The 54,710-nt window shown below is 26.8% G+C and carries 53 protein-coding genes; 48 read left to right on the forward strand and 5 right to left on the reverse strand.

Going from position 1 to position 54,710, the window contains the following annotated elements; translation table 11 throughout:
• The first annotated feature begins 121 nt into the window (after positions 1-121).
• The 5 genes from I4U66_RS12905 (at position 122) to I4U66_RS12925 (ending at position 3,846) form a co-directional block, all read left to right on the forward strand.
• Positions 122-496, forward strand: a complete 375-nt coding sequence (locus I4U66_RS12905) for a GntR family transcriptional regulator (protein WP_166505326.1) — start codon at positions 122-124, stop codon at positions 494-496.
• Between the two features lies 1 nt (position 497).
• Entirely contained in the window at positions 498-1,325 is an 828-nt protein-coding gene (locus I4U66_RS12910; protein WP_166505327.1) for an ABC transporter ATP-binding protein, read from the forward strand.
• A gap of 1 nt (position 1,326) precedes the next feature.
• Positions 1,327-1,968 carry an ABC-2 transporter permease gene (locus I4U66_RS12915; protein ID WP_195929155.1) on the forward strand — a complete coding sequence of 214 codons (642 nt, stop codon included), beginning with the start codon at positions 1,327-1,329 and terminating at the stop codon, positions 1,966-1,968.
• Between the two features lie 10 nt (positions 1,969-1,978).
• Positions 1,979-2,518, forward strand: a complete 540-nt coding sequence (locus I4U66_RS12920) for a hypothetical protein (protein ID WP_092926056.1) — start codon at positions 1,979-1,981, stop codon at positions 2,516-2,518.
• 416 nt (positions 2,519-2,934) lie between these two features.
• Entirely contained in the window at positions 2,935-3,846 is a 912-nt protein-coding gene (locus I4U66_RS12925; RefSeq protein WP_092926054.1) for a YARHG domain-containing protein, read from the forward strand.
• A 152-nt stretch (positions 3,847-3,998) separates the two neighbouring features.
• On the opposite strand, the gene I4U66_RS12930 is transcribed toward I4U66_RS12925, so the two are convergent.
• From I4U66_RS12930 to I4U66_RS12940, 3 genes are all read right to left on the reverse strand, one after another.
• Positions 3,999-4,907 carry a CPBP family intramembrane glutamic endopeptidase gene (locus I4U66_RS12930; protein ID WP_092926052.1) on the reverse strand — a complete coding sequence of 303 codons (909 nt, stop codon included), beginning with the start codon at positions 4,905-4,907 and terminating at the stop codon, positions 3,999-4,001.
• A 180-nt stretch (positions 4,908-5,087) separates the two neighbouring features.
• Positions 5,088-6,182 (reverse strand): DUF5808 domain-containing protein, encoded by a 1,095-nt coding sequence (locus I4U66_RS12935; RefSeq protein WP_195929157.1) that lies wholly within the window; start codon positions 6,180-6,182, stop codon positions 5,088-5,090.
• The gene (locus I4U66_RS12940; protein WP_195929159.1) at positions 6,175-6,564 is read right to left on the reverse strand and encodes a GntR family transcriptional regulator; all 390 of its coding nucleotides are present in this window, start codon (positions 6,562-6,564) and stop codon (positions 6,175-6,177) included. The genes I4U66_RS12935 and I4U66_RS12940 overlap by 8 nt, the downstream gene beginning before the upstream one ends.
• Before the next feature lie 162 nt (positions 6,565-6,726).
• Between I4U66_RS12940 and I4U66_RS12945 the strand changes: the two genes are divergently transcribed.
• From I4U66_RS12945 to I4U66_RS12980, 8 genes are all read left to right on the forward strand, one after another.
• Positions 6,727-7,263, forward strand: coding sequence for a sigma-70 family RNA polymerase sigma factor (locus I4U66_RS12945; protein WP_195929161.1), 537 nt, complete (start codon positions 6,727-6,729; stop codon positions 7,261-7,263).
• Position 7,264: 1 nt separating this feature from the next.
• A complete protein-coding gene (locus I4U66_RS12950) occupies positions 7,265-8,683 on the forward strand; it encodes a hypothetical protein (protein ID WP_195929163.1) in 1,419 nt (472 codons plus the stop codon).
• A gap of 531 nt (positions 8,684-9,214) precedes the next feature.
• On the forward strand, positions 9,215-9,373 hold the full coding sequence (locus I4U66_RS12955; protein ID WP_176698684.1) for a hypothetical protein: 159 nt from the start codon (positions 9,215-9,217) through the stop codon (positions 9,371-9,373).
• A gap of 221 nt (positions 9,374-9,594) precedes the next feature.
• On the forward strand, positions 9,595-9,945 hold the full coding sequence (locus tag I4U66_RS12960; protein WP_092926043.1) for a GIY-YIG nuclease family protein: 351 nt from the start codon (positions 9,595-9,597) through the stop codon (positions 9,943-9,945).
• Between the two features lie 254 nt (positions 9,946-10,199).
• Complete coding sequence (locus I4U66_RS12965; RefSeq protein ID WP_195929165.1) at positions 10,200-11,114, forward strand: AraC family transcriptional regulator; 915 nt, start codon at positions 10,200-10,202, stop codon at positions 11,112-11,114.
• Positions 11,115-11,305: 191 nt separating this feature from the next.
• The gene (locus I4U66_RS12970; protein ID WP_195929167.1) at positions 11,306-12,682 is read left to right on the forward strand and encodes an MFS transporter; all 1,377 of its coding nucleotides are present in this window, start codon (positions 11,306-11,308) and stop codon (positions 12,680-12,682) included.
• 15 nt (positions 12,683-12,697) lie between these two features.
• Positions 12,698-13,543 carry a creatininase family protein gene (locus I4U66_RS12975; RefSeq protein ID WP_092926037.1) on the forward strand — a complete coding sequence of 282 codons (846 nt, stop codon included), beginning with the start codon at positions 12,698-12,700 and terminating at the stop codon, positions 13,541-13,543.
• 237 nt (positions 13,544-13,780) lie between these two features.
• Entirely contained in the window at positions 13,781-14,980 is a 1,200-nt protein-coding gene (locus tag I4U66_RS12980) for a S41 family peptidase (protein ID WP_195929169.1), read from the forward strand.
• Between the two features lie 111 nt (positions 14,981-15,091).
• Here I4U66_RS12980 and I4U66_RS12985 read toward each other — a convergent pair whose 3' ends face one another.
• Positions 15,092-15,487 (reverse strand): (deoxy)nucleoside triphosphate pyrophosphohydrolase, encoded by a 396-nt coding sequence (locus tag I4U66_RS12985; RefSeq protein WP_195581099.1) that lies wholly within the window; start codon positions 15,485-15,487, stop codon positions 15,092-15,094.
• Between the two features lie 228 nt (positions 15,488-15,715).
• On the opposite strand from I4U66_RS12985, the gene I4U66_RS12990 reads away from it, so the two are divergent.
• The 3 genes from I4U66_RS12990 (at position 15,716) to I4U66_RS13000 (ending at position 18,567) form a co-directional block, all read left to right on the forward strand.
• Complete coding sequence (locus I4U66_RS12990) at positions 15,716-16,399, forward strand: MBL fold metallo-hydrolase (RefSeq protein WP_195929171.1); 684 nt, start codon at positions 15,716-15,718, stop codon at positions 16,397-16,399.
• Between the two features lie 338 nt (positions 16,400-16,737).
• The gene (locus tag I4U66_RS12995) at positions 16,738-17,103 is read left to right on the forward strand and encodes a CGGC domain-containing protein (protein WP_195237674.1); all 366 of its coding nucleotides are present in this window, start codon (positions 16,738-16,740) and stop codon (positions 17,101-17,103) included.
• Between the two features lie 129 nt (positions 17,104-17,232).
• A complete protein-coding gene (locus I4U66_RS13000; protein WP_195929173.1) occupies positions 17,233-18,567 on the forward strand; it encodes a ClC family H(+)/Cl(-) exchange transporter in 1,335 nt (444 codons plus the stop codon).
• A 101-nt stretch (positions 18,568-18,668) separates the two neighbouring features.
• Here the strand turns inward: I4U66_RS13000 and I4U66_RS13005 are convergent, their stop codons facing one another.
• The gene (locus tag I4U66_RS13005; RefSeq protein WP_195929175.1) at positions 18,669-20,591 is read right to left on the reverse strand and encodes an FUSC family protein; all 1,923 of its coding nucleotides are present in this window, start codon (positions 20,589-20,591) and stop codon (positions 18,669-18,671) included.
• Between the two features lie 230 nt (positions 20,592-20,821).
• On the opposite strand from I4U66_RS13005, the gene I4U66_RS13010 reads away from it, so the two are divergent.
• From I4U66_RS13010 to I4U66_RS13170, 32 genes are all read left to right on the forward strand, one after another.
• On the forward strand, positions 20,822-21,517 hold the full coding sequence (locus I4U66_RS13010; RefSeq protein ID WP_092926023.1) for a response regulator transcription factor: 696 nt from the start codon (positions 20,822-20,824) through the stop codon (positions 21,515-21,517).
• Positions 21,507-22,568: a sensor histidine kinase gene (locus I4U66_RS13015; protein ID WP_092926021.1), complete on the forward strand. Its 1,062-nt coding sequence runs from the start codon at positions 21,507-21,509 to the stop codon at positions 22,566-22,568. The genes I4U66_RS13010 and I4U66_RS13015 overlap by 11 nt, the downstream gene beginning before the upstream one ends.
• 171 nt (positions 22,569-22,739) lie before the next feature.
• Positions 22,740-23,429, forward strand: a complete 690-nt coding sequence (locus I4U66_RS13020) for an ABC transporter ATP-binding protein (RefSeq protein WP_195929177.1) — start codon at positions 22,740-22,742, stop codon at positions 23,427-23,429.
• Complete coding sequence (locus I4U66_RS13025) at positions 23,416-25,980, forward strand: ABC transporter permease (RefSeq protein ID WP_195929179.1); 2,565 nt, start codon at positions 23,416-23,418, stop codon at positions 25,978-25,980. Before I4U66_RS13020 ends, I4U66_RS13025 begins: the two co-directional genes overlap by 14 nt.
• 347 nt (positions 25,981-26,327) lie before the next feature.
• Positions 26,328-28,316: an elongation factor G gene (locus tag I4U66_RS13030; RefSeq protein WP_092926015.1), complete on the forward strand. Its 1,989-nt coding sequence runs from the start codon at positions 26,328-26,330 to the stop codon at positions 28,314-28,316.
• A 160-nt stretch (positions 28,317-28,476) separates the two neighbouring features.
• Positions 28,477-29,523 carry an HD domain-containing phosphohydrolase gene (locus I4U66_RS13035; protein WP_195929181.1) on the forward strand — a complete coding sequence of 349 codons (1,047 nt, stop codon included), beginning with the start codon at positions 28,477-28,479 and terminating at the stop codon, positions 29,521-29,523.
• Positions 29,524-29,707: 184 nt separating this feature from the next.
• Positions 29,708-29,923 (forward strand): GNAT family N-acetyltransferase, encoded by a 216-nt coding sequence (locus I4U66_RS13040; protein ID WP_092926011.1) that lies wholly within the window; start codon positions 29,708-29,710, stop codon positions 29,921-29,923.
• Between the two features lie 299 nt (positions 29,924-30,222).
• Positions 30,223-31,137, forward strand: coding sequence for a PocR ligand-binding domain-containing protein (locus tag I4U66_RS13045; RefSeq protein WP_195929183.1), 915 nt, complete (start codon positions 30,223-30,225; stop codon positions 31,135-31,137).
• 33 nt (positions 31,138-31,170) lie between these two features.
• Complete coding sequence (locus tag I4U66_RS13050; protein ID WP_092926007.1) at positions 31,171-32,181, forward strand: phosphotransferase; 1,011 nt, start codon at positions 31,171-31,173, stop codon at positions 32,179-32,181.
• A 123-nt stretch (positions 32,182-32,304) separates the two neighbouring features.
• On the forward strand, positions 32,305-33,075 hold the full coding sequence (locus tag I4U66_RS13055; protein WP_195929185.1) for a hypothetical protein: 771 nt from the start codon (positions 32,305-32,307) through the stop codon (positions 33,073-33,075).
• Between the two features lie 290 nt (positions 33,076-33,365).
• Positions 33,366-33,644, forward strand: coding sequence for a propanediol utilization microcompartment protein PduA (gene pduA / locus I4U66_RS13060; RefSeq protein ID WP_092926003.1), 279 nt, complete (start codon positions 33,366-33,368; stop codon positions 33,642-33,644).
• Positions 33,645-33,680: 36 nt separating this feature from the next.
• Positions 33,681-34,493, forward strand: coding sequence for a propanediol utilization microcompartment protein PduB (gene pduB, locus I4U66_RS13065; RefSeq protein WP_092926001.1), 813 nt, complete (start codon positions 33,681-33,683; stop codon positions 34,491-34,493).
• Positions 34,494-34,519: 26 nt separating this feature from the next.
• A complete protein-coding gene (locus I4U66_RS13070; RefSeq protein ID WP_195929187.1) occupies positions 34,520-36,181 on the forward strand; it encodes a propanediol/glycerol family dehydratase large subunit in 1,662 nt (553 codons plus the stop codon).
• A gap of 23 nt (positions 36,182-36,204) precedes the next feature.
• Positions 36,205-36,882, forward strand: a complete 678-nt coding sequence (locus I4U66_RS13075) for a propanediol/glycerol family dehydratase medium subunit (RefSeq protein WP_092925997.1) — start codon at positions 36,205-36,207, stop codon at positions 36,880-36,882.
• A gap of 15 nt (positions 36,883-36,897) precedes the next feature.
• Entirely contained in the window at positions 36,898-37,422 is a 525-nt protein-coding gene (locus I4U66_RS13080; protein WP_195929189.1) for a diol dehydratase small subunit, read from the forward strand.
• A gap of 21 nt (positions 37,423-37,443) precedes the next feature.
• Positions 37,444-39,255 (forward strand): diol dehydratase reactivase subunit alpha, encoded by a 1,812-nt coding sequence (locus I4U66_RS13085; protein ID WP_092925993.1) that lies wholly within the window; start codon positions 37,444-37,446, stop codon positions 39,253-39,255.
• A 9-nt stretch (positions 39,256-39,264) separates the two neighbouring features.
• Positions 39,265-39,624, forward strand: coding sequence for a glycerol dehydratase reactivase beta/small subunit family protein (locus I4U66_RS13090; RefSeq protein WP_092925991.1), 360 nt, complete (start codon positions 39,265-39,267; stop codon positions 39,622-39,624).
• A 96-nt stretch (positions 39,625-39,720) separates the two neighbouring features.
• On the forward strand, positions 39,721-40,302 hold the full coding sequence (locus tag I4U66_RS13095) for a BMC domain-containing protein (protein WP_092925989.1): 582 nt from the start codon (positions 39,721-39,723) through the stop codon (positions 40,300-40,302).
• Between the two features lie 3 nt (positions 40,303-40,305).
• Entirely contained in the window at positions 40,306-40,581 is a 276-nt protein-coding gene (gene pduA, locus I4U66_RS13100; protein WP_092925987.1) for a propanediol utilization microcompartment protein PduA, read from the forward strand.
• A gap of 20 nt (positions 40,582-40,601) precedes the next feature.
• On the forward strand, positions 40,602-41,249 hold the full coding sequence (locus tag I4U66_RS13105; protein ID WP_092925985.1) for a phosphate propanoyltransferase: 648 nt from the start codon (positions 40,602-40,604) through the stop codon (positions 41,247-41,249).
• Positions 41,250-41,253: 4 nt separating this feature from the next.
• Positions 41,254-42,075 carry an ethanolamine utilization protein EutJ gene (gene eutJ, locus I4U66_RS13110; protein ID WP_092925983.1) on the forward strand — a complete coding sequence of 274 codons (822 nt, stop codon included), beginning with the start codon at positions 41,254-41,256 and terminating at the stop codon, positions 42,073-42,075.
• Positions 42,076-42,086: 11 nt separating this feature from the next.
• Positions 42,087-42,932: a flavoprotein gene (locus I4U66_RS13115; protein ID WP_176698683.1), complete on the forward strand. Its 846-nt coding sequence runs from the start codon at positions 42,087-42,089 to the stop codon at positions 42,930-42,932.
• Between the two features lie 15 nt (positions 42,933-42,947).
• On the forward strand, positions 42,948-43,214 hold the full coding sequence (locus I4U66_RS13120) for a EutN/CcmL family microcompartment protein (protein WP_092925979.1): 267 nt from the start codon (positions 42,948-42,950) through the stop codon (positions 43,212-43,214).
• Positions 43,215-43,224: 10 nt separating this feature from the next.
• The gene (locus tag I4U66_RS13125; RefSeq protein WP_092925977.1) at positions 43,225-44,232 is read left to right on the forward strand and encodes a cob(I)yrinic acid a,c-diamide adenosyltransferase; all 1,008 of its coding nucleotides are present in this window, start codon (positions 43,225-43,227) and stop codon (positions 44,230-44,232) included.
• A gap of 24 nt (positions 44,233-44,256) precedes the next feature.
• Positions 44,257-45,651: an aldehyde dehydrogenase family protein gene (locus I4U66_RS13130; protein ID WP_195929191.1), complete on the forward strand. Its 1,395-nt coding sequence runs from the start codon at positions 44,257-44,259 to the stop codon at positions 45,649-45,651.
• An 11-nt stretch (positions 45,652-45,662) separates the two neighbouring features.
• Positions 45,663-46,988: a 4Fe-4S dicluster domain-containing protein gene (locus tag I4U66_RS13135; RefSeq protein ID WP_195929193.1), complete on the forward strand. Its 1,326-nt coding sequence runs from the start codon at positions 45,663-45,665 to the stop codon at positions 46,986-46,988.
• Between the two features lie 21 nt (positions 46,989-47,009).
• A complete protein-coding gene (locus tag I4U66_RS13140; RefSeq protein ID WP_092925971.1) occupies positions 47,010-47,930 on the forward strand; it encodes a hypothetical protein in 921 nt (306 codons plus the stop codon).
• 106 nt (positions 47,931-48,036) lie between these two features.
• Complete coding sequence (locus tag I4U66_RS13145; RefSeq protein WP_092925969.1) at positions 48,037-48,585, forward strand: BMC domain-containing protein; 549 nt, start codon at positions 48,037-48,039, stop codon at positions 48,583-48,585.
• Between the two features lie 216 nt (positions 48,586-48,801).
• A complete protein-coding gene (locus I4U66_RS13150) occupies positions 48,802-49,533 on the forward strand; it encodes a DUF4184 family protein (RefSeq protein ID WP_092925967.1) in 732 nt (243 codons plus the stop codon).
• Positions 49,534-50,005: 472 nt separating this feature from the next.
• Positions 50,006-51,937 (forward strand): OPT family oligopeptide transporter, encoded by a 1,932-nt coding sequence (locus I4U66_RS13155; protein ID WP_092925965.1) that lies wholly within the window; start codon positions 50,006-50,008, stop codon positions 51,935-51,937.
• Entirely contained in the window at positions 51,927-52,271 is a 345-nt protein-coding gene (locus tag I4U66_RS13160) for a PqqD family protein (protein ID WP_092925963.1), read from the forward strand. The genes I4U66_RS13155 and I4U66_RS13160 overlap by 11 nt, the downstream gene beginning before the upstream one ends.
• A 778-nt stretch (positions 52,272-53,049) precedes the next feature.
• Positions 53,050-54,396, forward strand: coding sequence for an APC family permease (locus I4U66_RS13170; RefSeq protein WP_092927479.1), 1,347 nt, complete (start codon positions 53,050-53,052; stop codon positions 54,394-54,396).
• The last annotated feature ends 314 nt before the right edge of the window (positions 54,397-54,710 follow it).

A 54,710-nucleotide genomic window follows, 5' to 3' on the forward strand; every position in this document is an offset into this window, starting at 1 on the left:
TTAAATCTTAAAATATATAGATTTATAAATAATATTTATTTAAAATTTATTGACTAAGAACAAACTAACTGTATAATATGTATATATACAGTATATACATATTATACAGAAAGGAGATAAAATGAACATAATAATTTCAAATGCTTCTGATTTACCCATATATATGCAAATAGTAAATCATATAAAGAAGAACATATTAAGTGGTACTTTAGAAGAAGGAAAAGCTCTACCATCTATAAGAGCATTAGCTAAAGATTTAGGTATAAGTTTTATAACTACTAAAAGAGCTTATGAAGAATTAGAAAAACTAGGACTTATAAACACCGTACCGGGAAAAGGTTGTTACGTATCTTCTTTTAATAAAGAACTAGTATATGAAGCTAAAATGAGAGAGATAGAAGAAAAGTTAGAAGAATCTATAAATCTATCTAAAATGATGGGTTTATCAAAAAGTGAATTAATAGAAATATTAGAGAGTCTATACGAGGGGGAGTAATATGTTAAGACTAGAAAAGGTAAGTAAAGACTTTGATAAATTTAAGTTGGAAGATATATCTTTTGAATTAAAAGAGGGATATATTATGGGACTTATTGGTCATAATGGTAGTGGAAAAACTACTATTATAAAATTAATAATGAATTTACTTAATGTGGATAGTGGAAATATATATTATATGGGAGAAGATATAAATAAAATTTCTAAAAAATTTAAAGAAGAAGTAGGATTTGTATATGATGAATTATATTTTTACGAACATCTTAAGGTTAAAGAATTTAAAAATATAGTTAAAAGTTTTTACAAAAACTTTGAAAATAACAAATTTGATAATTATTTAGAAAAATTTAAAATAGATAAAGACACTAAAATAAAAAACTTATCAAAAGGGCAAAGTATAAAATTAATGCTAGCAAATGCACTAAGTCATAATGCTAAGTTACTAGTACTTGACGAGCCAAGTAGTGGACTTGACCCTATATTTAGAAAAGAAATGATAAGTATAATTCAAGAGGAATTGGAAAGCGGAGATAAATGTGCTATATTTTCGACACATATATTAACTGATTTAGAACAATGTGCAGATTATATAACACTTATAAAAAATGGGAAATTAGTATTAAGTGAAAGTAGTGAATATATAAAAGAAAACTACAAGGTAATAAAAGGAAGTAAAAAAGAATTAGATGATAGTAATATAAATTTTATAAAAAGAGAAGACAAAAATTACTACAGTCAGGGGCTATTTATAGAAAGTGGATACGAAACTACTAATAATATAAGTATAGCAACTATAGAAGATATTATATATTTTATGGGGAGAGATTAAAATGATTAATATTATAAAAACAGATTTAAGGGCATGTTTTATGACAGATTTTAAAACTATTATAAAGTTAGTAGTAGGGCTTTTTATATTTTCATCTATATTAATGGGATTATCTAGTGTAGCAATTCCATTATTTTTAAGTTATATGTTTATATTTAGAAGCTTTTATTTAGATGAATCTAATAAATGTGATTATTTTTTTAATAGTATGCCAATAGATAAAGAAGATATAGTGTATAGTAAATATATAGTATCTACATTAATTATAGTATTATCTATATTATTTACTTATTTTTATTCAAAAATATTAAAGCATATATTTTATGCAGACTTAATGAATACTCAAACAATGTTAAGTACTTTAAATATATTACTTATACTAGTATCTGTATCATTTCCTATAATGTTTAAATATGGATACAAAAAATCTTATATACCTATAAATTTAGTAATGGGTATTATACTTGTATTTAGTTTATATATAACACTAAAGCCAAGAGCTGATATACATATAGAGGGACAAGAAAATTCAATTATAAGTGATCCTAAGCTACTTATTATAAGTGGTATTTGCGTAGTTATTTACATAATATCTATGTATATATCTACTAAAATATACAATAAAAAAGAAGTAGCACTTTAAGGGGGACAATATGAATAAAAAGTTTATAAAAGTAAGTACTATAGTATTAATACCTATAATAGTTTTAATAGGATTTAGTGTATTTTATGTTAAGGATATAAATGATTACTCTTATGATGAGTTTGAAGAAAGAATAAAAATAGAATTTAAAAATTATAAAGAAGATAAATATAGCCATATTTTAACTATAAAGATAACTAATAATTCAAAAGATATAGCTAGTTTATATGATATGGATCTTTCTTTTGACCATACAGAAAAGTTTATGGAAGAATTTGGAGGAATAAGTCCGAGTGATGTAAGAATTGTAGGTCGTGAAGAAGATAGGTTTGAAGAAGGTTATAAGATGGGGATAGACCCAGGAAAAAGTAAAGATATAGTATTTAAAATACCAAAGGGACTTAGTTTAGATGAAAAAGTATTTGATATAAAACACCCTATAATAAATTATAACGTAAGTTTTTATAAGTTTAGAACTTCATCAAACTCACTTATGATAGGAAATGGTAGTGAAGGTGGAAGTAAAACTTTATTCTTAGAGGAGTATTAAAAAAAGAGTAGGTTATACTAATAAAAAGTATTTAAAATTTAAAAGGCTGGTGTTTTTATGAATAACTTTGCTATGATACTTATTGGTATTATACCTATGATTATATGTTTGATTTTATGGATAATGCTTATATATGCATTATTTTTAGGAATAAAAGCTTTGAAAATATATATAAATAAAAATATTTAATAAAATTTGCTTTAGTTGTTTCATAATGACTTATTATATTGCTTAAAATAGCTATCTGTATAGATAGCTATTTTTTATTCTCTAGGAAAAAAATATATATAACTTCAACTATCAAGAAATCAATAGAAAAATCAAAGATAGTGCTGACAAGCAATAATGTATAATAAACATCATATAAATATAAAGGGATATAGTGTACTTACAAAGTAAATTATATAGGAGGGAATATGAAAACTTGTAAAAATTGTAATAATCATTTAGATAAAGACCAAAGATTTTGCAATAAATGTGGATATGACACTTTAAAAGATGATCTTAAGAAAAACAATCTAAAAAACATAATAATGATAGTAGTATTTATACTAGTAGTAATAGCTTTAGTAGTATTTTCACTAAAAGATAATATAGTACAAAGTTATTATATAAAAAAGGGTGATAGTGAAAATCAAAGTAAAGCTATAAACTACTACATAAAAGCCCTAGATGCAAAATATTCTGATGAAGTAGTACAAAAGCTAAAAAGTAAAATAGAGGAAAGTGAAAATTCAGAAATGGAACTTAGTAAGTTAAAAGGTATAGTTAAAAAAGATGACTTAAATAACATGTATCTCAATTTATACATTCAAAAAGCTAAGCAAAATTTTAATAAAGAAAATTACAAAACTACAAGAAAGTATTTAGATCTAGCTAAAGATTATAATTATGATATAGAAACTTTTGAGTACTATGAAGACTTAGTAGCTATAGAAAATGAAGCGAGTGAAAGAGAAAAAGAAGAAAAGCTGGCTAAGGCTAAAGAAGAAACTAAAGAAAAAGAAACTGTATATATAGTAGAAAATAATCATTTTGCCTATAATTATGATAGCACTTATGGAAATGATGAGAGTTATTTTATAATACCTGATAGTCATATAAGATACTTAAGTAAGGAAGAATTATTAAATTATAATAAAAGTCAGCTTGGATATATAAGGAATGAGATATTTGCAAGGTATGGATATATATTTAAAAATGATGTATACAATAACTATTTTAACTCTATGCCTTGGTATTACCCAGATAGTACTTTTTCTGGAAATATAGAAGATTTAAATGATATAGAAAGGTATAATATAGAACTTATAAAAAGTTTAGAATAAAAAATATAGTTAATTATTACTTAATAGTAGAACTATTTATTACAAATATTTATATTTTCATATAAGAAATAAAATATTTAATATAAATATAAAGAGTAAGCTAGGTTATTTATTATATAACTTAACTTACTCTTTTATTATAAACTTATAAACTAAGCTTTTGTTTTAGTTTCTATATTTTCTTCATCTAATTTCTTAGTTTTTAATAAACATATAGCACCAACTACTATAAAGAAGAACCCTCCAATAATGCCAACAGGAGCGGGACCTATAAACATATTAGGATTAGGTATAGATAAGAATATAACGCCCGCTGATGCAAAACCATTTAAACTACCATGAGCAAAAGTAGCTGGAATACAGCTTTTAGTTTTTATAGTTATATAATTAAATATAGCACCAGTCATTATGCAAAATACAACCATAGCAAATATTCCTATAAATGGAGCACCAATATATCCTACACCATAGTTATGTCCCATAGCTATCATAGGCGCGTGCCATATACCCCAAATAACACCAGCTATTAAACTAGATTTAAAGTAACTATTATTTTCTATTAATTTAGGTAACAAATATCCTCTCCAACCTAACTCTTCTCCAAGACAAGGGATAAAGTTTAATATAGGTGATAAAAAAATACTAACAAATAATTGGATAATCATAGCAGATTTAAGCTCTAAATCACTTGGAAGTGCTTGACTTAGTGATTGTAACTGAAGCTTAAGATTTTCCACTCCATTATTCATGCTTAAATCAAGATGAGATGGAAAGATTATAAAGTATAAAGCTGAACCTAGTATAATTAAAATTACAGGTGAAAAATATCCTATAAAGTAGTACTTTATATTTTTTTTGAAGTTTGGCTTTATCCAAATTTCTTTAAAACTAGATTTTGTAATTAAAGTTGTAATCAATACAGATAAGGCAGGCATCATCATGCAAAGTATCAGACCGATAGATGCAAAAGGTCCAGTTAGCCCCCCACTTTTAAATATTATAAATGTTATTGACCAAGTTAGAAAAAAAGTTATTAATAAAAATATGTTTACCTTTTTCATTTTAAAAACCCCTTTATAATTATTGTTTTGTAAATTTTATTAAGTGATGATAGCTTATAAGTTTTATTATATAGTTATATTAAATTATGCTAATTTTATAAATTATTTTAGTGAATTGTTAATTATGAAAAGCATTAGAGTTTAAGCTTTAAGGATATAATATATCCTTAAAGCTATTAGTTATACTGAAAGTAGTGCAATTAATATTATAACAAATGGTAGTATAAAGAATAATTTTCCTTTTAAATGCCCTATATTAATAGTCCATCCAACACCAAATCTTTTATTGACAAATAATGATGGGTCATTAGGATTATTGTAAAAAGTCCCCCATATCCATAAATCATCTTCATCATCAATAGAATATACGGCGTCCTTAGATTTAATTGGCGATTTATAGTATATATAAGTTAAGTATATAGATGATAGTATAATTAATATAGTACAAACTATCATTATAGCTTGATTTATATCACCAGAGTGAGCTATAGCTATTATCATATTTATAAATAAAATTTGAGTAAGGACATTTAATATTAAAAATGCTATACCACTCTGATTTAAAAACCTAAGGTTTGCTTTTTTACTATTTTCAAAATCTTTGCTAGACAGCTTTGCACGAGATTTTAAAGAATAGACAGCTGAGATATATATTATAATTGATATACCAACTTGCATACTTATCATTCCAAATACACTCATAAATGATTTTTCAGTAAAATCATCAGCCTTTCCATTAAATCCCCAGTGGATAGGAATTATATCAGGCATAGAGTTGTATTTAGTTAAAGCATAAATACCAACAATAAAAACTATAATCATAGGTATAGTGTATAATATAGAGTATCTTTTTATGATTCTATTTTTTTCATTTAAGAAATCAGTATCTAATATAATATTAGTTCTTTCTAATTCTATATCATCAACAGTTGATGTTAACTTTCCTTTTAAAGCCTTTACTTTGTTGTAGACATCTATATATATGACAAATTCATATATAGCAAATCCTAGTATTGGAACTATAGAAGATCCTACATAGTTTTTAAGAACATATATCATAAATAAGCAAAGTAAAACGGATGATATAAATCCAAGAGTCAATAAACTTTTAAATCTCTTATCTAATCTCTTAAATTCATCTTTAGTAAAATAATCACTATTTAAGCTAACTCCATAAAATTGTCTTTTACCACTTAAAGCTTGTGTAAAATAAGTAAGTATATATACTAATGCTAAAATAGGTAAATTAATAATTAAAGCTAAAGTATTATTCATAGTCGTTCACCTCATATTTATCAAATAATTTGATACTATACTCTAAAAATTCCTCACGAGGGATACCTAAAAGATAACTTTGTGCTACTAATAAATCTAAATTTGACTTTATATTTTTATCATTAGTATCATTTTTCTGTAGAGGAAGGGAATTTACAACAGCTCCTTTTCTTCTATCTATATTTATGTAACCCTCATCTTTTAGTAAATTATATGCTTTGTTTACTGTGTGTAGATTAACCCCAATTTCACTAGCCATATTTCTGACAGATGGAAGTGATTCATTTATTTTTAAATCACCACTAGCAATCGATTTTATTATTTGTTCCCTTATTTGGGTGTATATAGGAATCTCGCTATTAAAATCTAAATCTAAAAGCATATTGTACCTCCTAATCTATAAATTCTATCTGTTATATATATTATATAACAGATAGGTGGAATGTTACAACTAAAATAAATTTATTTAATACAATTTATTGAAAAAGTTTAAGAGATTTTAAAAATATTAGACGTAGTATATAGTATATAGGGGAGGATATATATGGAAAAAAGAATGATTAAGAAAATAAAAAGAAAAGACCCAAAAGGTCTAGATTATATAATTAATACCTATAGTAGTAAGGTTTATTTTTTAGTAAATAAAATAATAGGCTTTTATGGTAAAGAGGAAATGGAAGAATGCGTAAGTGATGTATTTTATAAGGTGTGGGAAAGTATAAATGAATTTGATGAAAAGAGAGGAGATTTTAGCAAATTTATATATATGAAAACTAAATACTTAGCATTAGACTATAAAAGAAGATTGGAAAAAAGCAAGTTACATAACAATTTAGAGAAGGATATATCAAATGATATAAGTATAGAACATATAGTTCTTGATAGAGAAAGTAGTGAAGAAATTGTAAAAGTTATAAATAGTTTTAAAGAACCTGATAAAACTTACTTTTATCTTAAATATTTTATGTATTATAAGACTGATGACATAGCTAATAAATACAAAACCACGAGGGCATCAGTAGAAAATAGATTATACAGATGTAGATTACAAATAAAAGAAATGCTAGAGAGGAGGTATTAATATGAAAGATAAGTATACACAAAAACTAATTGAATGTATTGAGAATATAGATAAATTAGACTTTAAATTTGATGATTTCAATGAAGATATAAAATTAGATAAAAAAGATATAGAAAATATAAAGAAAAAAACCTATGATAAAATAGGAAAATCCAATTTAAAAAAATACAAAAATAAAAAAATAAGAACTCTAGTAGCATCTATATCATTAATATTAATAATAGGAACTCCTACAATAAGAGCATTAGTAGACCATCTATATAAGTATGATATTTCTAGTGGAAAAATAATAAAAAGTGAAGAAGCTGTATATATCCTAAAAGAACCTATAACTAAAAAAGTAGGTGATGGAAATATAACAATAGATAGCTTTTATATAGATACAAAAGACGAAAATATAATAATAAATGAAACTGCAAAAAATATAAAAGGATTTGAATATATTAAAAGTGAGTTAATAGTAAATAACAAAGATATAATGAAGGATACTTATACAAAATTAGATGAAAATACTTGGACAAAGCATACAGGAACATATATTAATAATAAGTACAATAAAAATGATAAGGTTAAGTACATAATAAAATTAAAAGATAAAAATAATAATATAACTAAAGTTGAATTTGATATAGACTTAATAGAAGCAAAATCAGTTGAAGAATATAATAAAAATATCCCCAAAGATACTAAAAATGATATAACACTAAGTGCTTTAACTACTCAGGAAAATGATAATTTATATATAGATTTTATGGCGATACCTAAAAATGAAAACATGCATTTTGAAGTAGATAACTATGGGAATGATGTAAATGAAAATATAGGTAGTGGAATATATTTAATAGATTCTAATGGGAATAAGATAGAGGGAGAATATGTACTAGAAGGTATTAGTAACAATAGATTTAAATTTAATACTAAAGAATTAGAAAAGCCTTATAAGATAGAAGTAAGTAGTATTGATATAGGTATTAATAGAGAGGGACAAAAGCTTAAAAGTACAAAGGTAAAATTACCGAAGCTAAAAGTTAATGAGAAGTTAGAAATTTATAAAACTATAGATATCAAAGATAAAAATAATGAGTTAACATTTAAAAACAGCAAAGTAATAATCGAAAGTGTAGAAAGGAAAATACTAAACAAAGAAGATGTTTATAATATAAAGATTGCTTATCCAGATAACAAAGATAATAATGTGAAGCTAAATTATATAAGTATAGATCCTATACCGAGTATATTGGGTGGATTTAAATCTAATTTTGTTAGTTCATCACAAGATGCCATAAAAGATGGGATGTATGGAAATATTGATATATATATGAGTAATAAAGGTACAAATAAACCCAGAGGTACGGAATTTAATATGTCACCATCTGATTATACAGTAAATGGACCTTGGGTAATAAAGTTAATTGATTAGAAAAATAACTCTATGAATTATAATAAGACGGGGTATATACCCTGTCTTTTTGGATTAAATAAGTATAGTTACAAAAATATTCAGAAAATATTTCTTGGGAAATTTATATTAATTATTTAAACATAAATCAATATCACTTGCACTTGTTTTTAAATGCGCAAATTTTTATAGTATTTACTGTATTTATGAGGATAACATGATAGAATTATTTTATCAACTCCATTATATATTTGGTAAATTGTATCTATGGATTTATTAGACTCAGTATAATAAAGAGACAGTATTACTATAAGTTTATTTACAATTATAAGTATATACTTCAAGTGAACTTTTTATATATTCAACACTTGCTTTCTTAATATTTTTATTTTACTTCCTACGCCTATATATACTTATCATATAAAGCTTTGACGAGTATCAAAAAAATGTTATATAGAGAATTAATAATTTAAATAAAGTAAAATGTTATGGTGAAGTATACTATGAAGGGATAATAAAAAAGTATAAAAGAGTAAAAATAATGTTAACATAATGTTTGAAATTGTAAACTATAAACACCTAAATAAGAGACCAATTATAATAGGTAGAGAATTAGGTTTTAAAAGATTAATAGAATTAGATGAAGCTGTAGTAGGTAGAACAATAAAAATGTGTAGTAATTACCTAGTAGGATTAAATTATTTTATATAAAGTCTTTGCAAGATTCGACGTCATCATTGAAATCCAAAAAAGTATTATCGTAGTATAGGAATTTATTATTATATATAATAAGCGCTATATAGAGTTTAACTCTACGGATTGTTTATTGCATAGAAAAACAAATTACCATAAAATTGTATATGCGTTTACAATGATATTAGGTAGTAACATTTTGTAAAGCAAGTTATTACGGAATATATAGGAGATAAGTTATGGATAGATCAAGAAAAAAAGAATTAATACAACAATACAAAGAAATGAAACCAGAGATGGGGGTATATATGTTTAAGTCTATAAACACAAATACTGTTTATTTAGGTTGTGACAAAAATATAAAAGCAACAATAAATGGTGATAGATTTAAATTAAATTTAAACAATCATAGATGTAAAAAACTTCAAAAAGATTGGAATGAAAATAAAGAAGAGAACTTTGAAATAAAGATAGTAGAGATACTTCCTTATGATAAGGATGAAGGTAAAGTTGATTATAGTGAAGAGCTAAAAATATTAAGAGAAATGTGTAAAGATAAATTTATCAATGAAAATGTAGAGGAAATATAGAAAGTAGAATTTAAGCTGACTCAAAAGCGATGAGAAATATTAAAATTTTGAGTTATGGTATAATTAAATTAATCAACTAATTCAAGAAAATTTAGATTCTCAGTCATGTACCAATGGCAAAAATAAAAAAGATCTTTATTCGATTAAATATTGAAACATGTCTTTTTTATTTATAATTATTATTTGAATCTAGTTAATTTTAAGAATATAATAATTATAAATAGATAGAAGTTACAACTTTAGGGGGGAGCATATTGAAGTCAAAGGTTAATATTTTCAAATATAACCAGAACATGAATAGTAAAGATTTTGAAATTTTCTATTATAAAGATATAGTCAAAAATGAAATTCCAATACATATACATGATTTTTATGAAGTATGTGTTTTCTTATCTGGTAATATTAAGTATAGAGTTAATGACTTAGAGTACAAACTAAGGCATGGTGACGTTATATTAATTTCTCCAGGCGAGGAGCATGGACCTATATTTTTAGATACTAAGAATACATATGAGCGTATGGTTTTATGGATAAGTAAGTCTTATATGGAAAAAATATCGACAATGAAAAGTGACCTATCTTTATGTTTTAATAAAAATTCCATTTATTATTGCAACTATTTACATCCAAATGCACCAGATTGCAAATACATAATTTCTATGTTAGATCAGTTAGTAGATGAGTATTATCGTGATGATTATTATCGTGATGATTATGCAAGTGATATATACGCCACTTCTATATTAGGGCTAATGTTAGCTAAGTTTAATAGAATGAGTATGAATCAAGTTGGCTGCATATCTAATGGGGTAGGGAATGGATTTCTAATATCTTATATTGTTGATTATATAAATAAACATTATAACGAAAAAATAACATTAGATTACCTAGAGAAGTACTTTTTTGTAAGTAAATATTATATTTCTCATGAATTTAAGAAACTTTTAGGCATTTCAATAGGTCAGTATATAACACATAAACGGTTGGAAAATGCAAAAAAATTAATGCATCAAGGGTTATTACCAAGCAAGATATATGAAAAATGCGGTTATAATGATTATGCTACATTTTACAGAGCATTTAAAATGGAGAATAATATGACACCAAGTGAATATATGAAAAAAATAAACAATAACAGCAAGATTACCAATACTAACAACAAAATATAATATTCAAAATGTTTTCTCGGTATACTAGTATATAGTATATGAAGCAATATTTAAGTTATTATTTATATTTATAATACTTAATACATTCAGGAGGGAGGGACTATTTTAATATAAAGTTATAACGACATATTGCTACATACATTAAAATCATTTTTAAAATTCTTGAAAACGATATCTTAAGGGGGAGAATAATGGGGATTAAACTTGAGAGTAGTCAAAGAAAGTTTGGTTTTAAAGATATGATAGGATATACATTAGGTGATACTGGTGGAAGTTTTATTAATTTATATGTAGATTCATTCTTTTTAACATTTTGTACTTATGTTTTAGGAATATCACCATTTTACATGGGAACACTATTTTTAGTTTCACGTTTATGGGATGCTATAAATGACCCTATTATGGGATCTTTTCCAGATAGATGGAGAATAGGTAAATCAGGAGACAAGTTTAAACCATGGATAAAGATATTTATAGTTCCATTAGCTATATCAGGGGTATTATGTTTTACAGATGTATCTTCATTTAATGATACGGCAAAACATGTATGGGTATCTGTAGCGTACATATTATACGGTATGTGTTATACAGGAACATCTATGCCATATGGATCAATGGCAGCTGTAATAACTCAAGATCCAGTTGAAAGAACTAAATTATCTAGTGCTCGCTCTCTTGGAGGAATGATTGTTGGATTTGGTGCTTTAGCAGCCTTACCTCAAATTTTATTTGATAAAAGTGGAAATGTTGTACCATCAGCATTTTTTAAAGTTGCTATTGTATTTGGATTATTATCTATACTTTGTTATATAGGATTACTAACACTTACAACAGAAAGATATAGTCAAGAAAAAAATACAGGTAGCAAGTTCAACTATCTTAAGGTTTTAAAAAGTGTAGTAAAAAATAGACCTTTAATTGGTGTAATGGTAGCTACAGTAGGTTCATTATTATATATTACTGCTAATAGTTCAATGGGTACATATTTATATAAAGAGTATTATAATGCTCCTCAAATATTAACAATAGCTACTATTGCAACTTTACCAATTACAATACTATGTGTAGTATTTATACCTGCGCTTACTAAAAAATTTGGTAAAAGAAACTTAATACTTTATACAGTTTTATTTAATACAGTTGGTTCTGTAGGTTTATTCTTGGTACCGATACCAAACCCGTATGTGTTTTTAATTCTAAATACTATATTCTGTATAGGGCAAAGTGTATTTACAGTTATAATTTGGGCTTTAGTAACAGATTGTCTAGATTATCATGAGTGGATAACAGGTGAACGTAATGATGGGTCAATGTACTCTATATATACATTTTCTCGTAAAATAGGGTCAACTTTAGCTTCAACAGTGGCAAGTTATGCCTTAGGGTTAATAGGATATGTTGCAGGAGCTGCATCTCAACCAATAGGTTTTGCTGAAAATATAAGATACTTAAGCACAGGTATAATAGTTGTAACATGTATACTTGAACTTATAGGGATAGGTTTAATATTTAATTTAAATAATAAAAAAACCCAGCAAATGTATAGTGAGTTAAAACAAAGAAGATAAAGGGGAGAATAATAAATGCGTACTCGTTTTTTACCTAGATTAACAAATTATGAGGTTGAAAAATATTTAGATAAAAATGATATTATAATAGTTCCAGTTGGAACAGTAGAGATGCACGGTGCAATGCCATTAGATTGTGAAACAGTAATTTCTGAAGCTTTTGCATTGAAAATGGCAGAAAAAGTTAATGGATTAGTACTTAATAATTTACCATATTTTTATGCAGGAGCTACGGCTTCAGGTAGAGGTACAGTTCAAGTAAGTATAAGGGCTGGAATAGATTATTTATATCAAATAGCTAAAAGTTTATTAACAAAAGGTTTTAAAAGACAGATATATATAAGTTTTCATGGACCAGCACATATGACTTGTAGCCCGATGGTTAGAGATTTCTTTGATGATACTAAAGTGCCAATACTATACTTAGACTTATGTATGTCGATGTTTAAGAAGTCATCTGGAGTATTTAAAGACATTAATGATTTTCATTACATATCATTTGGTGCATATGAGATAATGGGAAGATTAGAAGATATACCACTTAGCACAGGCGAAGGAATGGATTTTTCAGAACAAGTAGAGCAAACAGTTGCCTTTGCAAATCCTTTATTTGATATGGCTTATCAATCTGGATCTATAGGATATTATTTTGGAGATCCTAAAGACCATATGCCAACTCCTAAAGTTGAATCTGCAGAACAAAGATTAGAATATGCTAAACGTGGTATAGAGCTTATAGAACAAATTGTTGATGATATAGATATGGAGAATGTAGTTAAAATGATGAATGATTTAGATAAATTTTATAATGAAGAAGTGGCTCCTAAATATGGAGAGTGGTTACCAAGAACTAGAGTATAGAGATAAATAATAATATAATATTTATAAAGATAGAGGATATAAGTATATTTTAAAAAATTTACTTATATCCTTTTTTACGATTATCAACATATAGATAGAACTTCTCGATTATTATTTAAATTATATCACAAAATATCTGTATAAAATTAAATACATAGAGAATGTAGTAATCTAGATTTTCTTGTAAAGTAATGTTACAATGTTTAAGGTTATTGGAAAAATAAGGATGTGAACTTGATGAAAAAGAAAATATTATTTTTAGCAATTATTTTTATATTTATAATAACAATAGGTAATTGCATTTATCCTAAAAAGGAACAACTCTCTAAGAGAGAAAAGGTAGAGGACTTTGAGTATGTGTATAATACTATCAAAAATGGATATCCTTATCTAGATGTAAATAAGAGATGTAACAATATAGATTGGCTAGGAAATAAGGATAAATATCTAAAAAGAATTAAAAATACTAAAAATGACGAAGAATTTATAGAAGAAATGTCATCTATATTATCTGACCTAGATAATAGGCACACTGAATTAATAGATAATAAAAAACGATATGAACTTTTTAAAAAATCATATTCTAATAATAATTGGTATGACTTTCTTGACGATAAAAAAGTGGTAGATAGATATAATTCTATAAAGCCTAAAATAAAAATATCAAAGGATATTTTTTTTAAAAAAGAGTTAATTTTAAAAGATGTAATTAAAGATAAGGTTGGATACATATATTTACCATCAATGGCATCAAAGAATGGATCTACAGATAAAGATCTAAAGATGATTGGAGATTATATTAGTACATTAGGAAAACATAAAGCTTTAATTATTGATATAAGAGGAAATTTAGGAGGAAGCGATAGGTATTGGCAAGGAATAGTATCTAAGCTTATAAAAAATGATATTAAAGTAAATGGCTATAGAACTTATAGAAATAATAGTGAAATCGTTAAAAAATATATCGATGTAAGACATATAAAGTTAGAACCTATAGAAAAGCTACCAATGAATGTAAAGAAGAATGCGCCAGAGGAAACTTTAAAAAAGTTTAGTGATTTTGAAAATACGTTTTATACTATAAAAGCTAATCCTAATTTAAAATTTGAAGGCAGTATATACTTGCTTGTAGATGGAAAAATATATTCATCATCAGAGTCATTTTCTATGTTTTGCAAGGGAACTAAATTTGCAACATTAATAGGACAAACTACTGGAGGAGATGGTGGAGGACTAGATCCTGTGTTGTTTAAGTTAAAAAACAGTGGCTTAATAGCGAGGATGGCAAGTGGTATGTATTTAAACAAAGATGGAATATGTGATGAAGAGTTTAAAACCACTCCAGATTTTAAAATAAAAGATTGCAAAAGGACTGTGAATTTTAAAGACGATAACTGCATAAAAAAGGTATTAGAACTTGAAAATATCAATGATTAAATAACAAACAAAGTTAAATAAAGTTACCTTCTTAATATTATTAAAAATAATAAATAGGATGTAATTAAATTGTTTTCACACAAGTATATTACATCCTATTTATCATTTTTATTACCTTTCTTTTATCAATTTATTAACAGCAGATACATCAGCAGGAGCCCACTTTAAAGAATCTAAGTTTTCTCTTTTTAACCATATAAGCTTAGAATGCTCGCAAGCTATTGGATTACCTTCAACTAACTTACACTTTAAACATATAAGATTTACAATGAAATTTTCATATTCATGATCGATATCATTAAATATATCTATAGCTTTAACATTACATTTTAACTCTTCTTTTATTTCGCGCTCTATAGCTTCATATAATGATTCGCCTTCTTCAACTTTACCGCCTGGAAACTCCCACATATTTGGAAGTACCATTTGTGGTGATCTAAGCGCGCATAATATTTCATTATTATCATTTTCTATTATAGCAGCAACTACTTTTACCTTTTTCTTCATTCGTTTCACCTCTAGTTTTTTTATATTTACTTATTATACTCTATGTTTAATACATTATAAATATATAAGTATAGATATTGTAATAGGAAAATAATTGAATAATATATAATATAATTAAATCTAAAAATGGTAAAAAGTATACAACATTTAAAAGTATATAATTTATATGACCTAATAAGGGTAAAAATAATATAGAATATAATAAATAGAGTAAAAGGAGTGTTAACATTGAAAATAACATATATTCATCATAGTAGCTTTTGTTTAGAGCTTGAAAAAAATATCTTACTATTTGATTACTTTGAAGGAAATTTACCAGACTTTGACAAAAACAAAAAACTTTATATTTTTGCAAGTCATAGTCATAGTGACCATTTTAGTCCGGTAATATTTTACTTAAGGTCAAAGTATAAAAATATAAAATACATATTATCAGATGATATAAAAGTTAAAAAAGAAGAAGATATTCACCTTGTAAAAGAAAATGAAACAGTGTATATTGATGACTTAAAAATAGAAACTTTAAAATCAACAGATCTAGGAGTAGCATTTGTAATAACTGTAGAAGGTAAAACTATTTACCATGCAGGTGATTTGAATTGGTGGCATTGGGAAGGTGAAATTGATAGTGAAAATAAAAAGATGGAAAAGATGTATAAACATGAAATAGAAAAGATAAAAGATAGATACTTTGATATTGCATTTGTACCACTTGATTCTAGACAAGGAAAATACTTTTATTTAGGATTTGATGAATTTATGAGAAACACTAATACTAAATTAGCTTTTCCTATGCATTGTTGCGGGGACTATTCTCTTGTAGATAAGTTATCTAAAATGGAGGAATCTAAAGATTATAAGGATAGAATTATTCATGTTAATGAAATAAATAGAGAATTTGATATCAAGTAATAAGTAAGTAGAACATATTGATAGTTACAAAAGAAATTTATACTGTATATAATGATAAACATATAGAATAAAATAGGGTATCGTGAAATACGATACCCTATTTTATTATACTTATAATATTTTTAGTATTCGAATGGAATTTTGTATAACTAAGTTTCATTAAGTAGTATCCTTTAAATGTATAAATTTATAAGAATAATTGCTTATATTTATATAGTTGTAAAATATATTTATAATTTAAATTTAAAAATAAATTTTACTATTAATTTGAAAAAAAGGCAAAATAATGTATAATTATATATAAATACAGTAAAAATAAAAAGCATAGGAGGAAGAAATTGAAAAAAGTTGCTATATATACTTGTGGGGATGTTTCACAAAGGTGTACCGCTAATGGATGCTTTAGAGCATTTAATGAATGTAAAGATTCATTTGAAAGATATGAAGGTAATTGTAAATTAGTTGCTTTTAATACTTGTAATGGTTGTGATGAAAAGCCATTAGAAAGTTTAGATATAAAAATAGAAAAATTAAAAAAAGCAGAAGTTGATGTAATACATATATCTACATGCATAAGAGGGAGATGCTCTCATTATGAAGAGTATGCTAAAGAATTTGCTAAACATTTTGAAGTAATTGGATATACACACGGGTCAAAAGAAGGTAAAAAGAACAATAATATAAACATACTAAAAAGTGAATAATTACAGTAAAGCCAAGCTTAAGACTTGGCTTTACTATACAATAAATAAAGATTATCTATTTTTAGAAAATTTAAATAGAAAAAGTTATGTAGCTATTTAATTGGGTAATATTATATACGAGGTGATAAAATGGATAACTTAGAAAATAGTTGTATACCTGATAATGGAAATTGCTCAGAGGCTTTTAAAATAAGAATTGTTTTTGAAAGTATTTTAATAGGAGTAGGTGTAGGATTTATAGTTTCCTTGTATAGGTTATGCTCCAAATATGCAGAAAAAATTAGTTTAAATATATATAATTTTATGGCTAATCACTTGGAATATGTAATTTTGGGAATACTAGTGTTTGCTATTATAGGATATATTGTTGGATATTCAGTTGAGAAAAATCCTATGATATCAGGTAGTGGTATTCCACAAATTGAAGGCTGTTTAAAAGGAAGATTAAAAATAATTCATTCTTTTAAAATTTTAGTAAGTAAATTTGTAAATGGTGTACTAGCAATGGGAGCTGGACTATCTCTTGGTATAGAAGGTCCATCTATTCAATTAGGTGGGAGTTTTGCACATGCTATATCTAGACGATTTAAACTAAGTAAAAAAGAATTTGTATATTTATATTCAACAGGAGCGGGAGCTGGTCTTGCAGCAGCATTTAATGCACCATTTGCTGGAGTTATGTTTATCTTAGAAGAAGTACATAAAAGTTTTTCGCCAGTACTATTTATAACAGCTGTTGCAGCTTGTGTAAGTTCTGATTTAGTTACATGGATATTTTTTGGAGAAACACATACTTTAATAGTTGATAAAGTTTTAAATATGCCAGCTAATTACTACATATCTTTAATAGTACTTGGAATAATTATTGGGTTAAGTGGAGTTATATATAATAAAGGATTACTTAAAACTATAGACATATATTCAAATATAAATACAAAACTAAGATATAAAATGATTATACCTTTTATGTTAGCTATTGTATTTGGCATGTTTTTACCTCAAGTTTTAGGTGGTGGGGATAAGCTTATAAATAGTATATTAGCTAGTGGACTTACTATTAAATTAGCTATAATATTATTAATAGGAAAATATATATTCTCACTTATAAGTTTTGCACCAGGAACTCCTGGAGGTATACTATTTCCTATTTTAACATTAGGTGGATTAGTAGGAATTATATTTGGAAAAGTTTTAGTTTTAATGGGAGCTATAGATACTTCATATTTAAATAACTTTATATTATTAGCAATGGCAGGGATGTTTACATCTGTTGTCAGAGCTCCTATTACTGGATTTATATTAGTATTTGAAATGAGTGGAGCACTTACTCAGCTAGGACCTATTATAGTAGTCTGTGGGGTTGCGTATTTAGTAGCTAATTTATTAAATTGCCCTCCTATTTATGATTCTTTACTTGAAAATAAAGTTAAAGCTTATGATAAAATTAAAGAAAGCAGTAAATAATATTTAGATAGAAAAAAGCCAAGCATTAAGCTTGGCTTTTTATTTTAGTTTATTTAGCTTTTAATAGTAATTCACTTTGTTTAATGAATAACCTTATTTTATTATAGAGTTTTGTATATAACTTTTGATATATCTTTAGATTCTATAATAGTTTCTTTTAACTCAAGTACATTTATTAATATTAACTTACTCAATCTATCATCTATATTATTTAAGAAATCTATAATATCTTTTGTAGAAATATCCTTATTTAAAAGCATATCTATATCGTAAAATAAAACTAAGTTATGTGATGAATTTTTATTAGTGTATTTCTTAAAGTTATTTACTAAGAAACGTAGTTTATTAATAAATATATGTTGCTTATGTACAAATTCATTTAAATCATCTGATAACAAAATATTATTATTAAAATATATCTTTTTATTAAGACGTATATTTTGAGTAATTACATCCTTTAAATCGTCATTAATAGTTCCATTCACTAATCCTGTATTGTATAATTTGGCAAGTATTTGCTCATTTAAACTTAAAGAATTTTTAACTTCGTTTTTTGTAACATCACTCATTTTATATGGTAAAATTACTTTGTTTGCATATAGAGCAATTATAGTACCTAAAAGAACGAAAAATATTCTACTGATAGATAGCTCATTTATATTATTACCAATAGATGCTGCTCCTAGAGCCGAAATAGTTGTGCATATCATTTGATACTTATACTCTGTTTGGTAATTACTAATATATCCAACTATAAGTATAATAAAAGCTCTCATAGAATTATCTGTTACTATAGAGAATAAAATTTCAAATATAATTAATCCAATTATAGTTCCTAAGATTCTTTCCCTACCTTTAGTTTGTCCAGATTCAAGATAAGGCTGGACAATAGATGATAAACTGAAAACTAACCATTTACCATGTGGTATATTAAAGAAAGCAACTACAAATACACCAATACTAGTAATTAATGCACCTCTAAATGCAAAAGTAAACTTAAGAGAGTCCTTATTTAAATTATTTTTTAAATCATTTAATCTATCAACTGCATTTGATACGAAATACTTTTCACAAACTTCTTTTGAATTTTTTTCTTTTGAAAGTATTAAGTCTTCTTTTAATAAAATTACGCAACCTTGTAATTCATAAATTTTGTAGTACTTTGAGTTAGATTTTTCACTAGCAATTAAGAATTCATCTATTTTAAGTATAACATCATCAACTGTTATATTTCTATCTATAAACTCATCTATATTACAAAGTAATGCGTTTATTTTATTTAAGATATAAGTAAATTCTTCATTAATTGTATTGTTTTTAACTTCATCTAGTATTAAGTTTACACTTTCTAAAAATTGACATATAAATAATGATTGGATTAATGAAACTGGAAGTTCAATATTTTTATCCAATCTTTTATATACATCTGATATATGCTCTTTTAGTGTATCATAAGTTTTAGAATTTAAATTATTTACACTTTCTATACTATCATTATTTATCATTAATACTATTTCTTCATTAATAGACTCTATTACCGTTTTAATAGTAACTTTAGATTGCTTTTGTAACTTATTTTTATTTGCAATCATTTGTACTGTCATTATAAAAAGTCCACAAAATATAAGAGATACTAATCTAGTAGGCAATTCATTGATGCTAACAGGTGTATAAAGCATAAAGAAATAACCTAATGTAAAAGCAATATATGTAGGTTTTTTTGTATTATATGTAAATTGGTATAATATAAAAAATATAATGGCAAAAGTTATAACTAATCCTAAAAAAGCATTAGTTGATGCTAAAAATGAACTAACCCCAAGTAATACTTCAATAAATACAAAATATATAGTACTTTTTATTGGTGTTATTGTATAATCAGTACCAAGTAAAGAAAGAGCTGCTGTAATGCCTGCAACTCCAACTAAGGTATTAATTTCACCAAATATAGATTTAAAACCTATTATAGCAGCTACTATAACTAAAAACATTATAGTTGTTGAAATTACTTTTTTCTTATTCATGTCAAAGCTCCTTTGTAGTTTAAAAGTTTAATTTCTTACTAATGATACCCGTATTCTTTATACTTAAATCTAGAGTGTTACAATTTTATCATTAACATATAATGATGTTTTTATTGAACATGATATAGTTCAAACAAAGGCATATATGAATTTGAAAAATTATTTAAAATAATGATATAATTATTTGGTAATATAATAAAATGTATAGCTTATAAAGGGGAATAATCAAAATGAGAAATATACTAATAGTAGAAGATGACATTATGTTAAACAATGGAATCTGCTTTAATCTACAAGCAGATGGGTTTAATGTAATACCTGCATACAATCTAAAAGAAGGGGAAAATATTTTTAATAGTAATACTATAGACTTAATAATACTAGATATAAACTTACCTGATGGAAATGGATTTGAATTTTGTAAAAAAATTAGAGAAAATTCTAATGTAGGGATACTATTTCTAACTGCATGTGATGTGGAATCAGACATTATAAATGGATTTAAAATAGGGGCTGATGATTATATAACAAAACCATTCAGTATAAACATATTAATGCAAAGAGTAGGGGCTTTGATTAGACGTTGTAGTAATAAAGAAAAATATGAAGATACTTTAGTTGAAGGAGAATTTGAATTTAATTTTGAAAAAATGTTAGTAACTAAAAATAAAGTAAATATTGTGCTATCACCAATAGAATACAAAATACTAAAAAAACTAGTAAAGAGCAAAAGTCAAATAGTTACAAGACAAGCCTTGATAGATTCAATCTGGGATAATGACAAAGAATACATAGAAGAACATGCCCTAACAGTAAATATTAATAGACTAAGAAGTAAAATAGAAGATAAATCATCTAATCATAAATACATAAAAACTGTATATAAAATGGGGTATATGTGGGTTGGTGAAAAGAATGAAAAATAGTAAAAATATTTTTAGTAACTATTATATAAACTTTTCTATTATATATATAATAATATCAATAATAGCACTTCTTTTAATCCGACAACAAACAGAAAGTATTATATATATGTATCCAAACTCTTTTGAGGTAGTTAAAAAAATTAACAACATAAGCTTTTGTTTTTTATTTTTATCATTGGCAATAGGAATATTATTTATATATATTATAAGATCAAATATTCTTAAATTTAGTAATGATATTATAGATAATATAGATGCTTTTATATTGGGTAAAGAAATAGTTTTAGAAACTAATAAGGATACTTTATTATCTAAAATTCAAAATAAATTTAAATATATGATAGGAATTATAGAAAATAAAAATAAAATATATTTAGAGGAAAAAGATAATATAAAATCCTTAATATCTGATATTTCTCATCAAATAAAAACTCCTATAGCTAATATTTCTATGTATAATGAAACTTTAATAAATAGAGAACTAGATAGAAATAAACAGATAATATTTTTAGAAAACATGCAACATCAAGTTAATAAATTAGATTGGTTAGTCAAGTCACTTATAAAAATGTCTAGACTAGAAAATGGAATAATAACATTAAATATTAAAAAATATAGAATAAGTGATACAATTGCAAGTGCACTTAGTGGAGTATACTTAAAGGCAGAGGAAAAAAATATATCTATAGGTGTAGATATTGATGAAAAGCTAGAACTTTATCATGATAAAAAATGGACTAGTGAGGCAATATTTAATATTGTTGAAAATGCAGTAAAATACACAAAGAATAATGGAAGTATAAATATAAAGCTAAATAAAATGGAGCTATTTACTAAAATAAGTATAATAGATACTGGTATTGGAATTAATGAATCTGAGATAAATAATGTATTTAAACGATTTTATAGAAGTAATGATGTTATTAATACAGAAGGTATTGGGGTTGGACTTTATCTAGCAAGAGAGATTATAAACAAGCAAAGTGGATATATAAAAGTAGAATCTAAAAAGGATGTAGGAACAACCTTTTATGTGTATATGAAAAATTAAAATATATAAAATAAAAACACTGTTATATTAACAGTGTTTTTATTTTATATATCTCAATATTGTTATGATTTATATAAACAATATCACAATACTGTGAGGATTTTTAAAATATTTATATGATAATATTTAAGTAGATAAGATAATAAAAAATCAAAAGGGGATTTTAATTAAATGAAAATATTAGAAAGTAAAAGTTTGAAAAAGTACTATGGAACAGGAGAAAACATAGTAAAAGCATTAGATGGGGTTGATATAAGTATAAATAAAGGAGAATTTGTTGCTATAGTAGGTACGTCGGGAAGTGGTAAAAGTACATTATTACATATGTTAGGAGGACTTGATAGACCTAGTGAAGGAGAAGTGGTAATTGAAAACAATAACATATTTAAAATGAATGATGAGGAACTTACAATATTTAGAAGACGTAATGTTGGATTTGTATTTCAAAACTACAATCTAGTTCCTATACTTAATGTTTATGAAAATATAGTACTACCAATAGAACTTGATGGATGTAGCGTAGATAGTGAATATATAGATGAAATAATAAACATATTAGGACTTAGTAAGAAGGTAGATGCCCTACCTAACAACTTATCAGGTGGACAACAGCAAAGAGTTGCAATTGCAAGAGCACTAGCAACAAAACCATCTATAATACTACTAGATGAGCCAACAGGAAATTTAGATAGTAAAACTGAGCAAGATGTACTAGGACTTTTAAAAGTAACTAGTAATAAATTTAGCCAAACTATAATAATGATAACTCACAATGAACAAATAGCACAAATGGCAGATAGAATTATAAGAATTGAGGATGGAAAAGTTGTAATTAGAGGTGAAAGCCATGCTACAAAATAACAATCAAAAAATTATAAAAAAGATAAGTAAAAGAAGCTTTAAAGTTAATAAAATTAGAAATATTATATCTATTATAGCTATAACATTAGCTACAGTTTTATTTACATCGCTATTTACAGTAGGAGTATCTATGATGGATGCTTTTAATAGTTATATGATGATGGAATATGGAACAAGTTCTCACGTACAGATGCAAGATGTAGATAAAAGTCAGATAGATATAATAAAAAATGATGAAAGTGTAGACAAAAATAGTATAGGTATAATTAAAAATATTGATAGTGCTAAAAATCCAGAGTTTTTAACTCAAACTGTAAATCTAGCAGTTTATGACGGTCAAAGTGTAAAAAATGCTATCAATACAGAGATGATAAAGGGGAGTTTACCAAAGTCTAAAGAAGATATAGTTATGCCAACAGAAGTATTAGATATGTTAAAACTACCTCACAAAATAGGCACTGAAGTAAATATAGATATTCCAGCAGCTAAAGATGGCACTTATACTGGAGAAAATAAAACATATAAATTTAAATTAAGTGGATATTTTACATACAAAACAGCAACAGCTATTCCACTTCATGATATATATATAAGTGATGATTTTTACAATGAATATAAAAAAGATAATGAAATAGGTCCTTTATGTATAACTTTTAATTTTAAAAATGATAAAAACTTAGAAAAACAAATTGAAGGTTTAATTAATGAAATTAAGCCATATTCAGGGAAATATAGTGTAAATCCAGCATTTTTAGATAATCAAGTAACAAATACTAGTGAATTTATAAGAAATGCTCTTCCAGTAATTTTATTAGTAATTGTAATACTTACAAGTGGTTATCTTTTAATATATAATATATTCTATATATCAGTAGTAAAAGACATAAAACACTATGGACTTCTTAAAACTATAGGAACATCACCAAAACAATTAAAAAAATTAATAATAAATCAAGCTAATAGATTATCATTAATAGCAATACCAATAGGACTATTTTTAGGAGTTATAATAGGAAAGATATTACTTCCTATGGCTATGAAATTTACTACTATATCAAGTTTAAAATCAATAGATTCAAGCAATCCTGCTATATTTATAGGTGCTATTATATTCTCATATATAACAGTAAGAATATCTTGTATGAAACCTGCAAAACTTGCAAGTAGTGTATCTGAAGTAGATGCTACAAGATATAGTGATAGAGATAGTAATATAAAACGTAAAGCAAAAAAAGGTAAGAGTGGTTCTAAAATTCATAAAATGGCACTTTCAAATATGTTTAGAAATAAGAAAAAAGCATTATTAGTTTTAACGTCTATGTCTTTAAGTTGTATGATATTTTTAAGTGTATCAACTATAATAAGTAGTTCAGACCCTAAAAGAGCAGCAGAAGGTATGATGTTAGGTGATATAGAAATACAACATGGAGAAGCACAAAACTCAAGGATACATGAAAATATCATACCAATAGATGAAGAATTTATAAAAGATGTTAAAAATTTAGATGGGGTAAAAAGTGTAGAGAAAATATATAAAGATTATTTAGGGCTTGTAGCCTATGAAGGAGCAATAAAAGAAGAATTACTAAGCCAACCAATAAATGAAGATCATGTAAAAAGATTTTGGCAAGGGTATGATTATAGAGAAATTGCAGCTACTAACAAAAGTGTAACATTAGATATAAGCGGAGTGTCTTCAGGGAAAATAATTAAAGAAATGATAGCAAATAATATGTTAGATTATTATAGTGATGGAAATATAATAGAAGGAAAGTTAGATATAGAAAAGTTTAACAAAGGTGGATATATAATAATTAGAGGACATGAAAATAGCAAAATAAAAGTAGGAGATAAGATTAAGTTAAAATACCTTAAAGGAAATACTATAGAAGAAGGATATACAGAGAATGAATTTGAGGTAATGGCAATAATTGGTGCAGGAGAAAACTTCAACATGGATGTATATGTAAATGAAGATGACTATAAAAAAATAGTACCAAAATCATATGTACAAAATGTAGTAGTTAATGTAGATGAAAACGTAGATGAAGTTGAAAAGAATATAGAAAAATTAAATGAAAAGTACTCTAATCCATATACTCATATTTCTTCAAAAAGAACATATATAGAAGAAGCTAAAGAAAATCAAGTTACAATAACTATTATAGGAATGAGTGGAGTGTTTATAATAGGATTAATTGGATTTTTAAATTTTATAAATACTATGGTAACGAATATAATGTCAAGAAATCAAGAATTTGCAATGCTAGAAGCAGTAGGAATGACTAAAAAACAGCTTAAAAAGATGTTAGCACTAGAAGGTATGTATTATGGAGTTATAATAACCTTTGTAAATCTTACTTTAGGTAGTTTATCTACTTTTCTAGGATTTAATATTATGAAGCTTAGATATTCTGTATATACCTATCCAATAGAAGCTTTAGCAATGTGTATAGTGTTAGTACTTTTAGTAAGTGTAACTGTTCCCTTAATTGTTTACAAAATAACTTCTAAAGAAAGTATAGTAGAAAGAATTAGGGTAAGTGAATAATATTTATATGAAAATGGAGAGAATATTATATTCTCTCCATCAAATTGATTTTTATTAGAATTTTAAAAATTATAAATTTTACTAAATTATGATATAAAAGAGCGATAATATAAAATTTATTGCTCTTTTTAATATTTATAAAAACATAGACTTACTTATGTATATTTAATTGATTAAATCAGTATGAGAAAAGCAATTAGAATTATATCAAAAGCGTAAATCTATTAAAAAATATGACTAATACTACAAAACTACTAAATATGATAAAATATAAATTATAAAATTAAAAAACATAATGTTATTATAATTAAGGATAATATTGATATTTATATAAATAGGAGAGACATATGAATAAGACAATAGGGGTATTAGCTCATGTTGATGCTGGTAAAACTACATTTTGTGAACAAGTACTATATCATACAAATGCAATTAGAAATAGAGGCAGAGTAGATAATAAGGATACATTTTTAGATAATCATAACATAGAGAAGCAAAGAGGTATAACAATATTTTCAGAACAAGGAATGTTTAATTACAACAATTCTAAATATTACTTAATAGATACACCAGGACATATAGATTTTTCACCAGATATGGAAAGGTCTATATCTATAATGGACTACGCAGTTATAATAATAAGTGGAGTAGATAAAATACAATCACATACAAAAACAGTATTTAGACTACTTAATAAATACAAAGTTCCTATAATATTTTTTGTAAATAAAATGGATAGAGAAAGCTCTAATTTAAACTTAGTGATAAAAGATATACAAAATAGCTTAACTAAAGATGCTATAGATATAACTAATATTAATATAACTAATACTTTAAGTGAAGAGCTTATAGAATTTATTGCTGAAAGAGATGATGAATTATTTGAAAAATATTTAAATGATGACTATGACTACAATCTTTGGATTAAAAATTTCAAAGAAATGATAAAGGAATCAAAAATATATCCACTATTAAGTGGGTCAGCTCTTAATGATATAGGAATAGATAATTTCCTAGAAAAGCTAGATTTTTTAACATATACAAATTACAAGTTAGAAGAAAAATTTATAGGTAAAGTATATAAGATAAAACATGATGACAATAAAAATAAATTAACTTATATAAAAGCACTACAAGGAAGTATTAAAGTGAAAAATGAAGTTTTATATAAAGTTAATGAAGAAATAATAACTGAAAAGATAAATAACATAAGAAAATACAATTCTAACAAATTTGAAGCTGTAAATGAGGCTAATTGTGGAGAATTATTTGTTGTAAGCGGTTTAAATAATACTGTAGCAGGAGATTTCATAATGGAACATGGTTTTGAAAAAGACGAAATAGAGAAAATTTATAATATAAAAACCAAATATGAAATGACTCCAACATTAAAATCAAAGGTTATATTTGATGGTCTATTAAACATAAAAGAAGTATTAAGTGTTTTTGAGATGTTAAATAAAGAAGAACCTGCATTAAATGTTTTATGGGATGAAAATCTTAAAGAAATACACATACATGTAATGGGAAAAATTCAATTAGAAATCTTAAAAGAAGTAATAAAAGAAAGATTTAACTTAGATGTAGACTTTGGAAAATGTGAAATACTATACAAAGAAAGTATATTAAAAAGTACTATAGGATATGGTCACTTTGAGCCACTTGGTCATTATGCAGAAGTTCATTTGCTAGTAGAACCAAATACTAGAAATTTAGGTATCACTTTTAATAGCAAAGCACATGTAGATGATTTAGCCATAGGTCATCAAAATTTAGTTAAAACTCATATATTTGAAAAAGAGCATAGAGGAATATTAGGTGGATACCCATTAGTTGATTTAAATATAACTTTGCTTACTGGTAGAGCACATAAAAAGCATACTAGTGGTGGAGATTTTAGACAAGCTACTTTAAGAGCATTAAGACAAGGATTAGAAAAAGTTGAAAATGTATTACTTGAGCCATACTATAAGTTTAAAATTGAGACAAACTTAGATTATATGGGAAGAATCATATCAGATATTCAAAAAATGAATGGAGAATTTGAAACGCCGATTATCAATGAAAATTTAGTAACCATAGAAGGTAGAGGGCCTGTTGCTACTTTTATGGATTATAGCTTAGGGTTATCTGCTTTTAGTAAGGGAAGTTCAAGTGTTAGCTTCATATTTGATGGATATGATAGGTGTCATAATTCTGACTATGTCTTAGAACACAGGTCTTATGATAAAAATAGTGATAATGAATATACATCAAACTCTATATTTTGTTCAAAGGGACAAGGTTATGTTGTAAAAGGAAGTGAGGCTAAGCTTCACATGCATTGTATAAAATAATGAATAATAGTAAATAACATTTAAGGTTAACTATTATTAAGAAATATATTAGTTTTATTTTTAATATTTTACAATAGAAAAAATTTAAATTGAAATATTAGAAAGGCTAATGAATGATAGTATAATATAAAGGAATATAAAAGATTAAAAGGGAGAACTTATGAAAAATAAGCATATATTGATCGTAGATAATAGCGTAACAAATTTAAAAAGAGCAGAACAAATTTTAAAACCACATTGCAAAGTTAGCTTACTTACATCTGGTGTACAGACTTTAAGGTTTCTAACTAAAAACAAACCAGACTTAATATTATTAGATATAAATATGACAGATATGGATGTGTATGAAACCTTAGAAAAGATAAAATCTAATAAAGATTTAGTTGATATACCAGTAATATTTCTAACCTCACAAGTAGATATAGAAAGTGAATTAAAAGGCATTGAAAAAGGAGCTATAGACTTTATTAGAAAGCCATTTGTTCCTCAAATTATGATAAGTCGTATAAAGATGCATCTAGAATTATATGACTATAGGATAGATTTAGAAAAAAAAGTAATAGAAAAAACCGAGATGATAGAACATCTCCAAGATGTTATGATGATATCCATCGCAGAGCTTGTTGAGTGTAGGGACGAAAATACTGGGGGTCATGTTAAAAGAACTGCAAAGTATGTAGAAATACTAACTAAAGCTTTGGTAGAAAGAAATATATATAGTGATATATTAAGCAAAGATTATGTAAAGGATATGATACGTTCAGCTCCACTTCATGATGTAGGTAAAATAGGTATAAATGATAAAACTTTACTTAAAAATGGTTATTTAGATGAAAAAGAGTTTGAGTTTATGAAAACTCACAGTAAACTTGGAGGAGAGACTATTCAAAGGATGATAAATCAAACTGATGGAGAAAGTTTTTTATATATAGCGAAGGATATGGCGCAATCTCATCATGAAAAGTGGAATGGAACAGGTTATCCAGATGGATTAAAGGAAGAAGAAATACCACTTAGCGCTAGAGTAATGGCAATATCAGATGTTTATGATGCGCTAACAACAAAGAGACCTTATAAAGAAGCTTTTACACATGACAAAGCAGTTGAAATTATATTAGATGGTAAGGGGATAGCTTTTGATCCTGTTATAACTGAAGTATTTGAAGAAATAAATTCTGAGTTTGAGTTAGCAAGACAGATTTTATAGTAAAATTTGATCACGATGAAGTGGTTGAATTTTTCAAAAAATGTGTAGAAGATAGATATGACTTTTTAATTATTTCACCTGATGGAAGAATTATTGGTGAAAGTATAATAGAAGTGCCAATTATTGAATTGGAATATTTCATTATGACGAATGTGGAAAAGGCATAGGGTCTTAGGTTATAAAAATGACAAGAGATTTTGCATTTGAAAAATTAAATCTTCATCGCTTAGAACTAGATGTTTATTCATTTAATTCTCGTGCTGAAAAAGCATATTTGGCTGCTGGATTTAAAAGAGAAGGCGTATTGAGAGATGCAGTTTGGAATGGCAAAGAATATGCTAATGATATTCTGATGGCAATACTAGAAGACGAATGGAAACAAATAAAAGGTATTATATAAATTACAATTTATCTAATTAGAAATATATAGTTATATGAATAATTTTATATATACTAAGAATTAAGTTGAGTAATAGTGTAAAAACTATTGCTCTATTTTATTGTACAAGTAAGATATTTATTTTAGATATTGTCATAAAGGTATTATAATAACAGTTAAAATAATTTAGAAATATATTTAACTTGTTTACTAAAAAATAAAATGTATTTTATGATAGGGTTTAACAAATATAAGTAGAAATATATATAATTAAATAATATAAATTATAAATTAGGAATAATAATTTAAGGGGGAGTTTAATGGAGAAGTTTTTTGAACTAGAAGAGTATGCTCAAATTGAAGTTCTCCAAAATATCCAAGATAGCTTTGCAAATTCACTTGGTATGGGAGCAGTTATAGTAGACTATAAAGGTGAACCTATAACAAAAGAAAGTAATTTCACTAAATTTTGTACATATATAAGAAATAATGAGGAATTAAAAGGAAAGTGTTATAAATGTGATGCATATGGAGGGGTACAATCAGCTATTACAAAAAAGCCACATATATACAAGTGTCATGCAGGATTAGTAGACTTTGCTATATCTATAATGGCAAATAATACATATATAGGAGCAATATTAGGAGGTCAAGTAAGATTAAAAGAAGATTTAAAAGAAGAAAACAATGTTTTAAAGGATAAATATAATGAAGAATTATCTAAATATTATAAAGATATAAAGATAAAGACTTATGAAGAAGTCAAATATGCAGCAGATCTTATGTACCAAATATCAAATTATATTTTAAATAAAGATATAGTCAAAATAAATTCTGATTTTAATAGCAATAAAGCTAAAATAGATAGAGCTACTAATATTGAATTAATAAAGGAATATAATTTAGAGAGTGAACAATACTCTGAAGAAATACACAAAGCACTAAATTATATTCATTCAAACATAAAAAAAAATATTACACTAGAGGAGGTAGCAAATCATATAAATCTAAGTCCAAATTATCTGAGTAAGACTTTTAAAAAAGATATTGGTATAAACTTTATAACTTATATAACAAATAAAAAAATAGCATTAGCAAAAGAAATGTTAAAAGATACAGATACACCTATTCTAAATATATCTATAGATTTATCTTTTAATAAACCTAACTATTTTAGTAAAGTTTTTAAAAAAATAGTAGGTTTAACACCTAGTGAGTATAGGAACACATTATAGAATGATCAAATAGATACCTAAAGGAGGAATTTTTTGAGTGTATTAAAAAAAGAATCAATAAAAGATCTTCTAAGTAAGGATTATTTAATGCAAATACTACCTGGTTTACGAGATATAAAGTTAGAAAATATAAAAACAAACGGTTTATCAGGAGCTAAAATATATAAAATTACATTATTTTCTAGACAAGATAAAAAAAGCCTATATCTAAAAATAAATAATTTAAAGGAAGATTGGCTAGCAAAAGTAAATAAAGATGAAGGCAGAGAATTAGATATATTTAAAGATGATATATATTCAAAATTAGAAGAGTTTATAAATGACATTTATTTAGGTTATTACATAGGGGATAATAGCTATGCAATACTTATGAATGATATGTCTGTATACAAAAAAACAAATAACTCAGAGAAAGAGTGTCTTTACTATTTAAATAACTTAGCGAAATTCCACTCTAAATTTAAAGAACATGACGTAACAAATTATAAGGAGTTATTAAATGTAGATGAATATTGTAATTTTTTAACAAAGACTAAAGTAAGTGAAGTTGAAGAGTTTAAAGAAAATTATCAAAAAGGAGAAATAATATTAAAAGATATTTTAGGAGAAAATTTATTTAATAAATATGATGAAATAAAGGAAATAGATAGTATATTTTCTTATTATCCTAAAACCTTTTTGCATGGAGATTATAGACCAGATAATACACTTTACATAAATCAAAATGATATAAGAATTATAGACTGGGCTAATAGTGGATGTGGACCTTGTACATTAGATGTATTTTGGTATCTTATGACATCTGTAAATGTTAAATTTGATAAAACTATACTACTAAATTATTATAAAATGAATTTAGAAAATTATATTGGATATAAATTAACTAGAAGAACATGGGACACTTTATTGAAAGTTGGAATTTTAGCTTCCTGCAAAATGTATTTAGTATCATTATTAGCTAATTCAAATTTAGAAGATAAATATGAGTATTTAAATATATATTATTGGATAGAGAATCTTAAAAGTGCATTAATAGACTTATAGATATAGTAGAGTATAATTGGTAGGAAAAGTAACCTTTATGAAAGTTGAAATAAATGTGGATACATGAAATATAAAACAATTTAATTAAGAAATAATAAACTAAATAAAAAGTGGGGAATAGATGTGGTAAAAGGTTTACATGTTAAAATAATAGGACTTACAACTATATTTAGTTTACTTATTACAGGATGCACTAGCACAATAGAAAATAAAGAAATCTTAAAAAATACATACTTTGAAGTTGTAAAAAGTGAACAAAATAGTAATGAAATAAAAGCTGTGGATTTAGAAGAAAGGCTTAAGGATAAAACAGTAGATATTTCAGATGGAATTGTATATTTAACTGGTGAAAATGGAGAACAAAAAGATTATTCAACTAAAATTTATACATTCAAAGAAGGTAATAAATCTCTTAGTGTTTCTTATTTAGATAATGATAAAAAAGAAAGTTTAGAAGATATAAAATTTGCTTCATATATTATAACTAAGGAAGATAAAGAAGAAACTTATGTAGAAGTTTATTATCAAGACATATTAGAAGCAAATGGAATATTAAGTTTTCAGATGTATCCAGAAAGCGTACAAGAACAAAAGGAATTAGTAAACTTACTAAATGAAAATAAAAGTAGTTTGTATGAAGCATATTATAAAGTAGCAGAAAGTATAGAGGAAGATAGTTCTCTAGAGTTAGGAAAAATAATAGATGATAAGTTAAAAAAAATAGATGGATTTGTTAGTAATGATAATGAAAATTTAGTATCTTATTCTTTAAATAAGGATGGTTTAAATTTAAATTTAGTATTTGACGAAAAGATAAATAAGGCTGAAAGTGTAATAATTGAAGATATTGAATCTAATAATATATCTTTAAGTTATTATAAAAATATGGAATAGGGTATACAACTTTATAAGAGGAATAAAGATTTGAAAGAACAAGAAGAAATAATAGATAAATTATTAGAATATAAAAAATAGTAAGGATAATTCCTTACTATTTTTTTGTATTAATATTAAATTAAAAATGTAAAGAAAAATATAGTACAAAAAATTATCCTATTAAGATAAAATTTATCATAAAAATATTTAAAAAGTCTTAAAATTTGTACTATTTAAATAAAATATTTCCATAAAAGTATACTAGAATTTAAATAAGAACAAGAATAATTTTTGGAGGTACTCCCATTATGCAAAAAGAAGCTTTAGGAATGGTTGAAACAAAAGGACTAGTAGGGGCAATAGAAGCTGCTGATGCTATGGTAAAATCAGCAAATGTACAACTAGTAGGATATGAAAAAATAGGTTCAGGGTTAGTAACAGTAATGGTAAGAGGAGATGTAGGAGCTGTTAAAGCATCTGTAGATGCAGGAGCAGTAGCAGCAGAGAAAGTTGGAGAAGTTGTATCAGTTCATGTAATACCAAGACCACATACAGATGTTGAAAAGATATTACCAAGCAATAACTAATATTAAATAAGAATTTAGGTTAAGGGGGAAATTTTCATGAAAGAAGATTTAATGTCAAAAATAATGGATGAAGTAATGAAGAAAATGGGAGAAACTCCAAAGTTAGAAGTTAAAGAAGAAACAGTAGAAGAAGCTAAATATGAAGAGCCTAATAGCTGTAGCTTAACAGAGTTTGTAGGAACAGCAATAGGAAACACTATAGGTCTTGTTATAGCTAATGTAGATTATAACTTACACGAGTTAATGAATATAGATAAAAAATATAGATCAATAGGGATAGTTGGTGGAAGAACAGGGGCTGGACCTCATATATTTGCAGCAGATGAGGCTGTAAAGGCAACTAATAGTGAAATATTGTTAATAGAGCTTCCTAGAGATACAGAAGGTGGAGCAGGACATGGTTCTTTAATAATATTTGGTGCAGAAGATGTATCAGATGCTAGAAGAGCTGTTGAAGTTACATTAAATGAATTAGAAAGAACTTTTGGTGATGTTTATGGAAGTAGCGCAGGACATTTAGAATTCCAATACACAGCAAGGGCTAGCTATGCTCTTAATAAAGCGTTTGGAGCACCTATTGGAAAATCTTTTGGGATAACAGTTGGAGCACCAGCTGCTATTGGAGTATTACTTGCAGATACTGCTGTAAAAGCCGCTAATGTTGATGTTGTAGGATATTCAACTCCAGGAAATGGTGGAACTAGTTACTCAAACGAAGTAATTCTTACATTCTCAGGAGATTCAGGAGCTGTTAGACAGTCTATAATAGCAGCAAGGGAAGTAGGAAAGCAATTATTATCAACTTTAAGTAATGAAGAATTAAAGTCATCAACAATACCATACATATAAGATTTTAAATAAGGGGAGTGAATACATTGAAATCTAAACGTTTTGAAGTTTTAAAAAATAGACCAGTAAACCAAGATGGTTTTGTAAAGGAGTGGCCAGAAGTTGGTCTTATAGCAATGGATGGACCAAATGACCCAACACCTAGTATAAAAATAGAAAATAAAATAGTAATAGAATTAGATGGAAAGAAAAGAGAAGACTTTGATATGCTAGACTTTTTTATAGCAGATCATGCTATAAATTTAGAAAGAGCAGAAGAAGTTTTAAACATGGATTCATTAGAATTAGCTAGAATGCTTGTTGATATAAATGTTGGAAGAGAAGAAATAGTAAAACTTACAACTGCTATGACTCCAGCTAAGATAGTTGAAGTTGTAAGCCAGATGAATGTACTTGAAATGATGATGTCAATGACAAAGATGAGAGCTAGAAAGATGCCTTCAAATCAATGTCATGTTACTAATGTAAAAGATCATCCAGTTCAAATTTCAGCAGATGCAGCAGAAGCAGCTTTAAGAGGATTTGATGAACAAGAAACTACAGTAGGTATAGCAAGATATGCTCCATTTAATGCCCTAGCTTTATTAGTTGGAGCTCAAGTAGGTCGCCCTGGAATACTTACTCAATGTGCTGTTGAAGAAGCAACAGAATTAAAATTAGGAATGAGAGGATTAACAGGATACGCTGAAACTGTATCTGTCTATGGAACAGAGTCTGTATTTATGGATGGAGATGATACTCCTTGGTCTAAAGGTTTCCTAGCATCTTCATATGCATCAAGAGGACTTAAAATGAGATTTACATCAGGAACAGGTTCTGAAGTTCAAATGGGATACGCAGAAGGAAAGTCAATGCTATATCTCGAAGCTAGATGTCTATTCTTAACTAAAGGTTGTGGAGTTCAAGGAATACAAAATGGTTCAGTAAGTTGTGTTGGAGTACCAGCAGGAGTACCTAGTGGAGTTAGAGCTATACTTGCAGAAAACTTAATAGCTGCAATGTTAGATCTTGAGTGTGCATCTAGTAATGACCAAACATTTACACATTCTGATTTAAGAAGAGTTGCAAGAAGTTTAATGCAAATGGTGCCAGGAACAGATTTTATATGTTCAGGATATAGTGCAACTCCAAATTATGATAATATGTTTGCAGGTTCTAACTGGGATGCAGAAGATTATGATGATTGGAATATAATTCAAAGAGATTTAAAAATAGATGGCGGTCTAAAGCCTGTTAGTGAAGATGAAGTTGTTAAAGTTAGAAATAAGGCAGCTAGAGTTATACAAGTATTATTTAAAGAATTAAATCTTCCAGAAGTTACAGAAGAAGAAGTAACTGCTGCAACCTATGCACATGGAAGTAAGGATATGCCAAATAGAAATGTAGTTGAAGATTTAAAAGCTACTGAAGAAATGATGAACAAAGAAGTTACAGGGGTAGATGTAGTTAAAGCACTTTATAAAGGTGGATTTGAAGATGTAGCAGATAGTGTGTTTAATATGTTAAAGCAAAGAATAGCAGGGGATTATTTGCATACAGCAGCTATACTTGACAAAGATTTTAAAGTAAAAAGTGCCGTAAACTATCCAAATGATTATAGAGGGCCAAAAACTGGATATCAAATAAGTGATGAAAGATGGGAACAAATCAAAAATATTGAAAATGCAGTAAGTCCAGAAGACTTCTAAAAATAGAAAAAGAGGTGAAAATTGTGTCTATAGATGAGAAATTATTAAAAAGTGTAATAGAAGAAGTATTAAAAGAAATGGTAGAAAATGATAATGTAGAGTGCAATAGCAAAAAAGAAGAAAAGAAAGAAAATGTAGTATTTGATGATAATAAAAAATTAGAACTAGTAGAAGTTGGAGATTTGAAAAAAGGTACTAGAAGCGATGAAGTAGTTATAGGTTTAGCGCCAGCATTTTTTAACCATCAAACTAAAACTATAGTTGGTATAGAACACGATAAAGTATTAAAAGAAGTTATAGCAGGTATTGAAGAAGAAGGATTAACTTATAGACTAGCAAAAATTTATAGAACGTCTGATGTTTCTTTTATAGCACATGATGCAGCAAAACTAAGTGGTTCAGGAATAGGAATAGGTATACAGTCAAAAGGTACAACAATAATACATCAAAAGGATTTATTTCCTTTAAGTAACTTAGAATTATTCCCCCAAGCTCCACTTATAGATTTAGAAACATTTAGACAAATAGGTAAAAATGCAGCTAAATATGCTAAAAATGAATCACCAGCTCCAGTGCCAGTGAAAAATGACCAAATGGCAAGACCAAAATATCAAGCAATTGCAGCACTTTTACATATAAAAGAAACAGAACATGTTGATAGAAACAAAAAACCTCAAGAATTGAAGATAACATTTAAATAAACAAGGAGGGTAATGATGAATCAAGATTTATTAATAAAACAAATCGTAGAGGAAGTACTAAAAAATATGAACTCTACTAATATAAATGAAGTTTCAAATGCTGTTAAAAATGTTTTAAAAAGTGATAAAGTCACAAGCGCTAATTATCCATTAGGAGAGAAAATACCGGAAAAAATAAAATCACAATCTGGAATAAAATTATCAGATGTAACTTTAGACAAAGTAATAAGAGGTGAAATTGGATCTAAAGATATAAGAATATCTAAAGAAACTTTAGAATTACAAGCACAAGTAGCTGAATCTGTTGGAAGAAATGCATTTGCTCAAAACTTAAGAAAGGCAGCAGAACTTATAGTAGTTCCAGATGATAGAATTCTTGAAATATACGATGCACTAAGACCATATAGATCAACTAAACAAGAATTATATGATATAGCAGATGAACTAAGAAATAAATATGGATGCGCTATAAATGCAGAGTTTGTTATAGAAGCTGCAAATGTTTATGAACAAAGAGGAAGGTTAAAGGTAGTGGAGTAAAAGTAGTTTGGAGGGTATTAAATGAAGATAGTAGCTGGTATAGATATAGGTAATGCTACTACTGAAGTGGCCTTAGCAAAAATAGATGAAAACAATATTGAATTTTTATCAAGTTCTATAGTTAAAACAACAGGAATTAAAGGAACTATGAAAAATATAAATGGAGTATTTAAATCTTTAAAAAATTCTTTAGATAAGTCTAATTTAAAAATTGAAAATTTAGATGAAATCAGAGTAAATGAAGCTGCTCCAGTAATAGGAGACGTAGCTATGGAAACTATAACAGAAACCATAATAACAGAGTCTACAATGATAGGCCATAACCCTTTAACACCAGGTGGAGTAGGAGTTGGTGTTGGTGAAACTGTAAAAATTGATAAATTAGAAAGTGTAGATAAGAACAAAGATGTAATAGTTGTTATACCTAAAGAATTTGACTTTGAAGTTTCATCTAAATTAATAAATTTATATTCAGATAAATTAAATATAAATGGAGCTATAGTAAAAAAAGATGATGGAGTACTAATTAATAATAGATTAAACAAGAAAATTCCTATAGTAGATGAGGTTAGTTTAGTTGAAAAAGTTCCTCTAAATATGAAGTGTGCCATAGAAGTTGCACCAATTGGAGGAGTTGTTGAAGTATTATCTAATCCATATGGAATAGCAACATTGTTTAATCTAACTTCAGAAGAAACTAAACATGTTGTTCCAATAGCTAGGGCATTAATTGGAAACAGATCAGCAGTTGTTATAAAAACTCCTAAGGGAGATGTTAAAGAAAGAAAAATACCTGCTGGAAATATTGAAATAGTTGGACTAAATAAAAAAGCTTTTGTTGGAATTGATGAAGGTGCTAAAAAAATTATGAATGCTATAAATAGCGTAAATATTGTTTGTGATGTTAAAGGAGAACCTGGGACTAATGTGGGAGGAATGCTTGAAAAAGTAAGGCATGTTATGTCTAATTTAACAAATCAACACCCAAAAAACATTAAAATACAAGACTTACTATCTGTAGATACTTTTGTTCCTCAGATTGTAAAAGGTGGTATTGCTAATGAGTTCTCACTAGAAAATGCAGTAGGAATAGCAGCTATGGTAAAAGCTGATAAACTTCAAATGCAAAAAATAGCAGATGAATTAACAAAAAGCCTAGGGGTAAATGTCAATGTAGGTGGAGTAGAAGCTGATATGGCAATTCGTGGAGCATTAACTACTCCAGGAAGTAACAAACCACTTGCAATATTAGATATGGGTGCAGGATCTACGGATGCTTCTATAATTACAAAAGAAAATGAAATAAAGTCAATACATTTAGCAGGTGCTGGAAATATGGTTACTATGCTTATAAAATCAGAATTAGGAATAGATGATTTTGAACTAGCAGAAGACATAAAAAAGTATCCATTAGCTAAGGTAGAGAGTCTTTTCAATATAAGACATGAAAGTGGAGCTGTAGAGTTTTTTAACAAAGCATTAGATTCTAAATTATTTGCAAAGGTTGTAATACTAAAACCAGAAGGTATGGTTCCTATTGAAATAGATGAATCACTAGAAAAAATAAAATTAATTAGAAAAAGTGCTAAAGAAAGAGTATTTGTTACAAATGCTATAAGAGCACTAAAAAAGGTAAGCCCAACAAATAATGTAAGAGATATAGCGTTTGTAGTTTTGGTTGGAGGAAGTGCACTTGATTTTGAGATTCCTCAATTAGTTACAAATGCATTATCTCAGTATAATGTAGTTGCAGGAAGAGCAAATATCAGGGGTGTAGAAGGACCTAGAAATGCAGTTGCAACAGGACTTGTTTTACATTTAAAAGAAGAATAGGTGAATTTTATGGCTAAGAATATAAGTGTTACGAAAAAGCCAAGTATAAAAATATACTATAACAAAAATCAAATAGATGAGTTAAAATTTAGAGAAATTATACTTGGCATAGAAGAAGAGAATGTACCTTATGAAATTTTAGGAATTTGTGAAGAAGATGTTATAAAATTAGGCTATAATGCCTGCAATGACTCTATATTAGGAGTGGGGATTGGAGTAAATAAAGATTTTATAATACTTCACTATAATAAACTAGAAAAAGATAGTCCTCTTTTTACTATAAAAATATCATCTAAAGAATCTATAATGAGAACACTAGGTCAAAATGCAGCTAGATTAGTCATAAAAAAACCTTTCAAAGAACTTTAAAATATTTATAAGATACATATAGTTTATCTAACAATTGTATAAAGTTTTATATTTATTATAAATATTACTTAAACATTAGATTAGGGGGAGGGTAAAATGTCCCAATTAGCTATTGGAATTATAGAGACAATTGGCCTTGCAGCTTGTATAGAAGCAGCAGATGTATGTGTAAAATCTGCAAATGTTAATTTAATAGGATATGAGCTCTCGAAAGGTGGAGGTATGGCGACATTAAAAATAGAGGGAAATGTAGGTGCTGTTAAGGCAGCTATAGAAGCTTCTGTTGTTGCTGCCAATAAAATAAGCAAGGTATTTTCCTATAAAATAATACCTAGACCAAGTAAAGAAATAGATATATTAATTAATAACAAAGAAACTATAGGATATAAAGAAATACAAATAGATAATCAGTCTAAGGAAAATGTAGATTTATACAATGAAGATGATAAAGAATTAGTTAAAGATATAGTAGAAAATGTAAAAATAGTTAATCTAGAGGATGATTTAAATTATATAAAAAGTGAAGAATTAGGAAATACCATAGAAGAAAACAATTTAAATAATAAAGAAAATTATATTTGTAATTTATGTAAAGACCCAGAATGTAAAAGACAAAAAGGAGAATTAAAAAATAGTTGTATTCACTACAATGAACTAAATGATTTTAAGGAGGAATAGAAAATGGGAGAGGCATTAGGATTAATAGAAACTAAAGGATTAGTAGGTGCTATAGAGGCAGCAGATGCGATGACTAAATCTGCAAATGTTGAGCTAGTAGGATATGAAAAGATAGGATCAGGATTAGTTACAGTTATGGTTAGAGGAGATGTTGGAGCTGTTAAGGCATCTGTAGATGCAGGGGCAGTAGCAGCTGAGAAAGTAGGAGAACTCGTATCTAAGCATGTAATACCAAGACCTCATACTGATGTTGAAAAGATATTACCAAAATCAGAATAATATATAAATAGGTGATTAAAATGGATTTTAACAATAAGGAATTAGTAGAAAAAATAACTAAAATAGTAATACAAAAATTACAAGAAGAAAAAGAAGTTTTAATCCCTATCGGTATCTCAAATAGACACATACATTTGTGTGAAGAAGATTTTAAAATACTATTTGGCAAAGATAAATCACTAAGTAAATTTAGAGATTTAAAGCAACCAGGTCAGTATGCTGCAAATGAATGTGTAACTATAAAAGGCTCTAAAGGAGAATTAACAAAAGTTCGAATTTTAGGGCCTTTAAGAAATGAAACTCAGATTGAAATTTCTGTATCGGATGGCTTTAAATTAGGTATAAATCCACCTATAAAAGAATCAGGAAATCTAAAAGATACTCCTGGTATTGAAATTATAGGGCCTAAAGGAAAAGTTGTCAAAGAAAAAGGTGTAATTTGTGCATTAAGACATATACATATGTCACCAAATGATGCTAAAAAATTAAATTTATGTGATAAAGATATAGTAGATGTTGAGATAACGGGGATTAGAAAAGCTATACTAGGAAACGTATTAATTAGAGTAAATGAAAATTTTGAACTAGAAATGCATTTAGATATGGATGAAGCTAATTCGTGCTTAATAAAAAATAACGACTTAGTTAAAATTGTAGAAAATAGGTGAGAATGTGAATCTAAATGACTGCAATAATAAGGTAAAAGAGTTTTCAAGACTTATAAAAGAAAAAAAGTGCAATAAATATAACGGTAAGCTAAAAGTAGGAGTAGATTTAGGAACTGCAAATATAGTTTTATCTGTTGTAGATGAAAATAATAATCCTATAGCTGGAGCTATGAAAGCTTCATCTGTAGTTAAAGATGGGATAGTTGTAGATTATATAGGTGCAACTACTATACTTAGAAAATTAAAAGAAGAAGTAGAACAAATTATAGGATGTGAACTAACTTATGCTTCAACTGCAATCCCTCCAGGAATTACTGAGGGAAATACTAAAGTTATATGTAATGTAGTAGAATCTTGTGATATGGAAGTTTTAAATGTAATAGATGAGCCAAGTGCAGCAGCTACAGTACTTAAAATAACCAATGGGGCAGTAGTTGATGTTGGTGGAGGAACTACTGGGATAAGTATAATAAAAAATGGCGAAGTCGTGTTTACAGCTGATGAAGCAACAGGCGGAACTCATATGACACTAGTTCTTGCAGGGTTCAATAAAATACCTTTTGAAGAAGCAGAAGTTATAAAAAAAGAGAAAAAGTATGAAAAAGATACGTTTATAATAGTAAAGCCTGTCATTGAAAAAATGGCATCTATAGTTAAAAAGTATGTAAAAGATTACAATATAGACACTATCTATGTAGTCGGTGGTGCTTGTTGCTTTAGCGAATTTGAAAAAGTATTTAAAAAAGAAATAAAAATAGAAACAGTAAAACCATTAGAACCATTACTTGTAACACCTCTTGGAATAGCAATGAATTGCCATATATAGAAGGTGATAAATTGGATTTAAAAAAACTTGAAAACATAATTATTGAAAATGTAGAAAGTGTAGTTATAGATTATATAGTAGAAAAAGTATTTGAAAAGCTAGAAAGCTACAATAAAAAATTGTTAGTAGTATTTACTGGTGCTAGTATTGGATTTAAAGATGCATTTAAATGCATTAAAATGCTTCAAGATAGAGGATTTAAATTAACAATAGTATTATCAAATGGAGCTTTAAATGTATTTAATGAAAATTTAATAAAAGAATTTTTTAAAGTGGAAAAAGTTATAAAAGAAGATGACAATGAAAATATAATAAGTCTAGTAAAAGAAAATACTATTATAATGATACCTACATTGACAGTTAATACCTGTAGCAAAATTGCAAATGGAATAAATGATAATATAGCCACTAATATAATAAGTTATTCCTTAATTAATGGTAAAAAAGTAATAGCAAGTATTAATGGATGCTGCCCAGACAACGAAGAAAGAATATCTATATTTAAAGATAATATGAGCAATTCATATAAAGATTTACTTAGAAATAATATAAAAAAATTAAAAGATTACAACATTATATTAACTACATCAGTAAATTTAGAAAAAAAAGTTGTAAAAATATATAAAGATAATTTTAGTTTAAACATTAATAAAAAAAATAATGATGAAATTGATTATATATGTAGTAAACAAAATATAGAAATTAAAGAAATACTCTTAAATAAGAAAATAATAAGAAAAATAGATATATATAACTTAAAACACTATAAAGTAATAAAAGTAAATCAAGATTCTATAATCACGCCGTCGGCTAAAGATGAGGCATTAAAATACAATATAAATATATTAAAAATATAAAGCTAGGTGAAAAATATGTATCTAGGAAGTGTAGTAGGAACAGTAGTATCAACTACTAAAAATGAAGGATTAATAGGAACAAAGCTTCTACTTGTAAAGCAATTAAATGAAAAATTAGAAGTGGTTGGAAACACACATGTTGTAGTAGATTCAGTAGGCGCTGGAGTTGGAGAGACTGTAATTGTTGCAACAGGGAGCTCTGCAAGAAAGATATTTTCATCTGATTCTCCTATAGACTGTGCAATAGTTGGAATAGTAGATAGTATAGAAGTTAATAATTAGGTGATATAATATGGCTAATTTATATACAAAAACAGGTGATAAAGGAAGTACTAGTCTGTTTGGTGGTAAAAGAGTATCAAAAAATGATTATAAAGTAGAATGCTATGGAACAATAGATGAGGCTATATCAATGCTTGGAGTTGCGTATTCTCAAAGTAAAAATGAAGATATAAAAAGTTATCTAAATAAAATACAAAGAAAATTATTTATAGTAGGTGCTGAACTTGCTAGTGATGAAAAAGGATTATCTATGTTGTCATATACAGTAAATGAAGAAGACATAAAAGAATTAGAACATATAGTAGATGAGTGCAGTAAGCTAAATGGAAGACAAAAAAGTTTTATAATACCTGGGAAAAATGAGTCTTCAGCATCTATTCATGTTGCAAGAACTATAATAAGAAGAGCAGAAAGAAATATAGTTACATTAAAAGAAAATGGTAATATTAGAGATGAATTACTAAAATACGTAAATAGATTATCGGATACATTATATGCTTTAGCAAGATTAGAAGAAACTTATTGTAAGATAGATGATATAAAAAGCAAGGTTATAGATAAGTTAGAAAAATTTAATAATATAGAAAAAGAAAATGAAGAGAGTATAGAGTTTAAACTAGAAAATATAATAAAAATGGCTAATTATGCTCAAAGAAAAGCAAAAGAATTAAATGTTCCTATAGTTTTTTCTGCAGTAGATAGTGGAGGTAATCTTATATTACTTCATAGAATGGAAGATTCATTACTTGGTAGTATAAATATAAGCATGAATAAAGCATATACTGCAAATGCCTTAAAAATATCAACTGATAAACTAGGTAAGCTTTGTAAAAGTGGAGAAGCACTTTATGGTATTCAAAATACTAATGACAATAAAATAGTTGTCTTTGGTGGAGGATATCCAATATATAACAATAAAAAAATAGTTGGAGCTATAGGGGTAAGTGGCGGCAGTGTAGAAGAAGATATGGAGATAGCTTTATACTCAATACAAATGATGAAAATGAAAAGCAATTAAGCAAAATGTAATGGGGGGATAATAATGAGTGCGTTAAATGTTGAGGAAATAGTAAAAAAGGTTATAAGTGAATTAAATAATGCAAATTCTTTAAAAGAGTGTGAATATGGAATATTTGAAAGTATGAACGATGCTATAGAAGCATCATTCATAGCTCAGAGAAAGTACTTAAAGCATAGCCTAAGTGATAGAGATAAATACATAAAAGCTATAAAAAATGAATTTTATAAAGAAGAAAATTTAAAAAAAATATGCAAAATGACAGTTGAAGAAACTGGTATGGGAAATTACAGCCATAAACTTTTGAAAAATAGATTAGTACTAGAGAAAACACCAGGTGTAGAAGATTTAAAAACAGATGCTTATACAGGTGATAAAGGTCTTACTTTAGTAGAACTTTCTCCATATGGAGTAATAGGGTCTATAACACCTACAACAAACCCAACAGAAACCATTCTTTGTAATACTATAGGAATGTTAGCAGCAGGAAATTCAATTGTTTTTAGTCCTCACCCAAGAGCTAAAGAAGTATCTTTATTCATCATAAAACTTATAAATAAAGCATTAAAAGAAGCTAAAGCCCCAGATAATTTAGTGGTAACGGTAAAAAATCCTACAATAGAAAATGCAAATATAATGATGAACCATGAAAAAGTTAAATTGCTAGTAGCAACTGGAGGGCCGGGCGTTGTGAAATCAGTATTATCTACTGGAAAAAAAGCGATAGGAGCAGGGGCTGGAAATCCTCCAGCAGTAGTTGATGAAACTGCAGATATAGAAAAAGCAGCAAAAGATATAGTTGATGGATGTAGCTTTGATAACAATCTTCCATGCATAGCAGAAAAAGAAGTTATAGCAGTAGATGAAATTACTGACTATTTAATATTCAATATGAAAAAAAATGGGGCATATGAAATAAAAGATAAGGAAACTTTAAATAACTTACAAAACTTAGTTTTATCTAAGGATTTAAAATTAAATACTGAATGTGTTGGAAAAAGTGCAAGATATTTATTAGATAAGATAGGAATACAAGTTGAGGATGATATAAAAGTAATAATAATGGAAACAGATAAAAATCACCCATTTGTTATAGAAGAATTAATGATGCCAATACTTCCAATAGTTAGAGTTAAAGATGTTGACGAAGCTATAGAACTATCTATAGAAGTTGAACATGGAAATAGACATACAGCTATAATGCATTCTAAAAATATTGATAAATTAAGTAAGATGGCTAAATTAATTCAAACCACTATATTTGTTAAAAATGGACCATCATATTCTGGTATAGGTGTAGGTGGAGAAGGATATACAACATTTACAATAGCTGGACCAACAGGAGAAGGTTTAACAAGTGCTAAAACTTTTGCTAGAAAAAGAAGATGTGTACTTGTAGATGGATTTGATATCAGATAAGAGGTGAGACTATGGAAAAAGATTTAACAAGCATTATTAAAGACGCTGGTATAGTAGGTGCTGGTGGAGCTGGATTTCCAACTTATGTAAAATTAAATGCAAAGGCAGATTATCTAATAATAAATGGTGCTGAATGTGAACCTCTTTTAAGAGTAGACCAACAACTTATGGCTAAAGAATCTAGAAAACTTTTAGACGCTATAGATTTAGTTAAAAAATATATTGGCGCTAAAGTTGCAATAATTGGATTAAAATCTAAGTATAAAAAAGCCATAGAAAATATAGAAACTATAATTAATGAGTATGAAAATATAAAAATGCATAAAATGCCTAATTTTTATCCAGCAGGAGATGAACAGGTATTAGTGTATGAAACTATTAAAAAAATAATACCAGAAGGTTCAATTCCACTTAGTGTAGGAGCTGTAGTATTAAACGTAGAGACTTTATTAAATATATATGAAGCTTATTACAATGATTTAAAAGTTACTAATAAATATGTAACTGTAACTGGAGATGTTAAAGAAAAAATAACAGTTAATGTTCCTATAGGTATATCCATAAAAGAAGTTATAGATTTAGCAGGAGGGAGTAATTTAGATGAATTTGTTGTTATAAATGGTGGACCTATGATGGGTAAAATAGTTTCATTAGATGATGTAATTACAAAAACAACTAAAGGTCTTATAGTATTACCTAAAGAACATAGTCTAGTTAAATCTATAAATAAAAATATATCTCAAACATTAAAAGAAGCTAAAACTTCTTGTATGCATTGTAGTTTATGTAGTGAAATATGCCCTAGAAATTTATTGGGTCATAATATAAATCCACATAAACTAATAAGAATAGCAAGTTATTCAAGTATTTGCGATACCAAATCTAGTTTAACAACAGCATTTTTATGCTGTGAATGTAGGTTATGTGAATATGCTTGTATTATGAATTTACAACCTTGGAAATTACATTCAAATCTAAAAAAACAAATGTCAGCAAAAAATATAAAAAACGATAATAACAATACACCAATAGATGTACATCCATTTAGAGAATATAAAAGATATCCAGTAAGTAAATTAATATCTAAGTTAGATCTTTCGAAGTATGATAAAAACGCAGAAATAACAAATATTTATAAGAATTTTACAAAGGTAAAAATACTTTTAAATCAGCATATAGGAATAAGTGCAACACCTATTGTAAAAAAAGGAGATAAAGTTCTTAAAGGACAGCTAATTGCATTTACAAAAGAAGATAAATTAGGAACATCAATTCATTCAAGTATAGAAGGATTAGTAAAAGAAGTAAATGATAAGTATGTATTAATAGAAAGCTAAATTTTTATTAGGAGGAGTAACATGGATATATTTGCAATGGTAGCAGCTTTTGGAGGAGGAGCATTTGGAGCTTTAATAGGAGCATTACCAGCATTTATACTTACAGGTGTGATAGCGATAGCAGGTGCAGCTATAGGGATGGCAGGTGGATCAGATTTAGTTGTTGGAAATGTAGCTTTTGGTTCTTTTTTGGGACCTCATATAGCATTTGCAGGTGGGGTTGCAGCAGCAGCATATGCAGCAAACAAAAGAAGCACAAGTACATCTAAAGTAACATCAACTGGAGAAAAAATCTTAGGTAGTGATGAAGTAGAAAGTGGAACATCAATAGGTTTATCCTTAAACCTAACAGGAGACTATAAAGTTTTGTTAGTTGGTGGGATATTTGGGATATTAGGTTTTTTAATAAATTATTTATATGCATCAGTTCTAGTACTTCCAACAGATACTCCAGGTATGACAGTTTTTACACTGGGTGTAATAGCAAGGCTAACTCTTGGAAATAGTGGACTATTTGGTAAATATGATAAAAATAAAAAAAGAAAATACTTATCTACCGGAAAAATGCTTGGATATAATATAGTATTAGGTGCATCATTAGGAATAGTAGTTTCTTATGTGGCAGCATCACTTTCCAATACCTTTGAAGTAGCTCCAGAGGTAATATCATTATTCCCAACACTATGTTTTGGAATAAGTGCACTTTCTTTAATATTTACACAAACAGGCTCGGCTACACCAGCAACACATCATATAACATTAATATCAGCACTTGCAGCTGTTGTTTCAGGAAATCCCATATTTGGAGTATTGTTTGGAATTATAAGTTGTTTAATTGGAGATTTCGGAGCTAATACACTTAATAGTAATTGTGACTCTCATATAGATCCACCGGCATTCTCAATATTTATATGTACATTTATAATAAACTTCATATTTTAATTAAAACTAAACAATAATTTTTAAAATTTTACATATTTGAATTATAGATAAATATAATTTAGATAAAACATATTAGCAAACATGATAAGAATTAGGGGGACACAATATGAAAAAATCAATTGGACTTGTGGAATTAAAAAGTATTCCCATAGGGATAGAAGTTGCAGATACAATGCTAAAAACAGCAAATGTAGAATTAATATTAGCTAATCCAATTTGTCCGGGAAAATATGTGATAATAGTGAGTGGGAACGTAGGTTCAGTAGAAAATGCTATAAAAGCAGGTAAAGATAAAGCAGGAATATTTTTAATTGAAAGTCATGTGATAAATAATATACATGAAGATGTAATACCAGCCTTAACAGGTACTATAGAACCAGTAAATATTAAATCTATTGGATGTATAGAAACAATATCAGCACTAACAGCTATAAAAGCTGGAGATATAGCTCTTAAATCATCTAATATTGAATTAATAGAAATAAGACTTGCAAGAGGCCTTGGTGGAAAGGGATTTATAGTAATGTGTGGAGATATAGCATCTATAAATTCTGCTATAAAATCTTGTACAAATGAATTACAAGAAAGTGGGGAGATAACAAGTACATCTTCTATAGCATCTCCACATAGAGATTTAATAAATAAATTAATGTAGAGTAAAAATAATTAACAAAAAGTCTAACTTGATTTTATAGGTTAGATTTTTTTGTATTATTAAGTGAATTATAGAAACATATTAAAATAATATATCTTTTATTACCTAGAATTTTTATAGATATAATAAAATATATAAAAAAATAACTATATGTATTTCTAATATTAATTTATGATATAATATTTTTTTAATTAATATTAGAAAGGAATTTATAATATGCCATTTACATTTTCTCATCCTGCTATAGTAATTCCATTTAAAAATAAGTACTTTAATTTTAGTGGATTAATACTAGGATCTATGGCACCTGATTTTATATACTTTGTACTATTTAGTCCAAGTAGCAATATAGGTCATGAATTTTTAGGATTTTTCTTTTTTAATCTTCCAATGTGCTTTTTAATAAATTATGTATTTTACAAATATATACAAAAAGCACTTATATTAAGTATGCCTAATTTTATATCAAATAAATATATACACCTTACTAAATTAAAAAACACATTATCTAATAAAAAAGAAATATTAAAGTTTGTAATATCATGTTTAATAGGTATGATAACTCATGTACTTTGGGATAGTTTTACTCATATTAGTGGATTTTTTGTTAACAATATAGCTTTTTTAAGAGATAGCATTAATATATTTAATATGTCTATTCCAATTTATAAAATAATCCAACATGGTAGTACAATGATAGGCTTTTTAGTTATATTTATATATCTTTATACTATTAAAGGTAAAAATATTTTTTATCTTAAGATAAACAAATTTAAGATATACTTAAGTCTTGTATTAGTATTCATAATTACTATGATTGTTTCCATATTTATTTTTGTTAAAACAGGTGCTTTTATAGGTATTGGTAGATTGGTTGTAACATTTATCAATTCCTTATTTATATCTTATTCAATAACTGGCTTTCTATTAGACAAAAATAAAATTTAATAAATTTTTATAAATAGAAAAATATAGTGCATAGATATTTATGCACTATACCAAAAAATCTACAAAAATCCTCTCTTTATGAAAATTAGAACTAATCGTTATAACTTACCTACCAAGCTCTTTATATATTCTCATAATATCAAAGACTATGATGGGAAAAAACACAGTTCATATCTATATGCTTTTAATCTAATCATTGCGTATATGTAAATTGTTAAAATAAAGTTGATATATGGGAAATAATATAGTTTATATTTAAATTAATAATATAGACTAATATATATTGAAAAATAGTGCAAAATAACCATATAATAATATCTAACTTAAGAGAGCTGTTATACAAAATACTTAATAGGTAAAATATAGTAAAAATTATAAATGTTCATAATTAAATTAAAATTGCGTAAAAAAGTTAGAATTCGAAATAGTATGATATAATAAAGAAAATTAAATAAAGGGAAGGTGAATCTCAATGGATAATAAAAAATTATCTAAAGGTGCTTATGGAGGAGTATCAGGTAAAGACTATGTTCCTTACATAACAGACAAATCGAAGACTGGTGCAAATATGGCAGTACTGATAATAGGTATTATTTTAGCCGTAATATTTGCAGCATCAACAGCATATTCAGGAATGAAAGCTGGTCTTACAGTTGCCGCAGGTATTCCAGGTTCTATTATAGGTTCAGCGTTTATAGCAGCATTCGCAAAAGGAAAAGGTATTCTTGGTAAAAATATTGTACAAGGTATGGCAAGTGGTGGTGAATCAGTTGCAAGTGGTATGATTTTCGTATTACCTGCTATTTTATTAATAGGTAGTCAAGTTACATTTTTAGAAGGATTTATAGTTGGAGTAGGTGGAGTTTTATTTGGTATTGGAATTGCATCACTTGTGTACAATTATTTAATAATTGAAGAACATGGTAAGCTTATGTACCCAGAATCAATGGCTATATCTGAAACATTAGTTGCTTCAGATGCTGGTGGAGATTCAATGAAGTATATGGGTATGGGATTTGGTATAAGTGGACTTATAACTGTATTAACAGGTTCATTTTTAAACGTAGCCAATAATGTTATAAGCTTTATTGGAAATAAGTTTTATAAATGTAAATTTGAAGTAGAAGTTAATCCTCTTCTTTTAGGGATAGGATTTATAGTAGGACTTGAAGTTGCACTTACAATGTTTGCAGGTTCTTTATTATCTCATTTTGGTATTATGCCTCTAATAGGATACTTTACTGATATGGCAAGAGAAGGTGCTAAGGTATGGAATGATCCTACAATGGCGATAAACCAAATGGGTGTAAATGATATAGCTGGTAACTATGTAAAATACATAGGGGCTGGTATGATGCTTTGTGGAGGTATAATAGGTGCAGTTAAATTAATACCAACTATAATAGCATCTGTAAAAGAAACTATGAAAGCAAAATCATCAACATCTGTTGACGGTGAAGATGGTAGCGCATTACAAAGTATTATACTATTAGGCGGAATTGTAGCAGCAGTTGTAGGAGCATTCTTTATATCAAATGGTATAGTAATGACAATTATTGGTGTAGTAGTATCTTTATTATTAGCAGGATTATTTGTTATAGTTGCTGGACGTTTAACAGGGACTATAGGTACATCAAATCTTCCTGTATCTGGTATGACAATAGCATCTTTAGTTATAGCGACATTAGTATTTGTTATAATGGGATGGACTGATTTAGCAGATAATAAATCACTATTATTATTTGGTACATTTATAGTTGTTTCTATATCTATAGCTGGAGGATATAGCCAATCTCAAAAGGTAACTTATATAATAGGTGGTAGCAAAAATGAAATGCAAAAATATTTTGCAATAGCTGGTATAGTAGGTGTAATAGTAGTTGTAGGAACTACATTACTACTTGCAAATCAATTAGTAGTAACAGGAGATAATCCTCCATTTGCATTACCTCAAGCTAACTTAATATCAACATTAACATCAGGAATTATGTCTGGTCAATTACCTTGGGTTATGGTAATAGTTGGTGTAGTTATGGCTATAGTTTTATACTTCTTAAATCTACCTATAATGACAGTTGCTATAGGATTTTACTTACCAATTGCAACAACTTCTATAATATTAGTAGGAGCTTTAATACGTGTATTTGTTGAAAAAACTTCAAGAAGTGATAAAGAAAAAGAGGTCAAAGTTGCTAATGGTATAAGTTTATCATCAGGGCTTGTTGCTGGTGGTTCTATAATAGGATTAGTCGGTATAATATTACAAGTAACAGGTGTTATAAAAGGTGCTGGTCCTAGTGGGTTTGCAGCTTCAAATATGATGGCTATTATACTTCTTTTAGTATTAGTTGTACTTACTACATGGCCAATTGTAAGCTCTAAGGTAAAAAACAATGAAAACTAATGAAGATATTTTAAATATTGTATTTAAAATAAATGATAAAATAGATTATGAAGTAAATGAAGGTGTTGTAACGATACTTGAAAAACAAGATCATAAAATTCAACAGTTTTTTAGAAAATTAAAGTTTAAAATTCCAATGTATAAAAAGACTGAACTAGATGAATATGGCAGCTTTGTATTTTCTAATATTGACGGGAAAAAAACTGTAAAAGAAATTGGTAAAGAGCTAGAATTAAAGTATGGAGAAAAATCACATCCTCTATATGAAAGATTACTTATTTTTTTAAATCATATAGATGCAAACTGTAATTACATTGAAAAAATTAATAATTAAAAATTTCAATAAAAATAGGATATCTTTTAGATATCCTATTTTTATTGAAATTTTTACTACTAAGGCTAAGGTATGCTAAAATTTATAAAAATAATAGTAAATATACATGGAGGAAAAGCTGTTTAAATCAATGAGAAAACAAAAAGAAAATTAGATGTAGATCGAATAAAAAATACTAGACAAAGGGGAGTATATGACACTAGCAATTATAAGTGAGAATGGGTATCCATATAGTCTTCATTTAAGATATATTTATCATAATAATTTTATATATTTACATAGTGCTAAGAGTGGTCATAAGATAGAAAATATAAAAATCAATGAAAAGTATATTTTAGTGTAGTGGGATATACAAATATTTTGCCAAGTAAATTTTCTACAAATTATGAAAGAGTAATAGGATTTGGTATAGCATGTAAAGTAGACGGTAAGGAAGGAGAAGGGCACTTATAAAATTAATAGAAAAGTATAGCAAAGACTTTTTTAAAGAAGAAATAGAATATATTTTAAATGAAAAAATGTCACTAATGTAATAAGAATTACAATAGAACATATAACAGGAAAATAAAATTATTAGAAAATCTACCTATAAAATTAGGTGGATTTTTTTGAGGAAATAATGAATCAAATTGAGGAAAAATGATAGTTTGAATTTTAAAAAGTTAGAAATTGAAACTTTTTAAAATTAAAAATTTTTGTATTGAAAAAAATTATACTTATATTATAATTATAAATGCGACAACTTATGACAAAACTTGGTGAAGAAAGGAATATGAATATGCAAGATAAGCAACTTCAAAAAAATCTTGGGGCAGCTGCAGCTTTATCAACAGTAGTTGGTATGGTTATAGGTGGGGGAGTATTTTTTAAGCCTCAAGCAGTGTATGAATTAACTGGTGGAGAGCCAGGACTTGGAATGATAGCTTGGGTAATAGCAGGTATCATGACAATAACAGCAGGTCTTACTGCAGCAGAGGTTTCAGCTGCTATACCAAAAACAGGCGGTATGATGGTATATATAGAAGAAATATATGGTGAAAAATTAGGATTTTTAACAGGATGGATGCAATCAGTATTATTTTTCCCAGCAACAATAGCTGCAATATCAGTTATGTTTGGGCAACAATCAGCGATACTCCTTGGAAATGAAAATTTAGTAATACCTATGACAGTTGGGGTAATATTATTAGTTGGTGGACTTAATACATTAGGTTCTAAAACTAGTGGAGCAATACAAACAATATCTACAGTGTGTAAATTAATACCTTTAGTACTTATAATGGTATTTGGATTTATAAGTGGATCAGGGAATAATTCAATAACTACTCCATTAGTAGGAGAGGGAATAAGTGCAACTAGTGTAATAGGACAATTATTAGTTGCTATATTATTTGCTTATGATGGATGGATAAATGTCGGTACTTTAGCGGGGGAAATGAAAGATCCGGGAAAAGATTTACCAAAGGCAATAATAGGTGGATTATCTTTAGTTATGGCGGTTTATGTAGTAATAAACTTAGCGTATCTTTGGGTACTTCCAGCAAGTGAATTAGCTAAATATGCATCACCAGCATCTGCTGTTGCAACAGAAATATTTGGACCTATTGGTGGTAAAATAATAACTATGGGTATATTAATATCTGTATTTGGATGTATAAATGGATATCTACTTACAGGACCTAGAATAATATACACATTAGGACAACAAAAAACATTACCTGAATTTTTAGGTAAATTAAATAAATATGATGTACCAGCAAATGCAACTATGGTGATGGCTTCTTTATCAGCGCTTTATGCATTATCTGGACAATTTAACTTACTAAGTGACTTATCAATGTTTGCTATCTGGTCATTTTATGTGTTAACGTTTGTAGGAGTTATAAAAATGAGAAAAACTATGCCAAACTTACATAGACCATATAAAGTTCCGTTTTATCCGGTAATACCTTTAATAGCAATAGCTGGTGGATTATTTGTAGTAATAAACCAATTATTATTTGCAGGACCTAAAAATACAATGATGTCATTAGGAGGAGTTGTAGTAACTCTTATAGGTTTGCCTATATATAATTATATGATGAAGAAGAATCAAAAGGAAAAAGATATAAAAAGGGCAGCATAATAAATTACGAATAAAAACACACAAAAATAATAGAAAACTTAAAATACACAAAGTAAAAAAATAGAACTTTAGAAGTTCTATTTTTTTTGTCTAAATTATTGAAATCAACTTCAAGAAAATGTTTGCACAAAAAACAAAAAAACTAAGTTTTTTTCAAAAAGATTTTTTATTGAAAAAAATAATTACAAGATTAAATAGATTATCTTTGTAAAGAAAAAAATTCATATTTAAATTTAAGTATACAAAGTTAATTTGGCTAAATAGCTGAAATATAAAAAATAACAGAAAATTTATATAATAAATAAAAATATAAA

The sequence above is a fragment of the Romboutsia sp. D33t1_170424_H2 genome (assembly GCF_015669105.1).
Taxonomy (GTDB): Bacteria; Bacillota; Clostridia; order Peptostreptococcales; family Peptostreptococcaceae; genus Romboutsia_C; species Romboutsia_C hominis.

Excerpts from the sequence above, each read along its gene's own strand:
- I4U66_RS12905 (WP_166505326.1), top strand. The coding sequence starts at position 122 with ATGAACATAATAATTTCAAATGCTTCTGATTTACCCATATATATGCAA.
- I4U66_RS12910 (WP_166505327.1), top strand. The coding sequence starts at position 498 with ATGTTAAGACTAGAAAAGGTAAGTAAAGACTTTGATAAATTTAAGTTG.
- I4U66_RS12915 (WP_195929155.1), top strand. The coding sequence starts at position 1,327 with ATGATTAATATTATAAAAACAGATTTAAGGGCATGTTTTATGACAGAT.
- I4U66_RS12920 (WP_092926056.1), top strand. The coding sequence starts at position 1,979 with ATGAATAAAAAGTTTATAAAAGTAAGTACTATAGTATTAATACCTATA.
- I4U66_RS12925 (WP_092926054.1), top strand. The coding sequence starts at position 2,935 with ATGAAAACTTGTAAAAATTGTAATAATCATTTAGATAAAGACCAAAGA.
- I4U66_RS12930 (WP_092926052.1), bottom strand. The coding sequence starts at position 4,907 with ATGAAAAAGGTAAACATATTTTTATTAATAACTTTTTTTCTAACTTGG.
- I4U66_RS12935 (WP_195929157.1), bottom strand. The coding sequence starts at position 6,182 with ATGAATAATACTTTAGCTTTAATTATTAATTTACCTATTTTAGCATTA.
- I4U66_RS12940 (WP_195929159.1), bottom strand. The coding sequence starts at position 6,564 with ATGCTTTTAGATTTAGATTTTAATAGCGAGATTCCTATATACACCCAA.
- I4U66_RS12945 (WP_195929161.1), top strand. The coding sequence starts at position 6,727 with ATGGAAAAAAGAATGATTAAGAAAATAAAAAGAAAAGACCCAAAAGGT.
- I4U66_RS12950 (WP_195929163.1), top strand. The coding sequence starts at position 7,265 with ATGAAAGATAAGTATACACAAAAACTAATTGAATGTATTGAGAATATA.
- I4U66_RS12955 (WP_176698684.1), top strand. The coding sequence starts at position 9,215 with ATGTTTGAAATTGTAAACTATAAACACCTAAATAAGAGACCAATTATA.
- I4U66_RS12960 (WP_092926043.1), top strand. The coding sequence starts at position 9,595 with ATGGATAGATCAAGAAAAAAAGAATTAATACAACAATACAAAGAAATG.
- I4U66_RS12970 (WP_195929167.1), top strand. The coding sequence starts at position 11,306 with ATGGGGATTAAACTTGAGAGTAGTCAAAGAAAGTTTGGTTTTAAAGAT.
- I4U66_RS12975 (WP_092926037.1), top strand. The coding sequence starts at position 12,698 with ATGCGTACTCGTTTTTTACCTAGATTAACAAATTATGAGGTTGAAAAA.
- I4U66_RS12980 (WP_195929169.1), top strand. The coding sequence starts at position 13,781 with ATGAAAAAGAAAATATTATTTTTAGCAATTATTTTTATATTTATAATA.
- I4U66_RS12985 (WP_195581099.1), bottom strand. The coding sequence starts at position 15,487 with ATGAAGAAAAAGGTAAAAGTAGTTGCTGCTATAATAGAAAATGATAAT.
- I4U66_RS13000 (WP_195929173.1), top strand. The coding sequence starts at position 17,233 with ATGGATAACTTAGAAAATAGTTGTATACCTGATAATGGAAATTGCTCA.
- I4U66_RS13005 (WP_195929175.1), bottom strand. The coding sequence starts at position 20,591 with ATGAATAAGAAAAAAGTAATTTCAACAACTATAATGTTTTTAGTTATA.
- I4U66_RS13010 (WP_092926023.1), top strand. The coding sequence starts at position 20,822 with ATGAGAAATATACTAATAGTAGAAGATGACATTATGTTAAACAATGGA.
- I4U66_RS13015 (WP_092926021.1), top strand. The coding sequence starts at position 21,507 with ATGAAAAATAGTAAAAATATTTTTAGTAACTATTATATAAACTTTTCT.
- I4U66_RS13020 (WP_195929177.1), top strand. The coding sequence starts at position 22,740 with ATGAAAATATTAGAAAGTAAAAGTTTGAAAAAGTACTATGGAACAGGA.
- I4U66_RS13025 (WP_195929179.1), top strand. The coding sequence starts at position 23,416 with ATGCTACAAAATAACAATCAAAAAATTATAAAAAAGATAAGTAAAAGA.
- I4U66_RS13030 (WP_092926015.1), top strand. The coding sequence starts at position 26,328 with ATGAATAAGACAATAGGGGTATTAGCTCATGTTGATGCTGGTAAAACT.
- I4U66_RS13035 (WP_195929181.1), top strand. The coding sequence starts at position 28,477 with ATGAAAAATAAGCATATATTGATCGTAGATAATAGCGTAACAAATTTA.
- I4U66_RS13040 (WP_092926011.1), top strand. The coding sequence starts at position 29,708 with ATGACAAGAGATTTTGCATTTGAAAAATTAAATCTTCATCGCTTAGAA.
- I4U66_RS13045 (WP_195929183.1), top strand. The coding sequence starts at position 30,223 with ATGGAGAAGTTTTTTGAACTAGAAGAGTATGCTCAAATTGAAGTTCTC.
- pduA (WP_092926003.1), top strand. The coding sequence starts at position 33,366 with ATGCAAAAAGAAGCTTTAGGAATGGTTGAAACAAAAGGACTAGTAGGG.
- pduB (WP_092926001.1), top strand. The coding sequence starts at position 33,681 with ATGAAAGAAGATTTAATGTCAAAAATAATGGATGAAGTAATGAAGAAA.
- I4U66_RS13080 (WP_195929189.1), top strand. The coding sequence starts at position 36,898 with ATGAATCAAGATTTATTAATAAAACAAATCGTAGAGGAAGTACTAAAA.
- I4U66_RS13085 (WP_092925993.1), top strand. The coding sequence starts at position 37,444 with ATGAAGATAGTAGCTGGTATAGATATAGGTAATGCTACTACTGAAGTG.
- I4U66_RS13090 (WP_092925991.1), top strand. The coding sequence starts at position 39,265 with ATGGCTAAGAATATAAGTGTTACGAAAAAGCCAAGTATAAAAATATAC.
- I4U66_RS13095 (WP_092925989.1), top strand. The coding sequence starts at position 39,721 with ATGTCCCAATTAGCTATTGGAATTATAGAGACAATTGGCCTTGCAGCT.
- pduA (WP_092925987.1), top strand. The coding sequence starts at position 40,306 with ATGGGAGAGGCATTAGGATTAATAGAAACTAAAGGATTAGTAGGTGCT.
- I4U66_RS13105 (WP_092925985.1), top strand. The coding sequence starts at position 40,602 with ATGGATTTTAACAATAAGGAATTAGTAGAAAAAATAACTAAAATAGTA.
- I4U66_RS13120 (WP_092925979.1), top strand. The coding sequence starts at position 42,948 with ATGTATCTAGGAAGTGTAGTAGGAACAGTAGTATCAACTACTAAAAAT.
- I4U66_RS13125 (WP_092925977.1), top strand. The coding sequence starts at position 43,225 with ATGGCTAATTTATATACAAAAACAGGTGATAAAGGAAGTACTAGTCTG.
- I4U66_RS13130 (WP_195929191.1), top strand. The coding sequence starts at position 44,257 with ATGAGTGCGTTAAATGTTGAGGAAATAGTAAAAAAGGTTATAAGTGAA.
- I4U66_RS13135 (WP_195929193.1), top strand. The coding sequence starts at position 45,663 with ATGGAAAAAGATTTAACAAGCATTATTAAAGACGCTGGTATAGTAGGT.
- I4U66_RS13140 (WP_092925971.1), top strand. The coding sequence starts at position 47,010 with ATGGATATATTTGCAATGGTAGCAGCTTTTGGAGGAGGAGCATTTGGA.
- I4U66_RS13145 (WP_092925969.1), top strand. The coding sequence starts at position 48,037 with ATGAAAAAATCAATTGGACTTGTGGAATTAAAAAGTATTCCCATAGGG.
- I4U66_RS13150 (WP_092925967.1), top strand. The coding sequence starts at position 48,802 with ATGCCATTTACATTTTCTCATCCTGCTATAGTAATTCCATTTAAAAAT.
- I4U66_RS13155 (WP_092925965.1), top strand. The coding sequence starts at position 50,006 with ATGGATAATAAAAAATTATCTAAAGGTGCTTATGGAGGAGTATCAGGT.
- I4U66_RS13160 (WP_092925963.1), top strand. The coding sequence starts at position 51,927 with ATGAAAACTAATGAAGATATTTTAAATATTGTATTTAAAATAAATGAT.
- I4U66_RS13170 (WP_092927479.1), top strand. The coding sequence starts at position 53,050 with ATGCAAGATAAGCAACTTCAAAAAAATCTTGGGGCAGCTGCAGCTTTA.